The sequence below is a fragment of the Ruegeria sp. CH11 genome (assembly GCF_056537105.1).
In genome coordinates, this window is sequence record NZ_JBQFQX010000015.1 from 1 (window position 1) to 55,692 (window position 55,692).

Sequence of the window (55,692 nt, forward strand, 5' to 3'; positions counted from 1 at the left end):
CGCTTACAGTTGCGGGGGCAGTCACGGATTTGACACTCGAGGTCGCACCGTATTCCCTTTTCATCCCTCGGACAAAACCGAAAGAACCATCGACGAATTGAGTGCCCGAGAATCTCAAATGCGTCAATACGCAATCTGGGCGTGGCCGGAATCGGTCTGATCAGGGGCTACTTCTTTTCGAAGTACAAAATGACTTCGCCCAGCCGAAACCCAAAGCGCGAGACATAAGCCCGGTTCAGCAATCGGTCATCGGACAGCAACCACATCCAGTCATCGAAATTGACGCGCATGGTGCCATCTTTGACGGGCAGGTCGATCTTGTATTTCCAGTTGAACGTATCACCGCGTTCGGTCCCGGTTGCGGCTCCCAACACGCCCGGAGCGGTGCCGATCCAGCTGTCTTCGCCGGTTTTGGTCAGGGTCCAGACACGTTGTTCGGTTGCGCCGTCATCATAGACAAAATCTTCGACCAACGTCAGGGTCTGGCCGTCCCAGGTACCGTCAATATCGACTCTAAACCTGCGGGGAACGTTGCCCAGAACATCCTGAAACTGGCCATAGGCGACCGTCTTACCCTCAAAGAACTCTTCAAGATTCAATTGCCGGTCCGACAGGAACGTCTTGGGGACGCGCGGTTTTGCAGAACAGGCGGCCAAAGCCGCCAGACCCGCGACAACGACAAGGCTGATCAGGACACGCCGGATCGTCATTGCAGCGCCCTTGGCACGGCGTCGGCGTCGTGGCCGTTGGCACCGTTCAGATGCATCGGTTTGATCTCGGGCGCCGGACGCATGGTGGCAACAAGCTCTGCGACTTTGATGCCGAACTTGCGCATCTCGGACCGGTTCATGATCGCGCCGTTTTCGGTCAGGTACATCCAGTCGGTCACGTTCAGCGTATGGCCACCGGCATCGTCGGGAAGGATGATTCGATAGGTCAGCTTGACGGTTGCGCCGGACATCACACCCTTGCCCTCGCCGACGATGTCATCTGCCGTGGCCGTAAACGTGTTGCCGGTGCCCAGCGTCAGATACCACTTTCGGGTCATCTGCTTGCCATTCGAATAGGTGAAATATTCCGCCAGCGTGCCCTTGTTCCCGTCCCATTCGCCGACCATCCGGGCGACGAAGCTGTTCGACATCTTGCCATTGGGGCCATAGATCAGCCCTTCGGACAGAATCTCTCCGTTCAGATGTTTCTTGAGAGAGAACGCAGGCCCGGTGCCGGAATAGTCAGTCGGCGCCTGCGCGCGGAAGCTCAGGTAACGACCCCGGGCAATTGCAAGCGCCAAAAGGGCAAGAAGGAGGATAGCAAGAAGGCTCATTTCGCGGTTACCTCGGTCGGTAGGGTCAGGACCATGCCAAGCGCGCCCAGTTTCAGGATGCAGGGCAGGACGGCATAGGCGAGGTTGAGTGTCTCGAGCGCCTGTGCCGAATTGGACTGACCGGGTGTGAAACCGCTGCGTTCCAGCAGCGGCAGAGTGAAAAAGGCAGCGAGCGCAAGGCCCAGCTTGCCAGCAAAGGACCAAATCCCAAATGCGGCTGATGCGTTCAGTCCCGCGCGGGTCAGGACAACCGAGAACATGGCGGGTAGCACCACCATATCGGCCCCCAGAGCCGCACCCGAGGCGAGGCAGATCAGGGCGAAGCCCAAAAGCTCTCCGGCGGGCAACATGGCGGCACCGATGAACCCCGCAATGGACAGCGGCATGGCGATGATCAGAGTCTGTTTCGGCCCAATTCGATTGCTTAGCCGCGCCCAGAACGGCACGCTGGCCCCGGCGCTGAGGAAGAACAGGATCAGCAGCGGGCCGGCCTTGCCCGGCAATTGCAGCCGATCTTCAACAAAGAACAGAAACAGGGTTGAGGTGATCGCGACCGGCAGGCTGTTTACCAGTGCTAGGGCTAAAAGGCGCAGTGCCCCGGCTTGCCCAAGGCCAGCAAAGGACAGGCCCTCGCCGGTGATCGGTGTGCGTCGCCAGATCGGGAAAGTCAGCACGATAGTCAGAATGGCCAAAACGCCCAGACAGATGCCAAATGCAGGATAGCCCTGCGCACGCGCCCCGAGCGCAACCAGCAGCGCCGGGGCGCTGGCGGCAAGGACCACACCGGTCAGTTGTCCGCCCTCGCGATAGGCGGCCAGTGTCATCAACTCTTTTGGCTCGGGCCGTTTGGCCAAAGTTGCGCTGCGGCCATACAGCAGGATGGTTCCAAGGCTGTAGGCAGAAAACAGCAGGATCAGGATCGCCACCAGAGACAAGATGCTTGCACCCTGAGGCAATGCGAACAGCAGCGGAAACCCGACCGCCAGCCCCAGCGCAGCCAACGTGGCAAAAAACACTTGCCCCCGCGGCCAGCGATCGATTGCCCACCCGATCAGCGGGTCTTGCACCAGATCGACAAGCCGGATCACCAGCAGCACGGTACCGATGACGCCGAGGCTGATACCCAGATTCACGGCCGCAAAACGCGGCAGGTGAATATAAAGCGGTATCCCCGCCGCCGCGAGCATCAGTGCATAGAGACTGACCCGGGGATACAGCATCACTGACCTTTCAGCTTTTGCGTAAAAGATGCGGATCGGGTGTTGCTGCCCAGAAAAATGGACATGAACGCCTGTTTGATACCGGGGTTGGACAGGGTGCAGGTTTTGCGCCCGTTGCGCCAGAACCCGACCTTGTTTGGCCCTTCCGATATGGCCAGATAGCTGTCGCCCTTGCTGACCGGCTGAAAACACTGTTCAAGCTGGGCTTGCGTCGGCGCGGTATTTCCCTGCCGCGCTATTTCATCAAGCGTTGATTCAACCAGCGCCTTTTGCTTCAGGTTTTTGCGATAAGTCAGCTGAATCCCGAAATCCTCGGACCAGCTGAATGGCGCACCGCCGGGCGTATAGAGCTTCGCGTCATAGATCGGCAGGCCCAGATACCGAAAGGTTGCGCTGCCGCGTAGCTGCGCATCATCCAATTCGTCCGAGAGCGGGGTGGCCGCAACCCCACCAGGGACCAGCAAAACCAGTAGGAAAAGGACGACGTGCCAGCTGCGCCTACTCGGCCGGAACAGCGATGGCGCGGTCTTTGCCAAGAGTGCCATTGTCAACTCCGGTACTGTGCGAGGTGCCGTTCAGCAGACCGACGACATGCATCGCGCTGGCAATCCCGTCTTCGTGAAATCCGTGCCGGTTGTAGGCCCCGGCAAACCAGGTTCGGTTCTGGCCCTGCATCGCGCGAATCTGTCCCTGCGCCTTCAGCGCGGCCTGATCAAAGACCGGGTGGGCGAATTCGACCTGATCATAGATTTTGTCGGCGGCAATGTCGGATGACGCGTTCAAGGTCACGAACAGAGGGTCACTGTCGGGGATATTCTGAAGGCGATTCATCCAATATGTGACCCCAACATTGCCCTTTTGCGACCGATAGGTCCAGCTGGACCAGCAAGCCCGCCGACGCGGCATCTGGTTCGGGTCGCAATGCAGGATGGCGGTGTTGGGCTGGTAGCGGATCGCGCCCAGCGCGTCGCGCTCGGCCACCGTTGCGTTGTTGCCGAGAATCGCCAGCGACTGATCGGAATGCGTCGCCAGAATGATCTCGTCAAATAAATCGGCGCGGCCCTGACTGCAGACGGTGACCCCCAGATCGTGCCGCTGCACCGTATCAACGGGCGCAGCCAACCGGATGTCGCATCCACGGCTTTTCAAGGCGGCCTCGATCCGGCGGACATACTCGATGCTGCCGCCCTTGACTGTGTACCACTGATGCTGGTTCGCACGACCGCTGGCCAAAAGGGCATGGTTGCGGAAGAACTGCACCAGCGATCGGGCCGGGAACTGGTCCACGAACTCGACCGGCGTTGACCAGATCGCACCGCACATCGGCATCAGATAGTTGTGACGGAACCAGTGGCCCAGACGCAGCTGGTCGACCAGCTCTCCGATCGTGGTGTCGTCATCCTTGGCGGCATCCGGGGCCTCTTTGCCGAACCGCAGGATGTCGGCGATCATCTTGTAGTAAGCGGGGCGCGCAAGGTTGCGTTTCTGCGCCGTCAGCGTTCGCAGGTTGTTCAACCCATATTCTATGCGGCCATTGTCGATAGTCGCGCCAAAGCTCATTTCGCTTTTGGTGACCGGAACGTCCAACGCGTCGAACAGCTTGGTCAGATACGGGTAGGTTGCATAGTTGAAAACGATAAACCCGGTATCGACCGGTTGGTCCCCATTCCTGCCCGCCATCACGGTGCGCGCGTGACCGCCGAGACGGGGTTCGGCCTCATAGACAGTGATATCGTGATTTTCGGATAGATAATACGCCGCCGACAGACCAGAAATACCTGCACCAACTACTGCGATTTTCTTGCGTACGCCCCGGGTTTCGTCGAACATTCAAGCCTCGTTATGTGACATTTTACAACAGGATACGCTGAGAGGGCCGAGTTGGATCAATCGTGTTAGAAATTTTTTCCGAATGCACTATGTTGTGACGTCGGGTCAACGGACGCGAGCGGTGTTGGCGCCGGGTGATCCGATGCGGGTTCGACGTCGTAAAAAGCTATGAATAAGGACTGGACCCGCCATCTATGAGCAGCTTTGACGGCAAAACCTATTGGATCATCGGCGCCAGCGAAGGTCTGGGCCGTGCGTTGGCCGAGGCCCTTGGCCATCAGGGCGCGCATCTGATCCTGTCGGCGCGAAACAGCGCGCGACTGGCCGAGATCTGCGCGACTTTGCCGAATGCGCGCGCGGTACGCTGCGATGTGACCGATCTGGACTCGGTCCGCGCGGCGGTGGCTGACGTGGGTCCGGTCGACGGCCTTGTCTACAACGCAGGCGCCTATGAACCCATGCGCGCGAGCGAATGGGCGACCGAAGCCGCCCTTGCCATGAGCGACGTCAACTATACCGGTGCCCTACGGGTTCTGGGCGAAACAGTCCCGGGATTTGTAAAGGCCGGGAGTGGGGACATCACGCTGATCGGATCGCTGGCGGGCTATCACGGGTTGCCCGCGGCCATCGGGTACGGGGCCAGCAAGGCAGCACTGATTTCTCTGGCGGAAACCATGCGGCATGATCTGGCGGGTACGGGCGTGACGGTTCGCATCGTCAATCCGGGCTTTATCAAGACCCGTCTGACCGAGAAGAACAATTTCAGGATGCCCATGCTTATGTCACCGGAGGACGCGGCAAAGCATGTGGTCAGGGCGATGTCCCGTCGCCGTTTTCGAACCGATTTCCCGGCCCCGTTTTCCTGGCTGCTGCGTTTGATCGACTATCTGCCCGACATATTGGTCTATCGCGGAAAGTAGACTCTAGTCAGTTGAAATGTCCCCGAACGGCTGCCGGCGTGCCTATCCGCAGGTCAAGCGTTGAATGATCCCGGCACCGTTCACATAAACGTTCAGACGATCAATTCGGTAGTCTTGCGTGGCAATGTCATCGGGGCCCAGCACGCGGGACCGTTCAGGCAGATCAGCCTGAATGGTCGAGACCGGCTGGCCCACGGACCCGGCAAACGGCTCGCCTTTGCAAAAGGCCAGATCCACTGCCGCATTCTCGGGCGCAGAGGCTTCGTCCAAAGGAATGCTGGTGTCTGCACAGGCCGCCAAGAGGACCAGAATCGGGATAAATCGGTGCATTGGCGTTCCTCATTCTGACAATGTCGTTTCTGCAATATCAATTATTTAGCGAGCCTGCCATGAAAGCACAGTTGAAAACACCCTGTATTTGACGCAGGGTCGGGGAAAAGTGACAGGGAGATGTGAGCCATGCGTACCCGTGCCGCCGTCGCCGTTCAGGCGGGCAAACCTTTGGAAGTGATGGAAGTGAACCTCGAAGGCCCCAAGGCGGGCGAGGTTCTGGTCGAGATCAAGGCCACCGGCATCTGCCATACCGACGAATTCACCCTTTCGGGTGCCGACCCTGAGGGCCTGTTTCCTGCAATTCTGGGCCATGAAGGTGCGGGCGTTGTGGTCGAGGTCGGCCCTGGTGTGACCAGCGTGAAGCCGGGCGATCACGTGATCCCGCTTTACACCCCGGAATGTCGCGAGTGTGAATACTGCCTGCACCCCAAGACCAACCTGTGTCAGGCGATCCGGACCACGCAGGGGCAGGGGCTGATGCCCGACGGAACGTCTCGGTTCTCGACTCTGGATGGCGACCCGATCCTGCACTACATGGGCTGCTCGACGTTCTCGAACCACACGGTCCTGCCCGAGATTGCGCTGGCCAAGGTCCGCGAGGACGCGCCCTTCGACAAGATCTGTTATATCGGCTGCGGCGTCACCACCGGCATCGGCGCAGTGATCAACACCGCCAAAGTCGAGATCGGCAGCCGTGCCATCGTGTTTGGTTTGGGCGGCATCGGTCTGAACGTGATTCAAGGGCTGCGCTTGGCCGGAGCAGACCAGATCGTTGGTGTTGATTTGAACCCATCCAAGGTCAACATGGCGACGGCTTTTGGCATGACCGATTTCGTGAACCCGACTGAGGTTGAAGGCGATCTGGTTCCCTACCTGGTCGACCTGACCAAGGGCGGCGCGGATTATACCTTTGATGCCACCGGCAATGTCGGCGTTATGCGCGACGCGCTTGAATCGGCGCATAAGGGATGGGGTGAATCAATCATCATCGGCGTGGCACCTGCAGGGGCCGAAATCTCGACCCGCCCGTTCCAACTGGTCACCGGCCGATCCTGGCGCGGCACTGCATTCGGCGGCGCGCGCGGCCGCACGGATGTGCCCAAGATCGTTGACTGGTACATGGAGGGCAAGATCGAGATCGATCCGATGATCACCCATACCATGGGCCTGAACGATATCAACGAAGGCTTCGACCTGATGCACCGGGGCGAGAGCATTCGGTCTGTGGTTGTCTACTAAGACCCGATACAGACGAAAATCACTAGCGGCGCGCAAACTGCGCGCCGTTTTTCTTTGGTGCTACTCCCCCGGTCGCGACGCCCCGGTATCTGTTCGGGGCGATCGTACCCGCAGAACCGGCGTGTTGGCCGAGGTGGTGTTCGACCGGCTTTCGCGCCAGACCACAAAGACGCCCGAAGCAATGATCACACTGGCCCCGACCGCGACCCAGGCGTCGGGGTGTTCGCCAAAGAACACCATGCCGAACAAAGTGGCCCAGATGATCTGGCTATACTGGCTGGGCGCAATGACACCGGCGGGCGCGGCGCGGTAGGCCATAATGATCAGGTGTTGCGCGATCACCGAAAACACCCCGACCAGCGCCATCATGCCCAGATGCAGCAGCGAAGGCGGCTGATACACGGCGGGTTGCGCCACGCTCATGACCAAGATGGCCAGTAGCATGGGGTAGAGGATCAGCACGGCCGAGCGTTCCTCGTTCCCGATCTTACGCACCAGCACCGACGCAAACGCGCTGCAAAACGCGGCTGTCAGAGCCGCAATATGGCCCAGCGTGATGTCGGTCGCGCCTGGCCGTAGAACAATCAGCACGCCAATCAGGCCAACGCCGACCGCAGCCCAGCGTTGGGCGCGAACGACCTCTCCCAGTATCGGGATCGACAGTACGGTGACGATCAACGGGAACGAGAACAGCAGAGAATAAACCTCGGCCAGCGGCAAGACCGAGAAGGCATAGAAAGCGCAGGACATCGCTGCGATCATCAGGCCGGATCGCAGCAGGACCAGCCAGGGATGGTGAGGCAGGAAGTTACCGGTCTTGCGATCGGTCAGGATCGTGACCGCCATGGGCACAAAGGAAAACAGTGTCGCAAAAAAGATGATCTGCAATACCGAGTAGGTTCCGCCCAGCACTTTGATCAGGACATCATGGGTTGCGAACACGGCAAAGCCCAGAAACGCAAAGCCAAGTCCCCGAAGGGTGGTGTTTTGAGTGCTCATCGCTGTGGCCTCGGAACATGTATCGGTGTGCTGGCGCTTTGCCATGGCAGCGCGGGTTTCGTTCGGCTGACGTGCCTTTGAGTAAACCCATTTTGAGGGCGCGAATAGCCCCTATTTTACCGCTAACATGTCAAACCTGCCATGATCCAGGGTCATCGCAGGATCGGTGGCGCGTCCTTGGGCTGACGCGCGGATTGCACACCCGCCTTCATGCCAACGCCGATGCGCCGGGCCAGCGCGACCCAGGGAACAGCAGTCTCGGGCGGCAACGTTTGTGTGGCCACCTCTTCGAACAGATCAAGCCAGTGGGCAAAGAACTCGGGCCGGACGTCAGGCCGTTCGATATGGACCCGCTGCGGATTGCCGTCATAGCCGCGCTCGAACAGAATGGCATTGCGCCAAAAGGCGGCAATCTTCTCCTCATGCACTGGCCAGTCGTTGACGTGCTTCGCGAATACCGGGCCCAGCACCGCGTCCTGCCGCACACGGGCGTAAAAGGCGCGAACCTGTGCGTTGATCTGCGCTGGCGTGGCTGGAAAGCGAGGGGGCAGGGCGGGTCTTGTCATCGAGGCCTCGGTGGTTGGCTGTGTTCAAGGCCAATATCCGGTTGAGCCTTTCGGTGATAGGCGGGGATTTGTCGCGTTTCATCGTGCCGAGCCTTCTTGTTCCAGGTTCAGCTTTGCTCTGATCTTATTGCGCAGGATACGGGTCGCCTAAAGAAATTTGTACGGGCAGGGTCGAGGAAAAGGAGACCCGATATGATCAAGATTACAGCATTGCACACAGCCGAAGTTCGCGCCCTTCAGGCCGGTGGCCCGGATGCATACGGTGCCTGTCCGGAACGCGCCGTTTCAACCGGTGCCGGCAACCCCTGCCGCCATTGCTTGCAGAACATCCCCGACGGGGAAGAGATGCTTATTTTGGCGCATCGCCCTTTCTTAGAGACACATCCCTATGCTGAAACCGGCCCGATCTTTCTGTGCGCCAAACCATGTGAAAGGTATGACGGCGCGGAATTGCCTGAGGTTTTGACCACCTCGCCGGACTATCTGATCAAGGGCTATGGCACGGATGACAGGATTGTTTATGGCACCGGGGCAATCACGCCGGCGGACGCGATTGCCTCACGGGTCGCCGAGATATTTGCCCGCCCGGATATCGCCTATATCCACGTCCGGTCGGCGCGCAACAATTGCTATCAGACGCGGATCGACCGGGTCTAAAGCTTGACCCGATGTATGCCCCGGCGCGGTAGATCGTGATCGTCTACCAGTGGGTCATCTGCGCGTTGCGACGTCAGCGCCAGGAACACATCTTCAAGGTCGGCCTCTTCGGTCCGTACATCGCGAATGCGAATGCCGACCGCGCGCACCGATTCCAGGACCTGCTCGGCGCTGGTTAGGGTGCCATGATAGCGCAGAACAAGATTGCCGTCGTCGCGCAGATCTGCCTCGACGCCCTGGGCGGTAGGCATCTCTGTGACCGGACTGTCCGGAACAATCACCATGGTGCGGCTGTCCATGCGGCCCAACAGGTTGGCGGTACTGTCTTGCGCGATCTTTTCGCCATGGTTGATGATGGCGATTTCGTCGCACATCTCTTGTGCTTCTTCCAAATAGTGCGTGGTCAGGATGATGGTCATGCCCTGTTGGTTCAGCTTGCGCACATTGGCCCAGAGCATCTGCCGCAATTCGATATCCACACCTGCCGTGGGCTCGTCCAGCACCAGAATCTTGGGGTGATGCACCAGCGCCTTGGCCAACAGCAAGCGCCGCCGCATGCCGCCCGACAAGGTGCGCGCATATGCTTCGGCCTTGTCGGTTAGACCAACCAGTTCGAGGATATCGTCGCTGCGGCGCTGTGCCTTGGGCACCCCGTAAAGGCCCGCCTGCACCTCTAGCGCGCCGCGCGGGGTAAAGAACGGGTCCAGATTCAGCTCTTGTGGCATCACGCCAATGGCAGCGCGAGACCGGCGCGGGTGCTGATCCTGATCGAAGCCCCAGATCGACACGTGACCAGAAGACTTTACCACCAGACCGGCCAGAATGTTGATCAGAGTCGATTTACCGGCCCCGTTCGGCCCCAGTAACCCAAAGACCGAGCCGCGCGGAATCGTCAGGTCGATACCCTTCAACGCCTGCTTCTCGGGCTGGCCCTTGCTGCCGCGATAGGTCTTGCGCAGCCCTTCGATCCAGATTGCCGCATCGCTCATCCGAGACTTGCCCCTTGTTTGCGCATCGCTCATAAACGCACCTAATACATGCCCGCGAGGCCGACAACCGCAGAAGGATCGCCAGCCGTGACCATCGAAGCGCCGGAAACCAAAGTCGTCGAAACCGCCCGTGTTGCCTGTGATGGCGGTGAAGGCGCATTGGGTCATCCCCGCGTCTGGTTGCAGATCCCCGAAGATACCGGCTGGGTCGAGTGCCCCTATTGCGACTGCAAATACGTGCTGAAAGGGCGCGAGGCCGGTTAAATGCGCAAAGCGGGGCTGCGCGTTGCCCTGTGTGTGTTTGCCCCAATAGGTGCTTACGTTTTGGCCGCAGTGCTTGGTGCGGTCATCCCCGGCAACGGGTCCAGAGCAACCGGAACCGACCGGGTTGAGGTTTTGCTCGTTCGTGGCCCCATCCACTATGATTTTCTCATTCCGCTGACCCCTGCCTCGCGAAACCGTTTTGACGATCTGCGGCGCGCTGGGGTGCCGGTCGACCAGCCCCGGATGCAATGGGTGATGGTCGGGTGGGGTGCGCGCGAATTCTACACGACTGCCGGCACCTATGCCGACGTGACCATCACGGCGGTTCTGAAAGGATTGACCGGAGATCAATCGGTTCTGCGAGTTGACGCGTTCGGCCCCCTGCGGCCTGACCTCGACTTGCCGCGCATCGAAATGACCGAGGCGCAATTCGCCCGGTTTCTGGAGGCGGTCGATGCCAGTTTCGCCCGGTCGGATCAGGGGGATCTGCTGCCGTTGCCGGTCGCAGGGTTTTCCGCAACCGATCGGTTTTTTGCCGCCAATGGACGTTTCGATCTGTTTCGCACCTGCAATGTCTGGATCGGGCAGGTTCTGCGCGATGCCGATATCCGGTTCGGACTTTGGGTTCCTTTGCCGTTTTCGGTCACGCTGTCGCGGTGGCTCTACCAGCCCGCAACAGGGTAGACCTGCCTCAGTCTTGCCGCGATTTGGTGCTAGGCCCCGGCTGAAACCGAATGAGTGTGCACGATGACTGACGCAAGAACCAATAACGGTAACAGCCCCGTCTTCGGCTGGTTTGGGTTCGTGGTTGCAGCGGCTTCGCTGATGGCGGCGTTGTTCGTGTTCTGGGCCGGACCCTTTGCGCCACAGCAATCTGCGGGCGTGTCGCTGGGAGAGCTTGCTGCCGAGATCGGCAAGTCCACTTTGCGCGCCGCCGCTGGGCTTGAGCAACCTGACCCGGTTGCACCCGTACGTGATCTTGACGACTACCTGCGCATCGGCGTGGCCATGCTGGCCGGTGTGGCGATCATACTGTCCGCGATCGGTCTGCTGCGGCATGAAAGGATGCGCCCCGCCATCGCCGGCATCGTGATCGGGGCCGGGGCTATATTGTTCCAGTTCTTTGCCATGGCGTTTTTTGCGTTGCTGGGCGTATTGGTCATCATGGCCCTGCTGAACAGCTTTTCGGGTTTCTTCACCGAGACTTTCTCGGGCCTCTTTGGCGGCTAGTCCACGTTCTTGACTGGCCACCCGTCCGACCCTGTGGCAGAACCATCCCTGACCGACAGGGAGAACGCGCATGAGCAGTTTCGGAAAAGGGTGTCATCTGCATCTGATCGATGGATCGGCCTTTATCTTTCGGGCCTATCACGCGCTGCCACCTCTGACGCGAAAATCCGACGGGCTGCCGATCGGGGCGGTGTCGGGCTTTTGCAACATGCTGCAAAAATACGTCGAAGGGAACGAAGGGCCAGACGCGCCGACCCATGTAGCGGTGATCTTCGACAAGGGCTCGCACACGTTCCGCAACGACCTCTATGATCTCTACAAGGCCAATCGTGAGGCGATGCCAGAGGATTTGCGTCCGCAGATGCCGCTGACCCGCGAGGCAACGAAAGCGTTCAACATCGCCTGCAAAGAGCTTGAAGGGTATGAAGCCGACGACATCATCGCCACGCTGGCCGTGCAGGCGCGCGAAGCGGGCGGGCGTGTGACCATCGTCAGCTCTGACAAGGACCTAATGCAGTTGGTCGGCGACGGGGTCGAGATGCTGGATGCGATGAAGAACAAGCGCATCGACCGCGATGGTGTGTTCGATAAATTCGGAGTGGGCCCGGAACGTGTGGTCGATGTGCAGGCGCTGGCCGGGGACAGTGTCGATAACGTGCCAGGCGCGCCGGGGATTGGGGTCAAGACCGCGGCCCTTCTGATCAATGAATACGGCGATCTGGAAACGTTGCTGGACCGTGCCGAAGAGATCAAGCAGCCCAAGCGCCGCCAGACGCTGATCGAAAAGCGCGACCAGATCGAACTGTCGAAAAAGCTGGTGCAGCTGGACGAAAATACACCGCTGGATTTCACGCTGGACGATCTGGAGGTGAAAGACCCTGAGCCGGATACATTGATGGGCTTTCTGGCCGAGATGGAATTCCGAACACTCACCAAGCGCATTGCCGACAAGCTGGGCGTTGACTCGCCTGTCATCCCCGAAGCGCCCGCTGCTCAGGCAGAACCCGAAGCCGAGGCCATTCCATTTGATGCTTCGAAATATGAATGCGTTCGGGATGCGGAGGCGCTGCAAAAGTGGATCGATCAGGCGTATGAACGGGGTTGGGTCGCCGTGGATACCGAAACCACCGGGTTGAATGAGATGATCGCTGATCTGGTTGGCATATCACTGTGCGTTGAGCCGGGCGAGGCGTGTTACATCCCGCTGATTCATCGTGAAAGCGCAACGGATGATCTGTTCGGAACCGATGCGCTGGCCGAGGGGCAGATGCCACTGGAACAGGCTCTGGACCTGTTAAGACCGATGTTTGAGGATCCGTCGATCCTCAAGATCGGGCAGAACATGAAATACGATGCCAAGATATTTGCCCGCTACGGAGTAGAGATCGCGCCCATCGATGACACGATGCTGATGTCTTATGCGATGCATGGCGGCGAGCATGGGCATGGCATGGATACCCTCTCCGAGCGGTATCTGAGCCACACGCCGATCCCGATCAAACCGTTGCTGGGTTCGGGCAAGTCGGCGATCACCTTCGACAAGGTTCCGATTGACGAGGCGACCGCTTATGCGGCCGAGGACGCGGATATCACGCTGCGCCTGTGGCAACTGTTCAAGCCGCAACTGCATCAGGTTCAGGTGACAACGGTTTATGAAACGCTTGAACGTCCGTTGGTGCCCGTTCTCAAAGAAATGGAGATGCACGGCATCAAGGTCGACCGTGATGTCCTCAGCCGGATGTCGAACGCGTTCGCGCAGAAAATGGCCGGGTTAGAGACTGAAATCCACGAACTGGCGGGTGAGAATTTCAATGTAGGATCGCCCGCGCAGCTGGGCGAGATCCTGTTCGACAAGATGGGGCTTGAAGGCGGCAAGAAGGGCAAGACCGGGAAATACTCGACTGGCGCGGATATTCTGGAAGACCTTGCAACCGAACACGAACTGCCCCGCCGGGTGCTGGACTGGCGGCAGTTGTCGAAATTGAAATCGACCTACACGGACGCGCTGCAGACGCATATCAACCCCGACACGGGCCGGGTTCATACGTCTTATGCGATCACCGGTGCGAACACTGGGCGCTTGGCCTCGACCGATCCGAATCTGCAGAACATCCCGGTGCGAACCGAGGAAGGCCGCCGCATTCGCGAGGCGTTCATCGCCGAACCGGGCAATGTACTTGTCAGCCTCGATTACAGCCAGATCGAGCTGCGCATTCTCGCGCATATCGCGGATATTTCGGCTCTGAAGCAGGCATTTTCCGATGGTCTGGACATTCATGCCATGACCGCATCCGAAATGTTTGACGTGCCGCTGGACGAGATGACGCCTGATATCCGCCGTCAGGCCAAGGCGATCAACTTTGGTGTGATCTACGGCATCTCGGGCTTTGGTCTGGCGCGCAACCTGCGCATTCCACGGGCCGAAGCGCAGGGGTTCATCGACCGTTATTTCGAGCGTTTTCCGGGCATTCGCCGATACATGGATGATACCGTCGCCTTTGCCAAAGAGCATGGCTATGTGCAGACGCTGTTTGGACGCAAAATCCATACGCCCGAGATCAATGCCAAGGGGCCGCATGCAGGCTTTTCGCGCCGGGCCGCGATCAACGCTCCGATTCAAGGAGCCGCGGCGGATGTGATCCGGCGCGCGATGGTACGGATGCCGGATGCCATCGAGGGGTTGCCCGCAAAGATGCTGTTGCAGGTTCATGACGAATTGCTGTTCGAAGTCGCCGAGGACGCGGTGGATCAGATCATCGATGTGGCACGTGATGTCATGGAAGGTGCGTCCGACCCGGCCGTAAAGCTGGATGTGAAGCTGAGCGTGGATGCGGGGCAGGGTGCCAATTGGGCCGAGGCGCACTAGCGGCGCTGCTCATCAGGCCCGCCGGGCCCTCTTCGCAGCGGGTCAGTCCTGTGGCCTGACCAGACGCCCGACCAGCCGTTTCACCGCCGGGCCGCAGGTCAGCAGGACCACAAAGGCGATCGGCCAGCAAAACACCCAGGACGCCATCCAGTCCGCTAGCGTCGACGCGCCCAATCCAACCGCTTTCAGCGTTGCGATCCCGGTGACGATGCAGGACATCAAGCCGGACATGATCAGGCCGAACAGGGCTTGGGCGTAGCGGTTGGGTATCATCCTTGGAATCCTTGCGGTCTCGTTGCGTCCATGTGCGGGAATTTGGCGCGTTTTTCCAGTAAGGATACTGTTACCGCCGTGCGTACCAGTCCAGCGAGGCGGTGGTTTGCGGGGTCGAAGGTGTGTATTCGGCGCTGACCCAACCGGCATAGCCGCTTTCATCCATGGCCTGAAACAGTTGCGCAAAATTGGTTCGTCCACGACCGGGTTCGGACCTGTCGGGCGCTGATCCAATCTGCGCATGCACAACTCTCGAACGATATTGATCCCATATCCGCTGCGCGTCGCCATGGATCATTTCTGCGTGAAAACTGTCATATTGCAGCCCGACATTGGGCCGATCGACCCGGTCCAGAACTTCCGCCGCCAGTTCGTAATCGTTCAGAAAGTAATCGGGCTGTGACACCGGGTTGAGCGGTTCGATCGTAAAACGCCGGGCAGGAGCGTGATCAGCGGCCCATTGCAGGTTTCGCACAAAGCAGTCGAAGGCGTCAGGTCCCGACGCCTTGCCCGACATGACGTGGATCAGACCGGGCCGCAGGACCTGCGCGTATCGCAGGACGCGGCGGATATCGGTCTGAAACCGCGCCTCGCCCCCCGGCACCGCGGCAAACCCGGGCTCTCCGCCGGTATAATTGGGGGGCGGTGCGTTGATCAGAACCAGGTCCAACCCGTTGGCCAACAGGGCGCGGCGGGTTTCTTTCGCGGCAAGGTCATAGGGGAACAGAATCTCGACCGCGTCAAAGCCCGCCTGCGCAGCGGCGGCGAACCGGTCGAGGTAAGGTAGCTCGGCAAAAAGCAACGAGATATTTGCGGCAAATCTGGGCATGCGGGGCTTTCGTGATCCGTGGCCCGAGCTTAGCCGCAGGCCGTTTTGTGCAAAAGAGACAGAAAACGACAGATTGTCGAAAATCGACCAGATCGGTAGATCGCAATCGGCGAAGGTGCTGGAAATGCGGCGAATCATTTTTTGTGCGCCGTTTCAGCAGAAGGTCTGACTTCGATGGCGATGAGCCCTGACCCCGTTCGCGGGACCACAATCGGTATGTCTGGTGGACGCAGTTCCGCCTTGACCGGCAACGGGCTGGCGGTTGCCTCGATGTTGACTTGGGCAGCGGGTTTTCCGGCGGCAGAGATCCTGTTGCAAACCTGGCCTCCGGTGGCATTGCTGCTGGCGCGGTTGGCGCTGTTTGTGGTTGTCATGGTCCCAATCTGGTTTTTGATCGATGGCCCGCGCCGCATTCTGTCCGCGCGTTGGGGGCACGCGCTGAAAGTGGGCGGCTTTGGCATGGGTCTGGGCATGCTTTTGCTGATTGTGGCCCAAAAGCTGACCGATCCCGTGACCGTCGCGATTATCGCATCCTGCGCACCGCTGGTGGCGACATTGCTGGAACTTGCCGCAGGCACGCGGCGCTTGCGTTGGAACTTTGCGCTGGGCGTTCTTGTGTCGATTGTCGGAGGCGTGATCGCCACCAGCGCGCTGGCGCCGGCCCAGTTGGGGCTGGGTGCGCTGTGCGTGGTCGCCTCGACAGCGCTGTTTTGCTGGGCCAGCATGGCGACGGCCCGCGATTTTCCTGAACTCAGCGTGATCGGACGGACCACGATTACCTTCACCGGAGGACTGGTGATGGCTGCGGTGCTGGTCTTTTTGTCGGCGCAGCTGGGCATTGATGTCATGCCCGCGACGGCCTTTGATGCCCAGCAGGCCGGTATGCTGGCAATCTATGCACTGGTTGCCATGGGTTTCAGCCAGATTCTGTTCATTTCATCCGTGGGTCGGTTGGGTGTGGCGCTGACCTCATTTCACATCAACATCGCGCCATTCTACGTGATGGTCATCATGGTTGTGTTGGGTGAAGACTGGAACTGGACCCGCGCCGTGGGGGCAGGCATCGTTGCATTTGCCGTTGTTCTGGCGCAAGAGCGCCCGGCGCGGAAGGTGGCCTAGTCGCCCTGCATCTGGTCCGAAGCAATCAGGCGAAAAAATACGCCACCCGACCAGATACCGAACCAGCCGTCATGATGCGTCCCCGCCTCCACAAGTCGGTAAGATGTCTTGCGATCCAGGCGTGCCTCAAGGTTTGCGCGAACCAGAATGTAGGTCGACGGCTCTTCTGTTTCCGGATCGATGACAATCCGTAAAGGGTGGTCCGGCCCCGCGAGTGCTGTATCGCCCACTTGCGTGGTGAATGTCAGCATCTGCCTGTCTCCGGTTCCTGCCTGATCAAAGTCGACGGCCACAAAAGGCGCGTCTTCGACGGTGATTCCCACCTTCTCAACCGGGGTGACCAGAAAGTATTTCCCGCCTTCTTTCTTAAGAATTGAGGAAAATAGCTTTACCAACTCGAACCGGGTGATCGGCGACCCTAAATAAGACCAGCGACCATCTTTTGCGATCTTGATGTCCAGATCGCCGCAAAACGGGGGATTCCATTGGTCAACAGGCGGTAAACCGGTCGTTTTGGCCGCGTTGAGCGATGCCGCCAGCCCGTCAGGCGAGGGTTTCACAGGGATTTGTCCGCTCATTGCTTTTGCCATTTCCTGTCAGCGCGATACACTTCAACCATAACAGTCCACGGAAGGGAACCTCATGTCCGAACCAGCCGAGCTTGTCGCCGAGATCGAGGCGCTGGAAAACAAGCTTCAAGAGGCAAAATCCTCGATCACGCGCCGCTTTATCGGACAAGAGAGGGTCGTGGACCTGACGCTGACCGCATTGTTGTGCGGTGGACATGCGCTGTTGATCGGTCTGCCGGGTTTGGGCAAGACGCGACTGGTCGAGACATTGTCGACCGTGATGGGGCTGCATGGCAATCGCATCCAGTTCACGCCGGATCTGATGCCCGCTGATATTTTGGGGTCCGAAGTGCTGGATACCGCTGATGACGGCAGCCGCCATTTCCGCTTTATCTCCGGTCCGATTTTCTGCGAGTTGCTGATGGCGGATGAGATCAACCGCGCAAGCCCGCGTACGCAATCGGCGCTGCTGCAGGCGATGCAGGAACGCACGATCACCGTTGCGGGCGAAGACCGTTCGCTGGGGATTCCGTTCCACGTTCTGGCAACGCAGAACCCCATCGAACAGGAAGGAACCTATCCGCTGCCCGAAGCGCAGTTGGACCGTTTCCTTGTGCAGATCGATGTCGAATACCCCGATCGCCAGACCGAGCGCGATATTCTGCTGGCCACCACAGGTGTTGAAGAGGACGAGGCGCATCAGATTTTCACCAAAGACGAATTGCTGGCGGCACAGGTCCTGCTGCGCCGCATGCCGGTGGGTGAATCGGTTGTCGAACTGATCCTCGATCTGGTCCGCGCCTTCCGCCCGGATGAGCCCGGCGCGTCCGAGCGGGTTGCCGAAACCGTGGCCTGGGGCCCGGGTCCGCGCGCGGCGCAGGCGTTGATGATGACGGTCAGGGCGCGGGCGATGCTGCAGGGGCGTCTGGCCCCCAATGCCGAGGATGTCCTGGATATGGCCCGTCCCGTTCTCAGCCACAGGATGGCGTTGAACTTTGCCGCACGGGCGCGGGGCGACAGCCTGTCTGAACTCATCGACTCCACAGCTGCCGGGCTGGTCCGGACCGAGGCCGCGGCGTGAATGCCGCGCTGACCCTTCGCGAAAGGTCCGAGGCCGAGGCATCCCGGCTACCGCCGCTCTTGGCGCGGGCCGAGCATCTGGCAGGGACTGTCTTGCTGGGCGATCACGGTCGCCGTCGCGCCGGGTTGGGCGATGATTTCTGGCAATACCGCCCGGCTCAGATCGGCGACAGTCGCCGTTTGATCGATCACCGTCGGTCGGCGCGCGGAGATCAGCAATTTGTGCGCGAACGCGAATGGCAGATCGCGCAATCCATCATGCTGTGGGTCGACCAAGGGGCCTCGATGCGGTTTGCGTCGGAAAAGTCCTTGCCGACCAAGGCGGACCGGGCGCGCCTGCTTGGCCTGTCGACCGCGATCCTGCTGGTGCGCGGCGGCGAGCGCGTCGGCCTGACCGGAACAACCTTGCCGCCGCGCCGCGGAAACGCGCAGATCGTGCGTCTGGCTGACGCGTGGTCCGAGGATTCCGAGGCCGATTACGCGCCGCCCGAGCACAAGGCAATGATCCCGCATTCCCGCGCTGTTTTCATATCGGACTTTCTGGGACCGCTGGACGAGGTTGAACTGGCGCTGACCAAGGCAGCCGACCGCGGCGTGCGTGGCGTGCTGCTTCAAGTGCTGGACCCCAGCGAAGAAGCCTTTCCCTATCGCGGACGCACCATATTCGAAAGCGTCGGCGGCACCGCCCGTCATGAAACGCTGAAGGCCGGGGATCTGCGTGACCGCTATCTGGACCGCCTTGCCCGGCGCAAGGACGCGCTGACCTCGCTTTGCCGTGCGACCGGTTGGCAAATGGGCCTGCACCACACAGTTGAAAGCCCACAGAACGCGCTGTTGTGGCTCTACCGGGCGTTGGACGGGGGAACGCGATGACGGTTCTTGCGGGCATCGGCTTTACCGCGCCCTGGGTGCTGCTGGGTCTTCTGACCCTGCCCGTCCTGTGGTTGATCCTGCGCGCGGTCCCGCCTGCGCCGATCCGACGGTTGTTCCCGGCAGTGACGCTGCTGTTGGGACTGAAAGACGACGAAAGCGTCTCGGACCGGACGCCGTGGTGGCTGCTGTTGCTGCGGATGCTGGCGGCGGCGGCGATCATCATCGGGTTGGCCGGGCCGGTCCTGAACCCGTCACGCGATCAGACCGGATCCGGACCGTTGTTGCTGGTGCTGGATGCCAGCTGGGCGGGCGCGACCCGCTGGCCAACCGTTCTGGACCAGATCGACGCGCAACTGACCGAGGCTGGCCGCGCGGGCCGCCCGGTTTCGATCCTGCGCCTGACCGAACCCGAGGCCCCGATCTTTCAGGCCGCCGAAGCCTGGCGCGGGCGATTGCCAGGTCTGACACCGCAAGCGTGGCAACCGACCCAAGCGCAGGTTGCACAGTCAATTCAGGCTCTAAATCAGGTCGAAGGCGGCTTTGACACCCATTGGTTCAGCGACCGATTGAACTATCCCGGCCATGATCAGGTGCTTGCGGCGTTGCAAGCGCGCGGCGATGTGACGGTTTATCGGGCGGCGGCTTCGGTGACGGCGCTCTTGCCCGCAGCTTATCAGGACGGTGTCATTCAATTGAGCGCAACGCGGGCCGAACCCGGCCCTGCTGCGGGCGTCACCGTCCTGGCACAGGGCCGCGACCCTGCGGGCACGATGAGAGTGCTGCAATCGGTCGAAATGGCATTCGAAGACGGCGCGACACAGGCGCAAATTGATCTGGCGCTGCCCTCGGAACTGCGTGCCCGGATCACCCGGTTCGAGATACAGGGACAGCGATCCGCCGGGGCAATCACGTTGACCGATGACAGTCTGCGCCGACGCGAGGTGGCGCTGATTGCCGGAACGCTCAATCGCGAAGGGTTGGAACTGCTATCGCCGCTGCACTACCTGACCCAGGTTCTGAGCCCGACCGCAGATTTTGTGGATGGTGGGCTGCTGGAAGTTCTGCCCGCGAACCCGGATGTGATCGTACTGGCCGATGTGGCAACGCTGGCCGACAGCGAAGAGGCCGCATTGGTCGAATGGGTCGAACAGGGCGGGTTGTTACTGCGTTTTGCCGGCCCCCGTATGGCCGCCAGCGATCTTGGTCGTGACGAAGAGGACATACTGCTGCCCGTGCGCCTGCGCAGCGGTGGTCGGTCGGTTGGCGGCGCCATGAGCTGGGGCGAGGCCAAGGGGCTGGCCCCCTTCACCGAGACCTCGCCGTTCTTTGGGCTGCAAATCCCGGCGGATGTAAGCGTGACAACGCAAGTCATGGCGCAACCGGATCCGGATCTGGCGGATCGGGTGATCGCCTCGCTTTCGGACGGCACGCCGCTCGTTACGCGCAAGGCCCTTGGGCTGGGGCAGGTTGTGTTGTTCCATGTGACAGCCGATGCAGAATGGTCCAGCCTTCCGCTGTCAGGGCTGTTCGTTGAGATGCTGGATCGTCTTGCAGTCGCCTCGGCGGCGAAATCACGACAGCAAGAGCAATTGCAAGGCACCACGTGGGAGCCGATACAGATTCTGGACGGGTTCGGAACCCTGTCTGATGCGGGCAGCCTGCCCGGCGTTGACGGTGCGCAATTGATCGGCGGAGAAATTGGGCCCGAACTGCGCCCCGGGTTGTACGAAAGCGGCAAGGAAAAGCTGGCCCTGAACGTCTTGTCCGAAGGGGCGGTGCTGAACCCTGCGGTCTGGCCGCCTGGCGTGCCGATCAAAGGGCAGGAGGTCAGCACAGAAACTCCGATTGGCGGACTGTTGTTGAGCCTTGCGCTGATCTTGTTGACGGTGGATGTACTCGCTTCGCTTGCCTTGTCAGGTCGGCTTGGCATGGTGCGGGCGGCAGCGGTTGCGCTGGGCGCGTTGCTGATTGTGCCAGAGGCACGGGCGCAGAACGCTGACGACATCGACTTTGCCTTGAACGCCACGCATGAGTTGGTTCTGACCCATGTTCTGACCGGCAATCGCGAGGTCGACGATATCGCGCTGGCCGGGATGCGCGGACTGGCGCAGACGTTGCACTTCCGGACCTCGGTGGAACCCGCCGACCCAATTGGCGTGGACCTGGAACGGGATGAGCTTGCCTTTTTCCCGCTGCTCTATTGGCCGATCACACCGGATCAGCCGCAGCCGTCGGTCGAAGCCTATGCCAAGCTCAATACCTATCTGCGCTCGGGCGGCATGATCCTGTTCGATACGCGCGACGCCGATATCGCCGAATTTGGTGCATCGAGCCCCAATGGCCGCAAATTGCAGCAACTCGCAGCGCCCCTGAATATCCCCTCGTTAGAGCCTGTTCCGAATGACCACGTGCTGACCCGGGCATTCTATCTGCTACAGGATTTCCCGGGCCGCTATGCTGGCGCAGGCGTCTGGGTGGAATCCGCGCCGCTGGATGCGGAACAGATCGAAGGGATGCCGTTCCGCAATCTCAACGACAACGTCACGCCTGTCGTCATTGGTGGCAATGACTGGGCTGGAGCCTGGGCGGTTGACCGCAACGGACAGGCGTTGTTGCCGGTTGGGCGCGGCTATGCGGGCGAACGGCAGCGCGAGCTTGCCAACCGATTTGGCGTAAATCTGGTGATGCACGTCCTGACCGGGAACTATAAGTCCGATCAGGTCCACGTGCCCGCCCTTCTGGACAGGCTGGGACAATGACAGGAACCGTCATCTTCGATCCACTGGTCCCCTGGCCGCTGTTGCTGGCTGTTGCCGCGCTTGCGGTCAGCGGCGTGGTCTTGGCGTTGTGGCGCGGCTTGTCGGGTTGGGCCTTGCGCGGGCTTGCGGCCCTGGTGGTGCTCGCCGCGCTGTCCGGTCCGGTCTATCAGGTCGAGGATCGCGCCCCGCTGACCGATATCGTCCTGATGATCGAGGATCAAAGCGCCAGCCAAACCCTGTCGGACCGTGCCGAGCAGACTCGGCAGACTGCCGATGATCTGGCCGCCCGGATCGAGGCGCGCGACAACACCGAACTGCGCCGTATCCAGGTGGGTGATGGTGACGGAGACGAAGGTACACAGGTGATGGTGGCGGTGAACGAGGCGCTGGCCGAAGAGCCACGCGCCCGGATCGCCGGTATTCTGGTGATCTCGGACGGGTTGGTGCACGACGTTGATCAGGCCCCGGATCTGCCTGCGCCGATGCATCTGTTGCAGACCGGCCGGGCCGAGGACTGGGATCGCAGGCTGATCGTCCGCAACGCCCCGGCCTTTGCCATTATTGGCGAACCGATCACGCTGACCTTGCGGGTGGAAGACAGCGGTGCGGCCCCGGTTGGGGCAGCCAACGCACCGCTGGAGATATCGGTGGACGGGGCCGCGCCCGAACGGTTCACGATCCCCATCGGAGTGGATGTCGAACTGCCGGTCGTGTTGCCCCATGGCGGGCGCAATGTCATCCAGTTCTCGGTCCCGCAGGCCGAGGGAGAGCTGACCGACCGCAACAATACGGCTCTGATCCAGATGAACGGCGTGCGCGACCGTCTGCGCGTGCTGCTGGTCTCGGGTGAGCCGCATCCGGGTGGCCGCACATGGCGCAACCTGCTGAAATCCGACAGTTCCGTTGATCTGGTGCATTTCACCATCCTGCGCCCCCCCGAGAAACAGGATGGGGTGCCGGTGGACGAATTGTCGCTTATTGCCTTCCCGACGCGCGAGCTGTTTCTGGAAAAGATCAACGATTTCGACCTGATCATCTTTGACCGCTACAAGCGACGAGGCATTCTGCCCGCGATCTACCTGGACAACGTCACCAACTACATCAACGACGGCGGTGCTGTGCTGGTCGCGGCCGGACCGGACTTTGCCACCGCCGACAGCATTTTTCGGTCGCCGCTGGCTTCGATGCTGCCTGCGCAGCCCACCGCGCGCGTGATCGAAGAGCGGTTTGTGCCTATGGTGACCGATCTGGGTCACAGGCACCCGGTTTCCACTGATCTGGGCACGTCCGAAGACTGGGGCGCATGGTTGCGGCAGATCGATGTCAAACACCGCTCGGGCGAGGTATTGATGACCGGTGTCGATGAGCGTCCGCTATTGGTTCTGGACCGCGTGGGCGAAGGGCGTGTGGCACTGTTGGCCTCGGATCATGCCTGGCTGTGGAGCCGTGGATTTGAAGGCGGTGGCCCCCAGTTGGAGTTGCTGCGCCGATTGGCTCATTGGATGATGAAGGAACCCGAGCTGGAAGAAGAGGCACTGTGGGCCGAGGCCAACGGTCAATCCATGCGCATCATCCGTCAGACACTGGGTGATGAGGTCGGGCCGGTGACCGTGACGCGCCCCAACGGTGAAACGCTTGATGTCGAGCTGCGCGAGGTTTCTCCGGGTCGGTTCGAGGCTTTGTATGTGGGACCCGAAATCGGTCTCTATCGCTTGCAAGAAGGTGATCATTCCGCAGTGATCGGCTTGGGTCCCGCCGCCCCGAAAGAGTTCGAGCGGACCATTGCAACGGACGAGATTCTGAACCCGGTGCTGTCCGGTCTGCGCGGCGGCGCGATCCGCGTCGAAGAGGGCCTGCCCGCCTTGCGCAATGTGCGTGCCGGGCGTCCTGCAGCAGGGCGCGGGTGGATCGGGTTGACCCCGCGCGATGCCTATGAAACCCGCGATGTCACACAAGCGGGACTGTTGCCGCCATGGCTGGCGCTGCTGCTGGCCGGTGGCTTCTTGGTCGCGGGTTGGCTGCGCGAGGGACGCCGATAAGCGCTTAAGCACTTTTTCACGCTCTGTCGGGATGCTGGGTCCAGTTTGTTCTGGGACCCGTGATTGATGAGCATTGCAGAAAAACTAGCCCAGGAGCGGCGCGCGCGCCTTGCCGCCGAACGGCTGTTGCAGTTGAAACAGGCCGAGTTGTCGGCAGCGAACCAGAAACTCGGTCGCCACGCCATTGCGCTGACCCGCCAGATCGGAGAGACGCAGGCCGAAGTGGAAACCGTGCGTGGCGAGAACGAAAAGGTCAAATCCGACCTGACCGTCGCCAACGCCAAGATCGAGGTTGCCGAACGCCGCCTGTGGCATTCGATCCAGACCATTCAGGACGGGTTCGCCTTTTTTGATGGCGACAGCAACCTGATCAGCGCCAACGCTGCGTATCTCAGCGTGTTTGAGGGGTTGGACGAGGTCGCGCCCGGCATTTCCTACCACCGCATTCTGGAAATCCTGACCGCAGAAGGGATCGTCGATATCGGAGACGACTCCTGTGCCGATTGGCAGAACAGGATGCGGCTGCGATGGGATCGCCCGAATCCGGACCCGGTCGTCATACAGCTGTGGAATGGTCAGTACATCCGTCTGATCGATCAGCGCGGGCCCGACGGTGATGTGGTCAGCCTGGCGCTGAACATCACATCTTCGGTTCGGCACGAGGCCGAGCTGCGCGCCGCGCGTGAACGGGCCGAGGCAGCCAATCGCGCCAAATCCGCTTTTCTGGCGAATATGAGCCATGAAATACGCACTCCGATGAACGGGATCGTCGGCATGACCGAACTGCTGACGGAAACGCCGCTGGACGATGAACAACGACTTTATGTCAACACGATCCGCAACTCGGGCGAGGCGCTGTTGGTCATTATCAACGACGTTCTGGACTATTCCAAGATCGAGGCCGACAAGCTGGCGCTGCACCCTGAACAGTTCGATCTGGAGCGCTGCATTCTTGAAGTTGCCATGCTGTTGCAACCCAGCGTCCGCGACAAGGGGCTGACTCTGCTGGTGGACTACGACCTGTTCCTGCCGACCCTGTTTGTCGGCGACCCCGGCAGGGTGCGTCAGATTCTGACCAACCTGGTGGGCAATGCGGTCAAATTCACCTCGGATGGTCACGTGCTGATCCGCGTTACGGGTGTTCCCAACTCCGACAGGCAAAGCTGCGACATCCATGTCGCCATCGAAGATAGCGGTATCGGGATCGACGCAGATAAGATTTCGCATATTTTTGGCGAGTTCAATCAGGTCGAGGATGAACGCAACCGCCAATTCGAGGGCACCGGGCTTGGGCTGGCGATCACCAAACGACTGATCACAATGATGGACGGTACTGTTTGGGTGGAAAGCGAGCCTGGGACCGGGTCCTGTTTTGGCTTCCGCATCACGCTTCCAACTGCCGAGGGTCCACAGCCTGTGCCGCCAAACCTGACCGACCGGCTGCGCAACGTGGTGGTGGTCGAGGATCTGGAAGTGAACCGCGCGATCCTGACCAAGCAATTACGACGGCTGGGTTCACAGGTGACGGTTTGCGAGTCCGGCCGGGCAGCGCTTGATGAGATCAACCAAAGCATTGATCTTGTGCTATGCGATCAGGATCTGCCGGACATGGACGGGCTGGAACTGGCCAAAACCTTGCGAGAGAGGGGCTGGGGCGATCTGTCAATTGTTGTCATGTCGGCCAACCCCGGCCTGCTGCACGCAGACCCGGCCCATGATCTGATTGACTGGGTGTTGCAGAAACCAATTCCCAGATCCGAGCTTTACGCGCGGTTGCTGGACCTTGGTGTGACGCAACGCCCGGAACCCTCGGCGGATTTGGGCGCGGAAAAGCCTGTTGACGTGGCCCATAGGCAAATGCGCGTTTTGGCAGCCGAGGACAACCGAACCAACCAGCTGATCCTCAGGAAGATGACCAAGGACCTGAATATTGACCTCCGGTTTGCGAGCAACGGGATCGAGGCGGTCTCGGCCTATTCCGAATTCGAACCAGATTTGATTTTCATGGATATCTCGATGCCGAAAATGGACGGCAAACAGGCGACCGGAGAAATTCGACGGCTCGAGCTCGGCACGGGCCGGAGTGTTCCCATCGTCGCCCTGACTGCGCACGCCATGGCAGGGGATGATCAGGGTATTCTGGCCGCCGGTCTGGATCACTATTTGACCAAGCCGCTGCACAAGACGCTGATCCACCAGATGATCCGGGACCATCAGCCCCGGGATGCCGCCGCTGTGGTTGCCGACGCACCTTCGGACGACTAGGCGAAGTCGCGTTCAAAACAGGTTGCACTAACGTCTCGGGCGCGGGCACGATTGGACCGCCCGCGCTTTTCGCTTGGTGCTGAGATACCGGGTCAGGCTTGGTAGGGGCGCACGAAGACCGGTTTGCCCTTTTCAGAAAGGTCGGGGCGGTATTCATAGCCGCCGCTGTCGAAATCCAGCAGGGCATTGGGGTCGGTCAGACGGTGTTGGATGATATACCGCGCCATCGCCCCGCGCGCCTTTTTGGCAAAGAAACTGACAACTTTGGGTGCGCCTGCCTTGTCTTCCATGAACACCGGGGTGACCACCTTCAACCGCAGCGCCTTCGGGGCAACGGCGCCGAAATATTCCTGGCTGGCGCAATTGACCAGTATTTCGCTGCCAATCTCCTGCGCTTGCGCATTCAGCGCCTTGCTGAGCTGATCGCGCCAATAGTCGTACAGGTTCCTCCCGCGACGGGTTTTCAGTTTGCTGCCCATCTCAAGCCGATAGGCCTGAATGGCATCCAGCGGGCGCAGAATGCCGTAGAGTCCGGACAATATGCGCAGGTGATCCTGCGCCCAAGCCATTTCCTCGGCGTCCAGCGATGCGGCCTCGAGCCCCTGATAGGTGTCACCTGCAAACGCCAGCGCAGCAGGCCGCGTGGCACCAGCCTCGGGCGCGTCCGAGAACACGCGGTATCTGTCGCGGTTCAGACGGGCCAGGTCATCGCTGAGATCCATGAGTTTTTTCAGGTCGCCCAGCGTCAGGTTGCGCGCGGTTTTCGACAGGCGGATGGCGTCGTCCTGAAAATCGGGTTGGGTCACTTCGACATTTCGTTCAGCCCAATCCAGCCGCTTGGCCGGGGAAATCACTACCAGCATATCCGCCCTCGTTCCTTGCCTGATGGGCCGTATCTAGCCCGCCTGACGCAGCACGTCCAGAAAGGCCGCGCCGAACCTTTCGTGACGGCGATCGTCCAGCAGCTTTTCGATCCCACGCGGGTCGTCAGGTCGCAACTGCGCGATTTTCGCCAGTTGCGAGGCAGAGCAGCTCAGCGGTTTGTCGATCCCGTTCGGGCCGCGCGACAGCTGAGACTGAACCTCAAGCAGACGGTCGTAAATCTCACCCTGATCGCGGCCCGCAAGCTTGCGGCGCGCCGGGTGAACAGCTTGAACCTCGCCCGCGATCACTTCCAGAAACGTAGCGCCATAGCGTTCCAGTTTCTTTGCACCAACACCGCCGATCCGGGCCATGTCGTCCAGCGTTGCAGGGCGGGTTTCAGCCATTTCGATCAGCGTGCGGTCGGGGAAGATCACATAGGCCGGAACCCGCGCGGATTCCGCCAACGCACGACGCTTGGCCTTGAGCGCCGAAAGCAGCGGCGCGTCCTCCTCGGACACCATGGCCTTGACCGGAGGTCTGCGGGTGGCCTTGCGGATCGTGTCCTTGCGCAGGTCGATCTGTGCCTCACCCTTCAGGATCGGCTTTGCAGCTTCGGTCATGCGCAATGCCCCGTGGCGGTCCGGGTCGGGACGCACCAGATCGTGACCCATCATCTGCCGGAAAATCGCCTGCCATTGCGGGCGCGACCAGTCCTTGCCGATGCCCCAGGTGGACAGAGCGTCATGACGGCGGGTGCGAACCTTGTCGGTCTCATTGCCCAACAGGATGTCGATCAGATGACCTGCGCCAAACCACTCTTCGGTCCGCAGGATCGCAGACAGGGCCATGCGGACAGGCGTGGTGCCGTCAAAGATTTCGGGTGGGTTGTCGCACAGATCGCATTTGCGGCAGGCCTCGATCTGTTCGCCAAAATATCCCAGCAGGTTCTGACGGCGGCATTTCAGCGCTTCGGCCAACCCAAGCAGCGCGTTCAACCGTGCGTGATCAGCGATGCGGCGTTCCGGCGGGGCCAACCCTTCGTCGATTTGCGACCGGCGTAGGCGAATGTCGTCGGGGCCGAACAATGTCAGGGTTTCGGCGGGGCCACCATCGCGGCCGGCGCGGCCGATCTCCTGGTAATAGGCCTCGATCGATTTGGGCAGGTCCGCATGCGCGACCCAACGGATATCGGGCTTATCGATCCCCATGCCAAAGGCAACGGTGGCGACCACGATCAGCCCGTCTTCGCGGGCAAAGCGCGTTTCGACGATGCGGCGATCCTCAGCCTCCATCCCGCCGTGATAGTGGCAGGCGGTGTGACCCTCGGTGCGCAGGGCCTGCGCCAGCACTTCGGTCTTGTTGCGCGTTCCACAATAGACGATGCCGGACTGACCTTTGCGGGCGGCGGCAAAGTCGAGGATCTGCTTGCGCGGCCCGTCCTTGGCAGCAAAAGCCAGATGAATATTGGGCCGGTCGAAGCCGCGCAGAAACTTGCGCGGGGCGTTGCCATCGAACAGTTTCTCAACGATTTCATCCTGCGTTTCCGCATCCGCGGTGGCGGTAAACGCGGCCAGAGGCACGTTCAGCGCGCGCCGCAGCTCGCCAATCCGCAAATAGTCGGGGCGGAAATCGTGACCCCATTGGCTGACGCAATGGGCCTCATCCACAGCGATCAGGCTGACATTGATCCGGCGCAGCATCCCAAGAGCAGACCCAGCCGCCAGCCGTTCGGGCGCCATATAGAGCAGTTTCAGCCGACCCTGTTCCAAGGCGTCCCAGACCGCATCTGTTTCCTCGGGCGTGTTGCCTGACGTCAGAGCCCCGGCTTCGACGCCCGCCTCTTGCAGTCCGCGCACCTGATCGCGCATCAGGGCAATCAGCGGAGAGATGACCACCGTGACCCCATCGCGCAACAGCGCAGGCAGTTGGAAACACAAGGATTTACCGCCACCCGTTGGCATGATCGCCAGCACGTTCTCGCCTGCGGTCACGGCATCAACGATCTCTTCCTGCCCGGGGCGGAAGGCGTCGAATCCAAAGACATCTCGCAGCAACGGCGCGGAGTCGAACATATGCGGGCTGGCCCTGTTTTAAGATTTATCTGCTCTTAAAACAGGACAATCACATACTAAGATTCGGTGAACAAGGTCTTAGACGAAATAGACCGCGTTGTTGATCAGGATGATCCGCAATGCGTAGACCGCGACCAGCACCACCAGCGGCGTCAGGTCCAGCCCGCCCATATTGGGCAGAACTCGGCGGATCGGTCCGTAGATTGGCTCTAATATGCGATTTAGCCCGTACCAGATCTGCGCCACCAGTTGCTGGTGCAGGTTGAGGACCTGAAAGTTGATCAGCCAGCTCATGATCACATGGGCCAGAATGATGAACCAGACAATGTCCAGGATCAGCAGAAGAATTTGGATCAGCGACAGCATGGGCACTCCGTTCGTCAATTGCCTGAGACCTAAGCGCCCTTACGGCAAAGAGCAAGTCCGCGCCAACTGAACGCTTGCGAATTGCGGCAAAGGCCCGTCTTATGAAGGCAACGATAAACAGGGGCAGTCATGGCAGAAATATCCAAGCGCAAGCGCATTTGGGGCTGGTGGTTTTTCGACTGGGCCAGCCAGCCGTTCCACACACTGCTGGTGACGTTTGTGTTCGGGCCATACTTCGCCGGGGTCGCCGCGCAATTCTATGCAAATGCAGGATTGGACGCTGAAACAGCCGCCGCTCAGGCGCAGACGGTCTGGGCCAACTGCCTGACCATCACCGGGTTGATCATCGCGTTTGGGGCACCGTTGCTGGGGGCGATGGCAGATGTATCGGGCCGCCGCATCCCGTGGATTTTTGCCTTTTCGGTGATGTATGCGGTGGGTTCGGCCGCGCTGTGGTACACGATGCAGGACGGATCGAATATGTGGCTGATGCTGTCGGCCTTTGGGCTCGGCTTTGTGGGCGCGGAATATGCGTTGATCTTCATCAACTCTCAGCTGCCTGATCTGGGTGACGACAATGAGGTCGGAGAGATTTCGGGATCAGGCTTTGCCTTTGGCTATTTCGGCGGTCTGATTTCATTGGCGATCATGCTGACGCTGTTTGTCGAGCAGCCAAACGGCAGAACGCTGATCGGAATGGACCCTGTGTTCGGGCTGGATGCGACGACCCGCGAAGGCACCCGCTTTGTCGGACCTTTCACGGCGGGATGGTTCCTTCTGTTCATGGTCCCGTATTTCCTGTGGGTCCGGGACGACTCATCGACCAGCAAAAAGGGCAGCTTTGGAGAGGCTTTGAGCCTGTTGGGCCATTCCATCTCTGCCTTGCGCCACCGATTGAGTCTGGCCAGTTACCTAGGGTCTTCGATGTTCTATCGTGACGCATTGAACGGGCTCTACAGTTTTGGTGGGGTCTATGCGGCGCTGGTGCTCGAGTGGGATCTGGTCAAGATCGGAGTATTCGGGATTGTCAGCGTTCTGGCCTCGGCCGTTTTTGCATGGATCGGCGGCAAGGCGGATCGTAAATTCGGCCCTAAACCGGTGATTTTGATCGCAATCTGGGTTTTGATTTTCGTCTGCCTCACTGTGGTTTCGATGGATCGGACGCAGGTTTTCGGCATCTCGCTGCCCGAAGGGTCCGGCCTGCCGGATCTGGTTTTCTTTGGATGTGGCGTCCTGATCGGTGGCATGGGCGGCATTCTGCAATCGGCCAGCCGTTCGATGATGGTGCGCCATACGGATCCCAAAACACCGGTCGAGAGCTTTGGGCTTTACGGTCTGTCCGGTCGCGCAACAGCGTTTGCCGCGCCGCTGCTGATCGGCATTGCAACATCCGTCACCGGGAGTGCGCGTTTAGGGGTGTCACCGATCATTCTGTTGTTTATTCTGGGATTATTCCTGATGCGCTGGGTGAAACCGGAAGGGGATCAGAGCAGATGATTTTATTACGTTTTTTGGCGATATGCGCCGCGTTGTCATGGGCAGGCACAGCTGGGGCGCAGCCGTTGGCCAAGCAATTATTCGGGTCGCAGAAGGTCAGTTCGCAGCAAAAAGCAGCAGCCTTCGGCAGTTATTCGCGCGGATGTGCGGCCGGGTCGGTGCAGCTGCCCGAGACCGGCCCCACCTGGCAGGCCATGCGCCTGTCGCGCAATCGCAACTGGGGACACCCGCAAGCGATAGACTATGTGCAGGACCTCAGCCGGTTTGCTGCCAAGCAGCCGGGGTGGAACGGTCTCTATGTCGGGGATATCAGCCAGCCGCGCGGCGGGCCGATGACATCCGGGCACCGTTCTCACCAACTGGGTCTCGACATCGATATCTGGATGCTGCCGGGCGATAACATGCGTCTCAGCCGCAAGGCGCGCGAAAATATCTCGTCGATCTCGCTGCGCCGCGCAAACGGGGCTTATGTGAATGGCAACTGGACGAAACAACACCATGCCGTCCTGCGCGAAGCCGCCAAGGACAAACGCGTCGCGCGGATTTTCGTGTTCCCCGGAGCCAAGGTGCAGATGTGCAATGATGAAAAGGGCAACCGGGCCTATCTGCGCAAGATCAGACCCTGGTGGGGGCACCATTATCATTTCCATGTGCGGCTGAGTTGCCCGCGTGGATCGCGGGGATGCGTCAATCAAGACCCGCCGCCCAAAGGCGACGGATGTGCGGAGGCGCAGCAATGGGTGCGCAACATCCTGAACCCGCCGCCGCCGGACCCGAACGCTCCGGCCCCAAAGAAACGGCGTGAATACCGCCTTGCCGATCTGCCCCAACAATGCGCCGCCGTGTTGCAATCCAACTGATTGCAGCGACGGTGCTGGCTGGTCCGGTTGGTGCTGTCGAGGTCAAAACCGCCACGTTGCTGGACAGCTATGTCTGGCGCGAAAGCGCTGATTGGTTCGGCGGGTTTTCGGCGGTCCATATCTCGGGGCAGGGCCAGCAGATGATCGCGCTAAGTGACCGTTCACATCTGGTGACCGCGCGGATTGAGCGGAACGGAGACCGGATCACCGGCATTCAACTTCTGAGCCGGTCACCGCTGCTGTCCAGCCGGGGCCGCAAATTGTCGGGCCGTGCGGGGGACGCCGAAGGAATTGCGGTCGCATCGGACGGCAGCTTTTTCCTGTCGTTCGAAGGGGTTCATCGGGTCGCACATTACCCCTCGCCGGGCGTGCCTGCGTGGGTGCTGCCGCGACCCAAGGCCTTTCGTGCGCTGGATCGGAACGGGTCGTTCGAAGCATTGGCGATAGACGATCGCGGGCGACTTTATACCATGACCGAGAAAAGCCGGACCACCAAAGGTGACATTCCCGTCTATCGCTGGGACGGCAAAGTCTGGTCCACGCCCTTTGTCCTGCCGCCACGCGGCAAGTTCCTGCCCGTGGCCGCCGATTTCGGACCGGATGGACGGCTCTATGTGCTGGAGCGTCACGTCACCATGTTCGGATTTCAGACACGGCTGCGCCGCTGGCGAGTGGGCAGCCATGGTGCCAGCGCCGAAGAAACCCTGTTAGAAACCGGGACCGGCACCCATGATAACCTCGAAGGGGTGTCTGTCTGGCGCGACAGGCAGGGACGGCTGCGGGCCACCATGATCTCGGACGACAATTTTCTGGCGCTGCAACGCACCGAACTGGTCGAATATCTGTTGCCCGAATGACTTGCCAAACGCGTTTCGACCCGCTAGAAGCGCGGCCTGCCTTGGGATGAGCCCTTGGCCAAGTCGCCGCTACCTTGTCAAAACGGGCATCTGAAAATGCAACGCAGCTTTATTCCCGGCATCATTGCCATGGCCACCATTGTCGTGGCCTCGAACATTCTGGTCCAGTTCCTGATCCTCGACGGTCTGTTGACCTGGGGTGCCTTTACCTATCCGCTGGCCTATCTGGTCACCGATATCACCAACCGCGTTTATGGCGTCGGTCCGGCCCGCAAGGTCGTATTTGCAGGCTTCCTGGTGGGCGTCATCTGTTCGCTGATCGGCAGCCAGATCATGCTTCAAGGTGATGGTTTCACCTATGCTGCCGTGCCGCTGCGGGTTGCTGTGGCATCCGGTGTGGCCTTCCTTTTGGCGCAGCTTTCCGACGTCACCGTATTCAATGCCATGCGCGGCGGACGCTGGTGGCGTGCGCCTTTGGCCTCGACGCTGGTTGGCTCGGCGCTTGATACCGTGGTGTTCTTTACCATCGCCTTTTCCGCGTCGATCACGATCTTCGGAGCCACCGCAGACGCCGCGATCAACTGGGCGTGGGAGCCTGTGCCGTTCATGCTGACCGGTCCGATGGCGCCCTTGTGGGTGACGCTGGCCTTTGCTGATTGGTTGGTCAAACTGTCGTTGGCGATGATCGCTCTGATCCCCTTCAAGGTGATCGTCGCACGTATGACCGCGCAGCCCGCGTAAAAAAACGCTTTGAGAATGGCGCATCTTGTGTCAGGCTCATTGTTAACCGCAACAGATAGAAAAGGAGGTGATCCAGTGTCGAGAAAGAGATTGGAGAGAGGTGTCGGAACAACCGGGGGGATCGCCTGCTAGGGCAGCCCTTGGCGGAGCGTGCGCTCCGGCTGGTCGATTGATCTAACCGACCCGACCTCCTGTGCTTTCGAAGGGCCGTCCCGCCGGGGCGGCCCTTTTTGTTTTCGCGCCCGCCTTGTAAGGTCCGACCCATGTTGCGCATCACTGACGATATCGCCCTGCAAGATTGGGAATTGACCGAGAGCTTTGTACGCTCTTCGGGACCCGGCGGGCAGAACGTCAACAAGGTCTCGACCGCGGTCGAGTTGCGGTTCGAGGCTGCGCGCTCGCCCTCGCTGCCCGATCCGGTGAAGGCACGGCTGAAACGGCTGGCGGGGCGGCGCTGGACCAAGGACGGCGCAATCATCATTCAATGCGAGGAAACCCGCAGCCAGGCCCGTAATCGTGACATCGCCCGCGCCAGATTGGCTGAGTTGATCACCCGCGCGCTGGTCAAGCCGAAACGGCGCATCGCCACCAAACCCACCTATGGTTCGGTCAAGCGCCGTCTGGCCGCGAAAAAGGCGCGCTCGGACGTAAAGGCGCTGCGCGGCAAGGTCGCGGAAGATTGATCTGGCAGTTTCGCCGTGCCTTGGTAGTCTGACCCGACAAGGGAGAGCAAGACCATGAGGTTAGAGGGAAAAACCGCGATCGTGACCGGCGGCGCGTCAGGCTTTGGCGCCGGGATCGTGCAGAAGTTCCTGTCCGAGGGTGCGCGGGTGATGATCGCCGATATCAACGGTGACGCGGCCGAAGTTCTGGCCAACCAGCTTGGCCCGAACGCAATTGCGCAATTGGTGGACGTGGCGGATGCAACCTCGGTGCAAGCGATGGCCGACATCATGCAGGACCGCTTTGGCCATCTGGACATTTTGGTCAACAATGCCGGCATCACCCATCTGCCTGCGCCACTGGAAGAGGTCAGCGAGGACGATTTCGACCGAGTTTTCAATGTAAACGTGAAATCGGTCTACCTGACCGCTCGGACATTGGTGCCCATGATGAAGGCACGCGGAACCGGTGCCATTCTGAACGTGGCCTCGACCGCCGGGCTGTCACCGCGCCCGAACCTGAACTGGTACAACGCCTCCAAGGGTTGGATGATCACAGCAACCAAGACGATGGCCGTCGAACTCGCCCCGTCCGGGGTGCGGGTAAACGCAATCTGCCCGGTGGCGGGCGAAACCCCGTTGCTGAAATCCTTCATGGGCGAAGACACGCCCGAAATGCGCGCCAAGTTTCTCGCGACCATCCCGCTTGGCCGCTTTTCGACCCCCGACGACATGGGCAATGCCGCCTGTTTCCTGTGCTCGGACGAGGCCAGCATGATCACCGGCGCAGCATTGGAGGTCGACGGTGGCCGCTGTATCTGATCAGCTCTTCATACGGCCAGAAATTTCCCTGTCGGAGGCGGCGCGTCTACACGCTTTCTGGCAGCACCATCCGAGACGAACATGACCCCCGGACCCCGAAATCTGATCACCGATGTCCCCGGCCTTCTGGTCGGAAATGCCCAAGACGAGCTGCTGAAATCCGGCACGACTGTGTTGACCTCCAAAGACCCGTTTACCGCCTCTGTTCATGTCATGGGCGGCGCGCCGGGGACGCGGGAAACCGACCTATTGGCCCCGGACAAATCGGTCGCGCGTGTCGACGCGATTGCATTGTCGGGGGGATCGGCCTTTGGGCTCGATGCCTGCTCGGGGGTTGCCGATGCTCTGCTCGCACAAGGGCGCGGCTTTGCGGTGGGCCCCGTCACCGTGCCGATCGTGCCGGGTGCCATACTGTTCGATTTGTTGAACGGCGGTGACAAAAGCTGGTCCGAAAATCCATATCGCGCCCTGGGCCGGGCCGCGTTCTTGGCCGCAGACGAAACCTTCGAACTGGGAACGTCCGGGGCGGGAACCGGAGCGCTGGCGGCGATGCATAAGGGCGGGCTGGGATCCGCGTCGCTGCGTCTGAAGAACGGCGTCACTGTTGGAGCGCTGGTCGCCGCGAACCCGCTGGGCAGTGTGACAACACCCGGTGACAGGCATTTCTGGGCGGCTTCTTTCGAGTTAGACTCTGAATTTGGCGGGTTGGGGCCAGATCCGGCCTCGGGGCTGGGCGCGATCTCCGAAAGCCTCAAGGCCCGGGCAATGCGCCCGACGACGCCTGACAAGACCAACACGACAATCGCCATTGTGGCGACGGATGCAGACCTGACCAAGGCGCAATGTCAGCGCCTTGCCGTTGCTGCGCATGACGGCATTGCCCGTGCCATTGTGCCGGCCCATACGCCGGGAGATGGCGATCTGGTGTTTGGCGTCAGCACAGGTGCCCGGCCTCTGGCGGCAGATCCGGGCGCATTGGCGCAGATTGGCCACGCTGCTTCGCTTTGCCTGAGCCGCGCGATTGCGCGCGCGGTGTATCTGGCGACCCCGGCCAAGGGTGATTTGCTGCCATGCTGGGCCGACGGGCATGACAAATGATCCACATGACTTAAGTTAAGGACAGCCTTTATGTCGCAGTGGCACAGTGACCTCGCGCGGCAATCTGCGCGTTGACTCTTTTTTGCGCCGAAGGTCCATTCGGGGCAGCCAATTCGTATCGGAGCTACAGTTATGAACCGCATCCTCGCCACCGCTATTGTTAGTCTGCTGGCCGTTCCTGCCGTTGCCGAAGGTGACGCCGACGCCGGTAAGAAAGCGTTCAACAAGTGCAAGTCCTGCCATATGATCGCCGATCCAGCAGGTGAAGTGATCGTCAAGGGCGGCAAGACCGGACCGAACCTTTATGGAATCGCCGGGCGCACCGCTGGTACGATTGAAGATTTCAAATACGGTGACAGCATCGTCGAAGCGGGTGAAAACGGTCTGGTCTGGGATGAAGAGACCTTTGTGGCCTACGCACAGGACCCCAAAGCATTCCTGAAAGACTATCTGGGTCAAACCTCGGCCAAATCCAAGATGACCTTCAAGCTGAAGAAGGGGGCCGAGGACGTTTACGCCTATATCGTCAGCGTTTCTGGTGAATAACCTCTGACAATCCCTCCCGGGTCATTCCTGCAAAAAGGCCGCAGACCCTGCGGCCTTTCGTGCGCTTGATTGGCGGACCGATCAGCGCCAATTTGGGGACAGCGGTTGGGAGGCCGCAAACTTTTAGCCACACCGCCAAGCCGATCGGGCCAGAGCCAGGTCATGGATATCGCCGCATTTGGGTTCGGCAGCAGGAGAAGACAGATGGGAATCATGATTCCGGCATGGGTGAACGGGGAACTGGCCCCTGTTGACAAGCTGGAGGCGCACGAAAAGGGGCTCAAGCACAAGGCTGTGTCGGTCTTTGTGGTGCGCGGCACCGAGATTCTGTTGCAGCGCCGCGCGCTGGGCAAATATCACACGCCGGGCCTCTGGGCGAATACCTGCTGTACCCATCCTGACTGGGCCGAAAGCGCATCAGCCTGTGCCGTACGGCGGCTGAAAGAAGAATTGGGCATCACGGGCCTGTATCCCGAATACCGGCACCGGCTGGAATACCACGCCGATGTGGGCAACGGTCTGGTCGAGAACGAGGTCGTCGACGTCTTTCTGGCCCATGTGCGCAAACCGCTGAAAATCGAGCCTAATCCGGACGAAGTTATGGATATCCGCTGGATCGACTACCATGATCTTCTGGCCGAAGTGAAACGGCACCCGGATCGTTTTACCCCGTGGCTGAAGATATACCTGCACAACCATGCGGATACGATATTCGGCCCTGATCTGATCATCTCGGCCAAGTCCTGACAGGTTGAACGCTGGGGGCTTGCAAGGCCCGCACAAGCCGCCTAAATCAACGCGTCATGGCCAAGCAAAAGACAGACCCGAACTACAAAGTGATCGCCGAAAACCGGCGCGCGCGGTTTGACTACGCGATCGAGGACGATCTGGAATGTGGCATCATGCTGCAAGGGTCCGAAGTCAAATCCCTGCGCGCGGGCGGATCGAACATTGCCGAAAGCTATGCGTCGGTCGATGATGGAGAGTTGTGGCTGATCAACAGCTACATTGCGCCCTACGAGCAGGCCAAGGTCTTCAAGCACGAGGAACGCCGCCGCCGCAAGCTGCTGGTGTCGCGCAAAGAGCTGTCGAACCTGTGGAACGCGACCCAGCGCAAAGGCATGACGCTGGTGCCGCTGGTTCTGTATTTCAACCACAAGGGCATGGCCAAGATCAAAATCGGAATCGCCAAGGGCAAAAGGACCCATGACAAGCGCGAGGCACAGGCCAAGCGCGACTGGTCACGCCAAAAGCAGCGTCTGATGAAGGATCACAGCTGAGCCCAGGTGGGTCAGAATGCCATCGCCGCCGAGACCGCGCGCTGCCAGCGCGCATAGGCCGCATCGCGCTTTTCGCCGGACATCACGGGCTCAAACCGACGATCCAGGGCCCAGGTTTCCGAAAAACCCTGCTGGTCCGGGTAGACCCCTGACCGCATACCGGCCAGCCAGGCCGCGCCCAGCGCGGTGGTTTCCTGCATGACCGGGCGGTCGACCGGCGCGCCCAGAAGGTCCGACAACCCCTGCATCGCCCAGTCCGAGGCGCTCATACCGCCATCGACCCGCAGTGTGACATCGGCCGCGTCGCCCCAATCGCCCTGCATGGCATGCCAAAGGTCGCGGGTTTGAAAGGCGATGCTTTCCAGCGTGGCGCGGGCGATTTCTGCGCGGCCCGAGTTTCGGCTCAGGCCAAAGATCGCACCACGGCAATCGGGCTTCCAATAAGGCGCGCCCAGCCCCGTGAAAGCGGGCACAAGCACGACATGTTGGTTCGGATCCGCCTTTGCCGCAAGCTCGCCGCTTTCGGGTGCCGCATCGATGATCTGTAAGGCATCCCGTAGCCACTGGACCGCTGCACCGGCTATGAAAATCGAGCCCTCGAGCGCATAGTTGCGTTTCCCGTCCAATTGGTAGGCAATGGTGGTCAGCAGCCGGTTCTGCGACCCGACCGGCTCGTGCCCCGTGTTCAGCAGCGCAAAGCACCCGGTGCCATATGTCGATTTCAACATACCGGGGCTGAAACAGGCCTGGCCGATTGTGGCAGCTTGCTGGTCTCCAGCCACGCCCAGAATCGGTATCTGACCGCCCAACAGGGGGGTATGCCCAAAATCAGCGGCACAGTCTTGGACATCAGGTAGCATTGCCATTGGCACGTCCAGCAGGTCGCAGATATCAGTGCTCCACGCGCCTTTGTGAATGTCGAACAGAAGGGTACGTGCGGCGTTTGTGGCATCGGTGGCGTGCACGCGCCCTTCGGTCAGACGCCAGATTAGGAAAGTGTCGATGGTGCCAAAGAGCAACTCACCCGCCTTGGCCCGGTCGCGTGCGCCGGGGACGGTGTCGAGCAGCCATTTGACCTTGGTGCCCGAGAAATACGGGTCCAGCAACAGACCGGTCTGGGCGGTCACGTCATCCTCGCACCCGGCATCACGCAGCTTTTCGCAGATGTCGGCGGTCCGGCGGTCCTGCCAGACAATCGCGTTGTGAATCGGTTTGCCGCTGGTCCGGTCCCAGATAACGGTGGTTTCGCGCTGATTGGTGATGCCGATGCCCGCGATCTGGTCGGCGGTTGTTCCTGTCGACTGCATGACTTCGCGGCAAACGGTCAGGACGCTGTCCCAGATATCCTCTGGGTCGTGTTCGACCCAACCCTCACTCGGGAAATGCTGCGGGAATTCGCGTTGCGCGGTCCCGACGCGCTGCATTCCTGCGTCAAACAAAATAGCGCGTGACGACGTTGTGCCCTGATCAATCGCCAGAATATAGGTCATGCCTGCCCTCTCCCCATGACATTTTGGGGGAGTTTAGCGCAAACAGTCGCGGGCGTTCCAGTGCAGAAATCAGGCCGACGGCACCGGGATGTTGTCGATCAGGCGAATCCCGTCCACAAATGCTGCCGCAAACAGGCGCGCCGGTCGCGTGGCATGGGTCAGAGGGTCGAGTGTCGCGGCACAGCGCAATTCGATATAGCCGACCTCGCTGAAGCCCGCATCCAAAAGCGCAGCCTGCGCTTCGGTCGCCAAGGGTGCGATCTCACCGCCCGCGGCCAGCTTTTCCGCAACATCCCGCATGGTCCGGTTCAAGTTTGCGGCAACCTCAAGCGCCTCGGGCGAAAGCCGCAGGTTGCGCGACGACATGGCCAGACCCGAGGCTTCGCGCACCGTTTCGCAGCCGATCACCTCAATCGGGATATCAAGGTCGCGCGCCATGCGGCGAACGACCATAAGCTGCTGATAGTCTTTCTGTCCGAAATAGGCCCGATCTGCCTGCGTTTGCAGGAACAGTTTTGTCACCACCGTTGCGACCCCGTCGAAATGGCCCGGGCGACCGAGGCCCTCCATCATATCGGTCAAACCGGTGACCGAAACGCCGGTGGCAAACCCATCTGGATAAATCTCCTGCGGCTCGGGGACGTAAATCACATCGACATCGAAGGGGACGAGCTTCTCGGCATCCTCAACCTCGGTTCGCGGGTATTTGGCAAGATCCTCGGGGTTGTTGAATTGTTTGGGGTTCACGAAGATCGTCACGATCACGCGGTCGCAATCAGCCTTCGCTGCCTCGACCAAAGACAGGTGACCCTGATGCAAGGCCCCCATTGTTGGCACGACGCCGATGATTTCACCTTTGCTGCGCCAATCCGAGGTCAACGCGCGCAGGTCGGCCAAATGCCGCAATATCCTTGGTGTCATGATTTGGCCCCTTTGGCCGGTGCCTGATCGGCAAACACGTGTTCGTCTGCGGGAAAGGCGCGCGCGCGAACCTCGGCTGCGTATTCGGCGATCGCAGCCTCGGCCTGCGGCCCAAGCTCGGCATAGCGTTTGACGAATTTCGGTTTGAAGGCCGTGAAAAAGCCCACCATGTCGTCGACAACCAGAATCTGCCCGTCACATCCGGCGGAAGCGCCAATACCGATGGTCGGTATCGGAATATCGGCGGTGATCCGGTCGGCCAGCTTTTGCGGAACCTTCTCTAACACGACGGAAAACGCGCCAGCATCGGCCACGGCACGGGCATCGGCCAGCACCGCCTCGGCCTGTTCGTCGCGGCCCTGCACCTTATAGCCGCCCAGCGTATTGATCGACTGTGGCGTCAGCCCGATATGCGCCATCACCGGAATGCCGCGCGTGACTAAAAAGCGGATGGTTTCGGCCATTTCGACGCCACCCTCCAGCTTGACGGCACCGGCCCCGGTTTCCGCCATCAGACGGGCGGCGTTGCGAAACGCCTCGGGTGGTTCGTGCTCGTAACTGGCAAAGGGCATATCGATGACCATCATCGCGCTGGACAGCCCGCGTGCAACGGCCTGCCCGTGCAGGATCATCATCTCCATCGTCACGCCCAGCGTCGATTCCAGCCCGTGCAACACCATGCCCACGCTGTCGCCGACGAGAACAAAGTCGCAATGCGCATCCATCAGTCGCGCCATCGGTGTCGTATAGGCGGTCAGGCTGACCAGAGGTTCGCCCCCTTTGCGTGCGCGGATATCCTCGGCGTTCGGGGCTGTCTTGCGGGCGGTGGCGCTCATGGCACGCTCCTCCGGGAATTATGCTACGGTGCGGCATAACAGATTGCGGCAGGACATAGAAACCCCGGTTGCGCGAACATTTCCTTGATTGACCTGAGGTTTAAAGGGACATTGTCAGCTGTACGACCGTTGAACCACGCGTGGAACGTTTTCCAATGGGGAGAGATTTCAATGACACAGCAACTGTTTCGGCCCTTCGTAACTGCGGCGGCCCTTGGGGTCAGCCTGGTTGCGTCTCAGGCACTGGCGAAATCTGACATTACCATCGGCGTTCAGCTTGAACCGCCGCATCTCGACCCGACCAGCGCCGCTGCGCAGATCATCGATTCGGTGACCTACAACAATATCTTCGAAGGTCTGACCCGCTTTGAGGGCGATGGATCAATTGTACCAGCCCTCGCGGAAAGTTGGGAGATTTCCGGCGACGGTACAGTTTATACCTTCAAGCTGCACGACGGCGTTACCTTTCACGACGGCACGACGATGGATGCCGAAGACGTCAAGTTCAGCCTGGACCGCGCTACGGCCGATGACAGCGCAAACGCGCAGAAGGCCCTGTTTGCAGGGATCGAAAGCGTCGAGGTTGTCGATCCGCTGACGGTGAAGATTACCCTGAAAGAGCCCAACGGGAACTTTCTGTTCAATCTGGCCTGGGGCGATGCGGTCATCGTTGCGCCCGAAAGCATCGAGACCATCAAGACCAACCCGGTGGGAACAGGCGCATTCACCTTTGGCAACTGGGTGCAGGGCGACAGCATCACCCTGAATCGCAACCCCAATTATTGGGGCGATCAGCCCGCGTTAGAGACCGCAACGTTCAAATTCATCTCGGATCCCACAGCGGCGTTTGCCGCGATGATGGCCGAGGACCTGGACGCATTCGACAACTACCCGGCACCCGAGAATCTGCCTCAGTTCGATGCAGATCCCCGATTTCAGATTCTGGTTGGCTCGACCGAAGGCGAAACGATCCTGTCGACCAATAACAAGCAGGCTCCGTTCGACGACATTCTGGTCCGGCAGGCGCTGGCTCATGCAATCGACCGGCAGGCCATCATTGATGGGGCAATGTTCGGTTATGGAACCCCGATCGGCAGCCATTTTGCACCTCACAATCCGGCCTATGTCGATCTAACCGGCGTCGCCGCCTATGATCCCGAAAAAGCCAAGGCCTTGCTCGCCGAAGCGGGCTATCCCGACGGGTTCGAAACGACGCTGCATCTGCCGCCGCCATCCTATGCAAGGCGCGGTGGCGAGATCGTCGCCGCTCAGTTGGCCGAGATCGGGATCAAGGCCGAGATTATCAACGTCGAATGGGCACAGTGGCTGGAATCGGTCTTCAAGGGCAAGGATTTTGGCTTGACGATCGTCAGCCATACCGAGCCGATGGATATCGGCATCTACGCGCGCCCCGACTATTACTTTCAGTATGACAGCACGGACTTTCAGGCTTTGATGGATACTCTGAACGAGACCACGGATCCCGAAGAACGCACCAGATTGCTGGGTGAGGCGCAGCGGCTGATCGCGAACGACTATGTCAATGGCTATCTGTTTCAGTGGGCCAAGCTGGGCGTGGCGAAGGCCGGTGTTGAGGGCCTGTGGGAAAACGCGCCGACGGCTGCAATCGATTTGACTGCGATCCGCTGGAGCGAATAGGCACGGCGCATCGACGCAACAAAGTGGGGACGGATGCTAAAAAGGCTAATCGGGGCTTTGGCCATGGCAATCGGATGTGTCTGTGCCCCGGCGGTTCAGGCCAATTCGCGCTTGCAGTCTGCCGTCGACCTTTGGTTGCAGGGCGATGACGCAGAAAGCCTGCAGTTGCTGGCTGATCTTGCGAACGAAGGTGATTCCGATGCGCGTCTGTTGCTGGCCCGCATCGAAACATCCGATCTCGGGCCCTCGCCGTTCCGGCAATCGCTGGACCGGGCAGACGCGCATGATCTGTTCCGATACAAGGATCTCAGCACATTCGGGCGGTCATGGCTATTTGTCGAAGCACAGGCCGGGAACCCGTTGGCTCAGGCTCTGATGCAGGCCAAGGGGGCAGAGCCAGACCTTGGACTGATTGACCGGTTGAACCAGTTGGGTGAGCATCAGGCGACGGATCGCCCCACTCGGATTGTCGCACTTTATGGCAGTCAGGAACTGCGCGACGAACTTTCGGCAGACGAGTCGGTGATGCAGGAACTGCTGCCTTACCTGACCTATTTATCTGGACCTTCTGAGCATCGTGGCGACGGCATGGCGGTGCTGCGCCACATCCAAACTGCGCCGGTCGATGCGACGCAGTCCGACGCGCTGGGCATGGCTGGCACGCTGGCGTTGGGGTTGGGTTTTGGGGACATATCGCCCGAGAACGCTTGGCGTGGCGCGGTCGAAGACTGGCTGATGTCAGCGCCTTCCGCGAAACCTATTGCTGATCTGTGTACCACGCAGTGCTCATCACAGGCCCGGGCCTGTGCTTTTGCTTTTCTGGCCGCGTCAGGAGGGTACTTTGAGGCCATCCGCTATGACAGCCCGCTTGAGTCGGTGATACCGCAGGATCAATTTCTGAACAGCCCTCGTGCCCGATTGATGGTCCTGCGTCGCGCGACCCTGGCGCGGGATGAGGCGAACCAGAACTGGCTGGCGGACACAGCAGGGTTCGCAGAGATCTCAAGCTGTGCGGACAATTTGATTCAGGCCGAGCGGCGCAAATACCGTTAGGTGCTGGACCGGGCGTAACTGCGCCCCTAACGTGTTGACGATGCTGCGCTACATTCTCAAACGCCTGATGTCGCTGATCCTCAGTCTTGCTGTGGCATCGGTTGTCATTTTTGCGGTGATCGAGATCACGCCGGGCGACACGGCTTCGTTCATGCTGGGCGTGAACGCGCAGCCTGACACGCTGGCAGCGCTGCGGGCGGAACTTGGTCTCGATGTTCCAAAGGTTCAGCGATACGCCAACTGGGTCGGAGGGATGCTGCGCGGGGATTTCGGGACTTCTTATACCTATCGTACGCCAGTGTCGCAGATGATCGCAGACCGGTTGTGGGTCTCGCTGCCGCTGGCGCTCTATGCGTTGATCCTGTCGACGCTGATCGCCTTTCCCGCCGGGATCTATGCCGCCGCGCGTCGCGGAAAACCGGGTGATCTGGCGGTGATGGGGGCAACGCAACTGGGCATCGCGGTGCCAAATTTCTGGTTTGCCATGATGCTGGTGCTGATCTTCGCCATCAACCTGCGTTGGTTCAATGCGGGCGGGTTTGCGGGCTGGGACAGCGGGCTTTGGGCCGGGCTCAAGTCGTTGACCCTGCCAGCGATTGCGCTGGCGCTGCCGCAAGCCGCGATTCTGGCGCGAGTCATGCGGTCTTCGTTGCTGGACATTCTGGGCGAGGATTTCATGCGCACCGCCCGCGCCAAAGGGCTCAGCCCGCGTCAGGCGCTGTGGCGGCACGGGGTTCGCAATGCGCTGATCCCGGTACTAACGATCATTGGGCTGCAATTTTCCTTCCTACTGGCAGGGTCGATCATTATCGAACAGGTGTTTTACCTTCCGGGTCTTGGGCGGCTGGTGTTTCAGGCCATTTCCGCGCGCGATCTGATCGTGGTCGAGTCGGTGGTGATGCTGTTGGTCTTTGCTGTCATCACGGTCAACTTTCTGGTCGATCTGGCCTATGCGGCAGTTGACCCAAGGCTGAGGGATCGGACATGACGCGCAATCTGTTCCTCGGTGCTGTGTTGTCGTCCCTTGTGCTGCTGGCGGCGCTGATCTCGTTCGTCTGGACACCCTATGACCACGCCGCTCTCAGCATTCCCGACAAGTTGCAAACGCCCAACGCGCTGAATTGGTTCGGCACCGACCATTTCGGGCGCGATATGTTTTCGATGACTATGGTTGGCGCGCGGACATCCATCGCCGTCGCGCTTGTTGCCGTCGGGATCGGCATGGCGCTGGGCGTGCCACTGGGTCTGACCGCCGCAGCGCGCAAAGGGTCGTGGCTGGACGAAGTGATCATGCGCGGCAACGATCTGGTCTTTGCCTTCCCCTCGCTGGTGATCGCCATACTGATCACCGCCGTATTCGGAGCTGGTGCGGTCAACGCCATCATCGCCATCGGCATCTTCAACATCCCGGTCTTCGCTCGTATCACGCGGGGCGCCGCCCTGTCCCTGTGGGAGCGTGAGTTCATCCTCGCTGCCCGTGTCGCGGGCAAGGGGGCTGCGCGCATCTCAGCGGAACACATCCTGCCCAATGTCGCCAATCTGCTGATTGTGCAGGGCACCATCCAGTTCTCGCTGGGTATTCTGGCCGAAGCGGGGCTGAGCTATGTGGGTCTGGGGGCGCAACCGCCGACACCCAGTTGGGGGCGAATGCTGGCGGATGCACAGACTATGGTCAGTTTTGCCCCGCATTTGGCTCTGATCCCGGGCCTGGCGATCATCGTGACGGTGCTGGGCCTGAACTTGCTGGGCGACGGATTGCGTGATTGGCTGGACCCTCGGATCAGGGTGGCTCGCGCATGAGCTTGCTGGACATCGATACCCTCTCGGTGGCGATCCATGGCCAGCCAATACTGGATCGGGTCAGCCTGTCCATTGCGCGCGGCCAGATCGTAGCAGTCACAGGCGAGAGCGGGTCGGGTAAATCGATGACTGCGCTGGCCGCCATGCAGTTATTGCCCAATGGGTCAGAGTGCAGCGGATCGATCCGGTTGGACGGGCAAGAGCTTTTGGAGCGGACGGAACCGCAGATGTGTGCCCTTCGGGGTGCGGCGCTGGGCATGGTATTTCAGGAACCGATGACCGCCCTGAACCCGGTGCAAACGATTGGCGATCAGGTGGCCGAAACCATCCTGATCCACAAGGCGATGGCGCCCGCCCAAGCCCGCCATCAGGCGCAAGAGGTTCTGACCCGTGTTGGCCTGGCGCCGGACCGGTTTCCTCTGACGCGCTATCCGCACGAGTTGTCCGGTGGTCAGCGTCAGCGCGTGGTGATTGCGATGGCAATCGCATTGCGGCCCAAATTGTTGATCGCCGACGAGCCGACGACAGCATTGGACGTCACGACGCAGGCGCAAATACTCATGCTACTGCGGGGCCTAGTCACTGAATACGGAATGGGTCTTTTGATGATCACCCATGACTTGGCGGTCGTCGCAGAGATGGCGGATGAAATCGTCGTGATGCGGCGCGGCCGGGTGGTCGAAGCCGGGCAAACCCAACACCTGCTGCGCCACATGCAGCACCCCTATACCCGGATGCTGTTTGAGGCATCCGGGCATCAAGTCTTGCTTCCGAAACCACCGCCGCCTCGGGCGTTGCTCGAGGTCCGGGATGTCGTTCGAGACTATCGGTTGCCGCGCACCGGTTTGTTTGAGCGCCCGGACCATCACCGGGCGGTCGATCAGGTCAGTTTCGAGGTAAACCGGGGCGAACGAATGGGTCTTGTTGGCGAGTCCGGCTGTGGGAAATCGACCCTAACAAGGGCCATATTGGGGTTGGAGAGCATCCAAGGCGGTCAGATTCTGCTCGACGGTCAACCGATCCTGTCAGGCCATCGGCCCGACTTGGCTGTGCGACGCAAGATGCAGGTCGTGTTCCAAGACCCGTTCGGCAGTTTCAATCCGCGCCACCGGGTCGACCGACTGATCACTGAGCCCTTTCATCTACTGGACACACCTCCGACGCGGACTGAGCGGCACGATCGCATAGCCGAAATGCTGACCGCCGTGGGTTTGAGCCCGGATGACGCGGGCAAATACATCCATGAATTCTCGGGCGGACAGCGCCAGCGCATCGCCATTGCCCGCGCCCTGATCATCCGGCCCGAGCTCGTCATCTTTGACGAGGCGGTCTCGGCTCTCGATGTTTCGGTCCGAGCGCAGATCCTTGATCTTCTGGCAGAGCTGTGTGCCGCGTTTGGTTTGACCTATCTTTTCATCAGCCACGATCTGAGCGTGGTACGTACGATTACGGATCGGGTCATGGTGATGAAGGCTGGAAAAATCGTTGAACGCGGTGAGACCGAACAGGTGTTCAACAATCCGCAACATCCTTATACGCGCGATCTGATCGCAGCAGCGCCGCAATGGCCGGTACTCAGGCCAGATACCGCGAAATCCCTCATATTAGAGCCTTAGTTCGGAGGAAATCATGTCTCAATCTCTTTGGTTCGATCCAAGCCTGATGCTGACGGCAGGCAGATGGCATTCGGCTGCGTCCGGGCAGACGTTGACGCTCATCAACCCGTCAGATGGGTCTGAGCTGTGTCAGATCGCGCGAGGCGATGCGCCGGATATTGATGCGGCCGTGCGTGCGGCTGCAAACGCGCGAGACGGAGATTGGGGCCAAGTTCCGGCATTTGAACGTGGTCGTATCCTGACCCGCCTTGGCCAACTGGTTCTGGATCGTGTCGACGATCTTGCGCAGCTTGAGGCGCTGGACGTGGGCAAACCACTGACGCAGGCGCGCGCCGATGCGGTGGCGCTGGCGCGCTATTGCGAATTCTACGGCGGGGCCGCGGACAAGGTGATGGGCCAGACCATCCCCTATCTGGACGGGTACACGGTTTACACTCTGCGCGAGCCGCATGGGGTGACCGGCCATATCGTTCCGTGGAACTACCCGATGCAGATCATTGGGCGCTCGGTCGGGGCAGCATTGGCCATGGGCAACGCTTGCGTTCTGAAACCGGCGGAAGAGGCCTGCCTGACGGCGCTGGCCTTTGCGAATTTGGCAATCGAGGCGGGTTTGCCCGCAGGCGCGTTGAACGTGGTGCCGGGTCTTGGCGCCGAGGCCGGGGCGGCGTTGTCCGCGCATCCCGGTGTCGATCACATATCCTTCACTGGATCCGTGGCCACCGGTGCGCTGGTACAGCAAGCGGCGGGCCGCAACGTGGTTCCCGTCACGTTGGAGTTGGGCGGAAAATCCCCGCAACTTGTGTTTGACGATGCCGATCTGGATGCGGCGCTGCCCTTTCTGGTCAACGCGGGTATTCAGAATGCGGGCCAGACCTGCTCTGCCTCGTCGCGCATTCTTGTGCAGCACGGGGTCTATGAGCAGGTCAAAGCGCGCATGGCGGATGCCTACACACAATTGACCGTTGGTCCGGCCTTGCAGGACCTGCGGGTTGGCCCGCTTATATCCGAAAGGCAGAAACAGATTGTCAGCGGGTTTCTTGCACAGGGTCAGGACCTGACCATTGCGGCGCAGGGGCAGATCAAATCAGACGCGCCGCCTAACGGGGCCTATGTGCGACCGACTTTGTTCTGTGATGTGCCATCGGATCATGCATTGGCGCGGGATGAGATCTTTGGTCCGGTGCAGGTTCTGATCCCGTTTGAAACCGAAGAACAGGCTCTAACCATAGCCAATAGCACCGAATATGGGCTGGTCGCGAGTATCTGGACCAGCGACGGCGCGCGCCAGATGCGCCTGGCCAAGCAGCTGCGTTCCGGGCAGGTTTTCATCAACAACTATGGTGCTGGTGGCGGTGTCGAGCTGCCATTTGGAGGGGTCGGAAAATCCGGGCATGGCCGGGAAAAAGGGTTCGAGGCCCTTTACGGCTTTTCACAACTCAAAACAGTTGCGGCTTATCACGGCTGACCGTCAGACAATCACTTCAATCGGCTTCTGTGCACCGACGCCGAAGACACGTTTGTAGCGATCGATCTGATCGGCTGGGCCCATGGCCTTTTCCGGGTTGTCGGACAGTTTGACCGTTGGGCGACCATTGGCCGAGACAGCCTTGCAGACCAACGAGAACGGGGCCAGCGCATCATGGGGCACCAGGTTGCGGAAATCATTGGTCAGCAACGTGCCCCAGCCGAATGACACATTGGTCCGCGCGGCGAATTGCGTATGAAGCTCGCCGATCTTGTCCACGTCCAACCCGTCCGAGAAGATGACGCGTTTCTGTTTCGGGTCCTCGCCGCGCGCTTTCCACCAATCGATTGCTATTTCGGCCGCGGCGGCGGGATCGCCACTGTCGATGCGAATGCCGGTCCACCCTGCCAGCCAGTTTGGCGCGTGATCCAGAAAACCTTTGGTGCCGTAGGTGTCGGGCAGAATGATCCTGAGATTTCCGTCATGTTCTTCGTGCCAGTCACTGAGCACGTCGTAGGGGGCCTGAGCCAATTCTTCATCCGTGGTGGCCAGTGCGGAATAGACCATGGGCAATTCGTGGGCGTTGGTGCCGATTGCCTCAACCTCGCGCCGCATCGCGATCAGGCAGTTTGACGTGCCGGTGAAGGACTCGCCCAACCCTTCGATCATTGCCTGTACGCACCAGTCCTGCCACAGAAACGAATGTCGCCGCCGCGTACCGAAATCCGCGATGCCCAGCCCGTCGATGTGGCGCAGTCTTTCAATCTTTTCCCAAACCCGGGTCATCGCGCGCGCGTACAGCACCTGCAATTCGAACCGGCGCATGTCATTCAGCACCGCGCGCGACCGAAGCTCCATCAGCACCGCCAGGGCGGGAATTTCCCACAACATGACTTCGTGCCATTTGCCTTCGAATGTCAGCTCGTACTGGTCGCCCTTGCGTTCCAGATGGTAGGGCGGCAGACGCAGATTCTCGAACCACTCCATGAAATCCGACCGGAACATCTGGCGTTTTCCGTAGAATGTATTGCCGCGCAACCATGTGCTTTCGCCCCGGCTGAGGCTGAGGGACCGGATGTGATCCAACTGCTCGCGCAGCTCGCCTTCGTCGATCAAACGGGCCAATGGCACGTGATTCGACCGGTTGATCAGGGAAAAGGTGACGTCTGTTTGGGGCTTATTTCGAAACACTGACTGGCACATCAGCAGTTTGTAGAAATCCGTGTCGATCAAAGACCTTACAATTGGGTCGATCTTCCATTTGTGATTGTAGACGCGCGTTGCAATGTCGACCATGGGACGCTCCTGCCATTTCCGCTGTTAGATCAATCGGCGCGCTGAATGGCAAGAGTCGCCGATCTGATGACAATGACAAGGTCACGTCACAATGCCGGCAAAATGTGTGTACTCCTCGCGCGTTAGTGAGGGGGTGGGGATGGTTAGAAGGTTGAAATTGGTGAATGGGTCTGGAGTACGACTTTGATATAGTGGCGGTCGCGCAGGACGCGGTTGATCCTGAGCATGCCATGACAGCGGTGACCGGAGCGCCTGCGGTGCGGGCGCAGTTCCGGGACATCAAGACAGCAGATGCGCTGCGGGGAGCGTCGCCAAAGATACGGCGGATTTTCACCGAGTCCGGCTTTAGTCTGGAAACGGGGGAAAGCGGATTGGCGCATGGGTTTTACGCCTCGGATGACGAGGCGGATCGCCATCGCATTCTGGGGCGGCTGTTCTCGAACATCCGGAACATGGGTGTTCAGGGCGAGTATTGCGGCGAATTTGATTTCTGGCAGTTCTTGGATCAAGTCAGGACGGCGCAACCGGGTGGGGCGGTGAACAAGGTGCGCGCGCGCCAGAGGCTGGTGCGACGTCCGACGGCGGATCCCAACCGCCCGAACCGTCAAACGGTGCCCGGGCGGATCGGATTCGCGCTGGGGCTCGCGGTCATTCTGTTTGTCACGCTGAAATTTCTGGCCGAGCAGGGTGCGACGCCCTGAACGTCAATCCAGCTTGACGCCCGCCGCTGTCATCGCTTGTTCGGCTGCTGCCAGTGACCCGTCCATGTCGATTGCGCGGCAGGCAGCGGTCCTGACAGTGACGTCGAACCCAAGCCCGGTGGCATCGACGGCCGAGTAATGGACGCAAAAATCCGTGGCGAGGCCGACCAGCGTAAGTGCCGTGATCCCGCGCGTGTCCAGATAGCCCTTCAGACCGGTCGGGGTGGTCTTGTCGTTTTCGAAAAACGCCGAATAGCTATCGATGGCGCGCCGAAACCCTTTGCGCAGGATCAGGTCGCCATCGGTGCGCAAATCGCGGTGGAATGCTGCGCCGTTGCTGCCTTGCACGCAATGATCCGGCCACAGAACCTGCGGGCCATAAGGCATCTGGGTTGTCTCGAATGGGGACAGCCCCGGATGCGCGCTGGCAAAGGAAGAATGGCCCGCCGGGTGCCAATCCTGCGTCAGGATCACCGCATCGAATTCGTCCATCATCGCGTTGATGGGGGCGACGATCTCATCTCCACCGGGGACGGCCAGGGCACCACCGGGGCAGAAATCGTTCTGGACATCGATGACAAGCAGCGCATGGGTCATTGGGGCCTCCTTTGGATGTCCTATCGGTATGGGGCGCGGCGAAGGGCGTCAATGCGGTCTCTTGCGTCTTTGTCGCGTGCGCAGTAGATCGCGCGCATGTACACAATCGCTGCCCTGTATCACTTTACCCGGTTCCCGGACCCCGACGCCCTGCGCCCGGCACTGCAAGAGATCTGCCGTGCCAATTCGGTCAAGGGTACGCTGTTGCTGGCGCAGGAAGGCATCAACGGCACGATCGCCGGTCCGCGCGCCGGGATTGATGCGGTGCTTGCCCATATCAGGGCATTGCCCGGTTGCGCCGATATGGAGTGGAAAGAGGCGACCTCGGACCATCCGCCTTTCGGCAAGATGAAGGTGCGCCTGAAAAAAGAAATCGTCACCATGGGGCAGCCCGATGTCGATCCGCGTGCCAGTGTCGGGCACTATGTGGAACCGCAGGACTGGAACGATCTGATCCGGGCGGACGACGTGGTTGTGATCGACACCCGCAACGACTACGAGGTTGAGATTGGCACGTTTGAAGGCGCAGTAGACCCTGAAACTGCCAGTTTCCGCGAATTTCCCGATTGGTGGGAACAGAACAAGGACCGCTTTCACAACAAGCGTGTCGCGATGTTCTGTACCGGCGGTATCCGCTGCGAGAAATCCACTAACTATCTGCTGGGGCAGGGGGTCGAGGATGTCTATCACCTCAAAGGTGGTATCCTGCGCTATCTCGAAGAGATGCCCGCCGAAGACAGCACGTGGCAAGGCGAGTGCTTTGTCTTCGACAATCGCGTGTCGGTCGGGCACGGTCTGGTCGAGGGACCGCATCGACTGTGCCACGGGTGCCGACGCCCGATCTTGCCCGAGGACGTGAAACGCCCGGAATACGAGCATGGTGTTTCGTGCCATCGCTGCATCGACGAAACCTCGGAACAGGACAAAGCCCGCTTTCGTGAACGCCAGAAACAGATTCTTTTGGCCCGCGGCAGGGGTGTTGAACATCTGGGGTCCAACTGATCCTGCGCCCATCAGGGCTTGCAGGCGGGCGCCCGAGCCGGAATGATCCCTCTCAGGCAGGAAATCGGAGTGCCCATGTCGCGCGAACCCAGAACTCTGGATGAATGGAAATCGACCCTCTATGCCGCGTTGGGTCTGGCAATCGCCAGCTTTCTGGCCTGGTACGGGCTGTCACGCCTGAGCGAAGCCACCGCCGGGGACACGATAGGAACCTTCGCTGCCGTCGGCCTGGTGATCTGGATTGTCTCACAGTCGTGGTTTTACATGACGCAGGTAAAGTCCCCCAAGCGTCTTTTGTTCCTGATGGGCGTGTCGTTCATTCAGGTCGTGCCGTTCTTGTTCGCAGCCGTCTATGGAGCGTTCGGATACAACGATATTTGCGTCATCGGAGCAAATGGGCCTGCGGATATCCTGTATTTTTCCTATGTCACCTTCACCACCGTTGGATATGGCGACATGGCCCCTACGGGCCTGTGCCGCGGGCTCGCGGTGGCCGAAGCGGTGACAGGTTACATTCTGCTGGGGATGTTCGTTGCCGCCGCAGTTGCGCTGTATTCACGCAACCACGGTCACTGACCGGCGCTATTTGTTCCGGTCGATCCATTGCGACATCATCTGTTTGTCGCGAAAGCACTCGGACGGAATGGGGCGACGTTTGCTGCGCGAAATTCGCTCGGCAAAGGCGACCTGCTTGCCGGTCGGGTAGTTGGCAAAGGGCGACGGATCCTGCGGTTTATGCGCGGAAATCCAGTCGGACAAGGATTTGCGATCCCGCTGCGCCTCGACCGGGATCTCCATTGCGGATCTCTCGGCGATTGCGCGGGCATATCTCATCTGCCGGTCGGTCACCGGCAGCATGTGGTAATCGTTGCTGGGCGCATCGAACCAGCTTTGACGGGCAGCGTTGGTCATAGCTCGAAAAACCTCCGTTCCACTTGAGAACATATATAGAACATTTTAGGAACTTTTTCAACATTTCTGCTGGCCGAGGTGCTTTGTGCACCTGTCTTTGCCCAGCCTGTCCCGACGCTTGACGACTATTTGCAACGCATTTTCTGCGCTTTCCTGAATAATCAAAGAATCACAGCCTCACATTTCAATACACGTCGATTCACATCCGCGCGGGCAGGCGGCAAAGGCGCGGAATCCCGCGCATGTTTTGGCCAGGGCAATGCTGAAACGGCACTTCACGACCCGTTACCGACATTTCGCGTCGGGAACGGAGTATCAGCGACCCCCGACCTATGGCTGACTTTGATGAGGCACCGAATTTGCGCATTGGAGAGAGACGATGAAAACCCACGCCCAGGCCGTCGTGATCGGAGGCGGGCTTGTCGGCTGCTCGATCCTGTACCATCTGGCCAAACTGGGCTGGACCGATGTGGTGCTGCTGGAGCGCGACGAACTGACCAGCGGATCCACCTGGCATGCGGCGGCAAACATCCACGGGCTGCACGACAACAACAACATCACCCGCATCCAGCACTATACGATGAACCTGTATAAAGAGCTGGAGAAGGAAACCGGGCAAGGCTGCGGCGTGTTTCAATCCGGCTCGCTGTACCTTGCGCAGACCGAAGATCGTGAGCACCAGCTGCGCCTGCAAGAGGCCAAAGCCAGGTTCTACGGGCTGAATTTCTACGAAGTCAGCCGCGACCGGGCCAAAGAACTGCATCCGCTGGCACAGTTTGATGACGTCCGTTGCATCATGTTTGAACCCGATGGTGGCAATGTCGACCCATCAGGCGTAACCCACGCTTACGCCGCTGGCGCCCGCGCCATGGGCGCGACGATTGAACGGTTTTGCCCTGTAATAGGGACCGAACAACAGCCTGATGGCTCGTGGATCGTCCGGACCGAGAAGGGCGAGATTCACACACAATGGGTGGTGAACGCCGGTGGGCTGTGGGGGCGCGAGGTCGCGGCGATGGCCGGAATAGAGCTGCCGCTGCAACCGACCGAGCATCAGTACTTCGTCACCGAGGCAATCGACGAGGTTGCAGCGCTGGGTCGACGCCTGCCCTCGATTGCGGACCGCGACGGCGAGTATTACTTTCGGCAGGAAGGCAACGGCCTGCTGATCGGGGCCTACGAGAAAGACATGCGGTTCTGGGCCGAAAACGGCACGCCGCTGGATTTCGCCCACGACCTGTTCCCCGACGATCTGGACCGGATCATGGAAAACGTCATCCGCGCCACTGAACGCGTGCCGGTCGCTGCCACAGCAGGCGTCAAACGGGTGATCAACGGGCCGATGATCTGGTCTCCGGACAGTAACGCGATCTGGGGGCCGGTGCCGGAACTCAGGAACTATTTCTGTTGCACCGGGATCATACCCGGGTTCTCTCAATCCGGCGGGCTGGGGCTGTTGTCGGCGCAATGGATGATCGAGGGTGAGCCGCAGTATGACATGTTCGCCTGGGATCTCGCACGATTTGGCGACTGGGCAGACAAGGCCTTTACCAAGGCGCGGGTCGAAGACGTCTATACGCATCGCTTTGCCATTCATTTCCCGAACGAAGAACGCAGCGCCGGGCGTCCGGCCCGTGTGCGCCCGGCCTATGAGTTGCAAAAGGACATGGGCGCGGTCTTTGGTCTGAACTGCGGGTGGGAACACCCTTTGTGGTTCGCTGATCAGCCCGGAAAGGTCGAAACCAACGGCTTTACTCGTCAGAACTGGTGGGAGCCGGTTGGGCGCGAAGTTCGGATGCTGCGCGATACCGTTGGCGTCATCGATATCTCGAATTTTGCCAACTACGTCATCAAGGGCCCGGGGGCGCAGGTCTGGTTGGATCGTTTGGTCGCCAATCGGGTTCCGTCTGAAATTGGCCGCTCGTGCCTGACGCCGTTAATCTCGGCGCGCGGTGGTGTTGCCGGTGATTTCACGATCACTAAAACCGCCGCAGATGACTACATGATGATCGGATCGGGCATGGCAGAGCGCTATCATCAGCGGTTCTTCAACATGGTGGACATGCCCGAAGGAACGACGTTCGAAGTCGCAACCAACCGGATCGCCGGGTTCAATGTGGCTGGCCCAAAATCTCGGGACGTGTTGCAACGGTTGACCAATGCGGACCTGTCGAACGATGCGTTCCGTTTTATGCGATCGGCCACGATCGAGGTCGCCGGAGTAGCTTGCCTGGCGATCCGCGTCAGCTTTACCGGCGATCTGGGGTGGGAGTTGCATTGCGCCGAGTCCGACCAGATCAGGCTCTATCAAGCGCTTTTGGACGCTGCGCGCGCATTGGGCGGTGGGCCCGTCGGTGGCCGCGCGCTGGGGTCTTTGCGGATCGAAAAGGGCTATGGATCCTGGGGGCGCGAATACTCGCAGGAATACTGGCCGCA

Annotated in this window: 54 protein-coding genes and 1 riboswitch (1 of these 55 only partly in view); of the genes, 33 read left to right on the plus strand and 21 right to left on the minus strand. The window is 60.3% G+C overall.

The window, feature by feature from the left end; translation table 11 throughout:
- A riboswitch (cobalamin riboswitch) is annotated at nt 1-106 on the minus strand. This riboswitch is flagged as partial in the annotation.
- 61 nt (nt 107-167) lie between these two features.
- From ACR0LX_RS18225 to ACR0LX_RS18245, 5 genes are read right to left on the minus strand one after another with little or no spacing between them, the layout of a single operon-like run.
- Nucleotides 168-710: a DUF3833 domain-containing protein gene (locus ACR0LX_RS18225; protein ID WP_480784942.1), complete on the minus strand. Its 543-nt coding sequence runs from the start codon at nt 708-710 to the stop codon at nt 168-170.
- Nucleotides 707-1,324 (minus strand): DUF3833 domain-containing protein, encoded by a 618-nt coding sequence (locus tag ACR0LX_RS18230; RefSeq protein ID WP_480784943.1) that lies wholly within the window; start codon nt 1,322-1,324, stop codon nt 707-709. Before ACR0LX_RS18230 ends, ACR0LX_RS18225 begins: the two co-directional genes overlap by 4 nt.
- Nucleotides 1,321-2,544 (minus strand): MFS transporter, encoded by a 1,224-nt coding sequence (locus ACR0LX_RS18235; RefSeq protein ID WP_480785016.1) that lies wholly within the window; start codon nt 2,542-2,544, stop codon nt 1,321-1,323. The genes ACR0LX_RS18230 and ACR0LX_RS18235 overlap by 4 nt, the downstream gene beginning before the upstream one ends.
- Entirely contained in the window at nt 2,544-3,089 is a 546-nt protein-coding gene (locus tag ACR0LX_RS18240; RefSeq protein ID WP_480784944.1) for a hypothetical protein, read from the minus strand. The genes ACR0LX_RS18235 and ACR0LX_RS18240 overlap by 1 nt, the downstream gene beginning before the upstream one ends.
- A complete protein-coding gene (locus ACR0LX_RS18245; RefSeq protein ID WP_480784945.1) occupies nt 3,043-4,374 on the minus strand; it encodes an NAD(P)/FAD-dependent oxidoreductase in 1,332 nt (443 codons plus the stop codon). Before ACR0LX_RS18245 ends, ACR0LX_RS18240 begins: the two co-directional genes overlap by 47 nt.
- A 194-nt stretch (nt 4,375-4,568) precedes the next feature.
- On the opposite strand from ACR0LX_RS18245, the gene ACR0LX_RS18250 reads away from it, so the two are divergent.
- Entirely contained in the window at nt 4,569-5,294 is a 726-nt protein-coding gene (locus ACR0LX_RS18250; RefSeq protein WP_480784946.1) for an SDR family NAD(P)-dependent oxidoreductase, read from the plus strand.
- A 42-nt stretch (nt 5,295-5,336) separates the two neighbouring features.
- On the opposite strand, the gene ACR0LX_RS18255 is transcribed toward ACR0LX_RS18250, so the two are convergent.
- Nucleotides 5,337-5,624, minus strand: coding sequence for an I78 family peptidase inhibitor (locus ACR0LX_RS18255; RefSeq protein WP_480578248.1), 288 nt, complete (start codon nt 5,622-5,624; stop codon nt 5,337-5,339).
- A gap of 129 nt (nt 5,625-5,753) precedes the next feature.
- On the opposite strand from ACR0LX_RS18255, the gene ACR0LX_RS18260 reads away from it, so the two are divergent.
- A complete protein-coding gene (locus ACR0LX_RS18260; RefSeq protein WP_480784947.1) occupies nt 5,754-6,866 on the plus strand; it encodes an S-(hydroxymethyl)glutathione dehydrogenase/class III alcohol dehydrogenase in 1,113 nt (370 codons plus the stop codon).
- 60 nt (nt 6,867-6,926) lie between these two features.
- Here the strand turns inward: ACR0LX_RS18260 and ACR0LX_RS18265 are convergent, their stop codons facing one another.
- Together ACR0LX_RS18265 and ACR0LX_RS18270 are read right to left on the minus strand one after the other, a co-directional pair.
- Nucleotides 6,927-7,865 (minus strand): DMT family transporter, encoded by a 939-nt coding sequence (locus ACR0LX_RS18265; protein ID WP_480578243.1) that lies wholly within the window; start codon nt 7,863-7,865, stop codon nt 6,927-6,929.
- Between the two features lie 152 nt (nt 7,866-8,017).
- The gene (locus ACR0LX_RS18270) at nt 8,018-8,431 is read right to left on the minus strand and encodes a group III truncated hemoglobin (RefSeq protein WP_480784948.1); all 414 of its coding nucleotides are present in this window, start codon (nt 8,429-8,431) and stop codon (nt 8,018-8,020) included.
- Between the two features lie 192 nt (nt 8,432-8,623).
- Here ACR0LX_RS18270 and ACR0LX_RS18275 point away from each other — a divergent pair, with 192 nt between their 5' ends.
- The gene (locus tag ACR0LX_RS18275; RefSeq protein ID WP_480784949.1) at nt 8,624-9,088 is read left to right on the plus strand and encodes a DUF1203 domain-containing protein; all 465 of its coding nucleotides are present in this window, start codon (nt 8,624-8,626) and stop codon (nt 9,086-9,088) included.
- Here ACR0LX_RS18275 and ACR0LX_RS18280 read toward each other — a convergent pair.
- Nucleotides 9,085-10,077: an ABC transporter ATP-binding protein gene (locus tag ACR0LX_RS18280; RefSeq protein WP_480785017.1), complete on the minus strand. Its 993-nt coding sequence runs from the start codon at nt 10,075-10,077 to the stop codon at nt 9,085-9,087. The genes ACR0LX_RS18275 and ACR0LX_RS18280 overlap by 4 nt on opposite strands.
- 87 nt (nt 10,078-10,164) lie before the next feature.
- Here ACR0LX_RS18280 and ACR0LX_RS18285 point away from each other — a divergent pair, with 87 nt between their 5' ends.
- The 4 genes from ACR0LX_RS18285 to polA all read left to right on the plus strand — a co-directional run bounded on the left by ACR0LX_RS18285 (nt 10,165) and on the right by polA (nt 14,437).
- On the plus strand, nt 10,165-10,341 hold the full coding sequence (locus tag ACR0LX_RS18285) for a zinc-finger domain-containing protein (protein ID WP_480578234.1): 177 nt from the start codon (nt 10,165-10,167) through the stop codon (nt 10,339-10,341).
- Nucleotides 10,342-11,025 (plus strand): TIGR02117 family protein, encoded by a 684-nt coding sequence (locus ACR0LX_RS18290; RefSeq protein ID WP_480784950.1) that lies wholly within the window; start codon nt 10,342-10,344, stop codon nt 11,023-11,025.
- A gap of 63 nt (nt 11,026-11,088) precedes the next feature.
- Nucleotides 11,089-11,571: a hypothetical protein gene (locus ACR0LX_RS18295; RefSeq protein WP_480784951.1), complete on the plus strand. Its 483-nt coding sequence runs from the start codon at nt 11,089-11,091 to the stop codon at nt 11,569-11,571.
- Between the two features lie 70 nt (nt 11,572-11,641).
- A complete protein-coding gene (polA, locus tag ACR0LX_RS18300; protein WP_480784952.1) occupies nt 11,642-14,437 on the plus strand; it encodes a DNA polymerase I in 2,796 nt (931 codons plus the stop codon).
- Nucleotides 14,438-14,479: 42 nt separating this feature from the next.
- Here the strand turns inward: polA and ACR0LX_RS18305 are convergent, their stop codons facing one another.
- Nucleotides 14,480-14,710, minus strand: a complete 231-nt coding sequence (locus ACR0LX_RS18305; RefSeq protein WP_480784953.1) for a DUF2798 domain-containing protein — start codon at nt 14,708-14,710, stop codon at nt 14,480-14,482.
- A 70-nt stretch (nt 14,711-14,780) separates the two neighbouring features.
- Nucleotides 14,781-15,539 carry a hydroxypyruvate isomerase family protein gene (locus tag ACR0LX_RS18310; RefSeq protein WP_480785018.1) on the minus strand — a complete coding sequence of 253 codons (759 nt, stop codon included), beginning with the start codon at nt 15,537-15,539 and terminating at the stop codon, nt 14,781-14,783.
- A gap of 174 nt (nt 15,540-15,713) precedes the next feature.
- Between ACR0LX_RS18310 and ACR0LX_RS18315 the strand changes: the two genes are divergently transcribed.
- The gene (locus ACR0LX_RS18315) at nt 15,714-16,658 is read left to right on the plus strand and encodes a DMT family transporter (protein ID WP_480784954.1); all 945 of its coding nucleotides are present in this window, start codon (nt 15,714-15,716) and stop codon (nt 16,656-16,658) included.
- Here the strand turns inward: ACR0LX_RS18315 and ACR0LX_RS18320 are convergent.
- Nucleotides 16,655-17,236 carry a DUF1285 domain-containing protein gene (locus tag ACR0LX_RS18320; protein WP_480784955.1) on the minus strand — a complete coding sequence of 194 codons (582 nt, stop codon included), beginning with the start codon at nt 17,234-17,236 and terminating at the stop codon, nt 16,655-16,657. The two genes, ACR0LX_RS18315 and ACR0LX_RS18320, sit on opposite strands and share 4 nt — an antisense overlap.
- Nucleotides 17,237-17,300: 64 nt before the next feature.
- Between ACR0LX_RS18320 and ACR0LX_RS18325 the strand changes: the two genes are divergently transcribed.
- The 5 genes from ACR0LX_RS18325 (at nt 17,301) to ACR0LX_RS18345 (ending at nt 26,243) form a co-directional block, all read left to right on the plus strand.
- Nucleotides 17,301-18,308: an AAA family ATPase gene (locus tag ACR0LX_RS18325; RefSeq protein WP_480784956.1), complete on the plus strand. Its 1,008-nt coding sequence runs from the start codon at nt 17,301-17,303 to the stop codon at nt 18,306-18,308.
- Nucleotides 18,305-19,180, plus strand: a complete 876-nt coding sequence (locus ACR0LX_RS18330) for a DUF58 domain-containing protein (protein WP_480784957.1) — start codon at nt 18,305-18,307, stop codon at nt 19,178-19,180. The genes ACR0LX_RS18325 and ACR0LX_RS18330 overlap by 4 nt, the downstream gene beginning before the upstream one ends.
- On the plus strand, nt 19,177-21,939 hold the full coding sequence (locus tag ACR0LX_RS18335) for a DUF4159 domain-containing protein (protein WP_480784958.1): 2,763 nt from the start codon (nt 19,177-19,179) through the stop codon (nt 21,937-21,939). The genes ACR0LX_RS18330 and ACR0LX_RS18335 overlap by 4 nt, the downstream gene beginning before the upstream one ends.
- The gene (locus ACR0LX_RS18340; RefSeq protein WP_480784959.1) at nt 21,936-23,978 is read left to right on the plus strand and encodes a hypothetical protein; all 2,043 of its coding nucleotides are present in this window, start codon (nt 21,936-21,938) and stop codon (nt 23,976-23,978) included. Before ACR0LX_RS18335 ends, ACR0LX_RS18340 begins: the two co-directional genes overlap by 4 nt.
- Nucleotides 23,979-24,044: 66 nt before the next feature.
- Entirely contained in the window at nt 24,045-26,243 is a 2,199-nt protein-coding gene (locus ACR0LX_RS18345; RefSeq protein ID WP_480784960.1) for a response regulator, read from the plus strand.
- Between the two features lie 92 nt (nt 26,244-26,335).
- On the opposite strand, the gene yaaA is transcribed toward ACR0LX_RS18345, so the two are convergent.
- From yaaA to ACR0LX_RS18360, 3 genes are all read right to left on the minus strand, one after another.
- A complete protein-coding gene (gene yaaA / locus ACR0LX_RS18350) occupies nt 26,336-27,106 on the minus strand; it encodes a peroxide stress protein YaaA (RefSeq protein WP_480784961.1) in 771 nt (256 codons plus the stop codon).
- Nucleotides 27,107-27,139: 33 nt separating this feature from the next.
- On the minus strand, nt 27,140-29,179 hold the full coding sequence (recQ, locus tag ACR0LX_RS18355) for a DNA helicase RecQ (protein ID WP_480784962.1): 2,040 nt from the start codon (nt 29,177-29,179) through the stop codon (nt 27,140-27,142).
- A gap of 78 nt (nt 29,180-29,257) precedes the next feature.
- Entirely contained in the window at nt 29,258-29,545 is a 288-nt protein-coding gene (locus ACR0LX_RS18360) for a YggT family protein (RefSeq protein WP_239343434.1), read from the minus strand.
- A gap of 129 nt (nt 29,546-29,674) precedes the next feature.
- Here ACR0LX_RS18360 and ACR0LX_RS18365 point away from each other — a divergent pair, with 129 nt between their 5' ends.
- From ACR0LX_RS18365 to smpB, 10 genes are all read left to right on the plus strand, one after another.
- A complete protein-coding gene (locus ACR0LX_RS18365; RefSeq protein ID WP_480784963.1) occupies nt 29,675-31,042 on the plus strand; it encodes an MFS transporter in 1,368 nt (455 codons plus the stop codon).
- A complete protein-coding gene (gene mepA / locus ACR0LX_RS18370) occupies nt 31,039-31,902 on the plus strand; it encodes a penicillin-insensitive murein endopeptidase (RefSeq protein WP_480578185.1) in 864 nt (287 codons plus the stop codon). Before ACR0LX_RS18365 ends, mepA begins: the two co-directional genes overlap by 4 nt.
- A complete protein-coding gene (locus tag ACR0LX_RS18375; protein WP_480784964.1) occupies nt 31,875-32,759 on the plus strand; it encodes an esterase-like activity of phytase family protein in 885 nt (294 codons plus the stop codon). Before mepA ends, ACR0LX_RS18375 begins: the two co-directional genes overlap by 28 nt.
- 96 nt (nt 32,760-32,855) lie before the next feature.
- Nucleotides 32,856-33,500 carry a queuosine precursor transporter gene (locus tag ACR0LX_RS18380; RefSeq protein ID WP_480784965.1) on the plus strand — a complete coding sequence of 215 codons (645 nt, stop codon included), beginning with the start codon at nt 32,856-32,858 and terminating at the stop codon, nt 33,498-33,500.
- 263 nt (nt 33,501-33,763) lie between these two features.
- Nucleotides 33,764-34,183, plus strand: a complete 420-nt coding sequence (arfB, locus tag ACR0LX_RS18385) for an alternative ribosome rescue aminoacyl-tRNA hydrolase ArfB (RefSeq protein WP_480784966.1) — start codon at nt 33,764-33,766, stop codon at nt 34,181-34,183.
- A 54-nt stretch (nt 34,184-34,237) separates the two neighbouring features.
- On the plus strand, nt 34,238-34,984 hold the full coding sequence (locus ACR0LX_RS18390; RefSeq protein ID WP_480784967.1) for an SDR family oxidoreductase: 747 nt from the start codon (nt 34,238-34,240) through the stop codon (nt 34,982-34,984).
- Between the two features lie 81 nt (nt 34,985-35,065).
- Nucleotides 35,066-36,082 carry a P1 family peptidase gene (locus ACR0LX_RS18395; protein WP_480784968.1) on the plus strand — a complete coding sequence of 339 codons (1,017 nt, stop codon included), beginning with the start codon at nt 35,066-35,068 and terminating at the stop codon, nt 36,080-36,082.
- 132 nt (nt 36,083-36,214) lie between these two features.
- A complete protein-coding gene (locus tag ACR0LX_RS18400) occupies nt 36,215-36,628 on the plus strand; it encodes a c-type cytochrome (RefSeq protein ID WP_480784969.1) in 414 nt (137 codons plus the stop codon).
- A gap of 204 nt (nt 36,629-36,832) precedes the next feature.
- Nucleotides 36,833-37,375, plus strand: a complete 543-nt coding sequence (gene idi / locus ACR0LX_RS18405; protein ID WP_480578165.1) for an isopentenyl-diphosphate Delta-isomerase — start codon at nt 36,833-36,835, stop codon at nt 37,373-37,375.
- Nucleotides 37,376-37,431: 56 nt separating this feature from the next.
- On the plus strand, nt 37,432-37,908 hold the full coding sequence (gene smpB / locus ACR0LX_RS18410; RefSeq protein ID WP_480784970.1) for an SsrA-binding protein SmpB: 477 nt from the start codon (nt 37,432-37,434) through the stop codon (nt 37,906-37,908).
- Nucleotides 37,909-37,919: 11 nt separating this feature from the next.
- On the opposite strand, the gene glpK is transcribed toward smpB, so the two are convergent.
- The 3 genes from glpK to panB all read right to left on the minus strand — a co-directional run bounded on the left by glpK (nt 37,920) and on the right by panB (nt 41,155).
- On the minus strand, nt 37,920-39,398 hold the full coding sequence (gene glpK / locus ACR0LX_RS18415) for a glycerol kinase GlpK (RefSeq protein ID WP_480784971.1): 1,479 nt from the start codon (nt 39,396-39,398) through the stop codon (nt 37,920-37,922).
- A gap of 69 nt (nt 39,399-39,467) precedes the next feature.
- On the minus strand, nt 39,468-40,319 hold the full coding sequence (gene panC, locus ACR0LX_RS18420) for a pantoate--beta-alanine ligase (RefSeq protein ID WP_480784972.1): 852 nt from the start codon (nt 40,317-40,319) through the stop codon (nt 39,468-39,470).
- Nucleotides 40,316-41,155 carry a 3-methyl-2-oxobutanoate hydroxymethyltransferase gene (gene panB, locus ACR0LX_RS18425; RefSeq protein WP_480784973.1) on the minus strand — a complete coding sequence of 280 codons (840 nt, stop codon included), beginning with the start codon at nt 41,153-41,155 and terminating at the stop codon, nt 40,316-40,318. The genes panC and panB overlap by 4 nt, the downstream gene beginning before the upstream one ends.
- 171 nt (nt 41,156-41,326) lie before the next feature.
- Here panB and ACR0LX_RS18430 point away from each other — a divergent pair, with 171 nt between their 5' ends.
- The 6 genes from ACR0LX_RS18430 to ACR0LX_RS18455 are packed head-to-tail and all read left to right on the plus strand — an operon-like array spanning nt 41,327 to nt 48,748.
- Nucleotides 41,327-42,814 (plus strand): ABC transporter substrate-binding protein, encoded by a 1,488-nt coding sequence (locus ACR0LX_RS18430; protein ID WP_480784974.1) that lies wholly within the window; start codon nt 41,327-41,329, stop codon nt 42,812-42,814.
- A 33-nt stretch (nt 42,815-42,847) separates the two neighbouring features.
- Nucleotides 42,848-43,867, plus strand: coding sequence for a hypothetical protein (locus tag ACR0LX_RS18435; RefSeq protein WP_480784975.1), 1,020 nt, complete (start codon nt 42,848-42,850; stop codon nt 43,865-43,867).
- Nucleotides 43,868-43,907: 40 nt separating this feature from the next.
- Nucleotides 43,908-44,855: an ABC transporter permease gene (locus ACR0LX_RS18440; RefSeq protein WP_480784976.1), complete on the plus strand. Its 948-nt coding sequence runs from the start codon at nt 43,908-43,910 to the stop codon at nt 44,853-44,855.
- A complete protein-coding gene (locus tag ACR0LX_RS18445) occupies nt 44,852-45,667 on the plus strand; it encodes an ABC transporter permease (RefSeq protein WP_480784977.1) in 816 nt (271 codons plus the stop codon). The genes ACR0LX_RS18440 and ACR0LX_RS18445 overlap by 4 nt, the downstream gene beginning before the upstream one ends.
- Nucleotides 45,664-47,283 (plus strand): ABC transporter ATP-binding protein, encoded by a 1,620-nt coding sequence (locus ACR0LX_RS18450; RefSeq protein WP_480785019.1) that lies wholly within the window; start codon nt 45,664-45,666, stop codon nt 47,281-47,283. The genes ACR0LX_RS18445 and ACR0LX_RS18450 overlap by 4 nt, the downstream gene beginning before the upstream one ends.
- A 13-nt stretch (nt 47,284-47,296) precedes the next feature.
- On the plus strand, nt 47,297-48,748 hold the full coding sequence (locus ACR0LX_RS18455) for an aldehyde dehydrogenase family protein (RefSeq protein ID WP_480784978.1): 1,452 nt from the start codon (nt 47,297-47,299) through the stop codon (nt 48,746-48,748).
- A gap of 3 nt (nt 48,749-48,751) precedes the next feature.
- On the opposite strand, the gene pncB is transcribed toward ACR0LX_RS18455, so the two are convergent.
- The gene (gene pncB, locus ACR0LX_RS18460; RefSeq protein ID WP_480784979.1) at nt 48,752-50,044 is read right to left on the minus strand and encodes a nicotinate phosphoribosyltransferase; all 1,293 of its coding nucleotides are present in this window, start codon (nt 50,042-50,044) and stop codon (nt 48,752-48,754) included.
- 164 nt (nt 50,045-50,208) lie between these two features.
- Here pncB and ACR0LX_RS18465 point away from each other — a divergent pair, with 164 nt between their 5' ends.
- On the plus strand, nt 50,209-50,745 hold the full coding sequence (locus ACR0LX_RS18465) for a hypothetical protein (RefSeq protein WP_480784980.1): 537 nt from the start codon (nt 50,209-50,211) through the stop codon (nt 50,743-50,745).
- Between the two features lie 3 nt (nt 50,746-50,748).
- Here ACR0LX_RS18465 and pncA read toward each other — a convergent pair whose 3' ends face one another.
- On the minus strand, nt 50,749-51,342 hold the full coding sequence (gene pncA / locus ACR0LX_RS18470) for a bifunctional nicotinamidase/pyrazinamidase (RefSeq protein WP_480784981.1): 594 nt from the start codon (nt 51,340-51,342) through the stop codon (nt 50,749-50,751).
- A 96-nt stretch (nt 51,343-51,438) separates the two neighbouring features.
- On the opposite strand from pncA, the gene trhO reads away from it, so the two are divergent.
- Both trhO and ACR0LX_RS18480 read left to right on the plus strand, forming a co-directional pair.
- Nucleotides 51,439-52,344: an oxygen-dependent tRNA uridine(34) hydroxylase TrhO gene (gene trhO / locus ACR0LX_RS18475; RefSeq protein WP_480784982.1), complete on the plus strand. Its 906-nt coding sequence runs from the start codon at nt 51,439-51,441 to the stop codon at nt 52,342-52,344.
- A gap of 75 nt (nt 52,345-52,419) precedes the next feature.
- On the plus strand, nt 52,420-52,920 hold the full coding sequence (locus tag ACR0LX_RS18480; protein WP_480578122.1) for an ion channel: 501 nt from the start codon (nt 52,420-52,422) through the stop codon (nt 52,918-52,920).
- Nucleotides 52,921-52,926: 6 nt separating this feature from the next.
- Here ACR0LX_RS18480 and ACR0LX_RS18485 read toward each other — a convergent pair whose 3' ends face one another.
- A complete protein-coding gene (locus ACR0LX_RS18485; RefSeq protein WP_480578119.1) occupies nt 52,927-53,256 on the minus strand; it encodes a hypothetical protein in 330 nt (109 codons plus the stop codon).
- A 379-nt stretch (nt 53,257-53,635) separates the two neighbouring features.
- Between ACR0LX_RS18485 and ACR0LX_RS18490 the strand changes: the two genes are divergently transcribed.
- On the plus strand, nt 53,636-55,692 hold the 5' portion of the coding sequence (locus ACR0LX_RS18490) for a GcvT family protein (RefSeq protein ID WP_480784983.1). 388 nt of this gene lie beyond the right edge of the window; only the first 2,057 of its 2,445 coding nucleotides appear in the window; it begins with the start codon at nt 53,636-53,638; the stop codon falls past the right edge of the window.

What these genes read in the sequence shown, in the direction of transcription:
- ACR0LX_RS18230 (WP_480784943.1), bottom strand. Translation starts at nt 1,324, where the DNA reads ATGAGCCTTCTTGCTATCCTCCTTCTTGCCCTTTTGGCGCTTGCAATT.
- ACR0LX_RS18435 (WP_480784975.1), top strand. Translation starts at nt 42,848, where the DNA reads ATGCTAAAAAGGCTAATCGGGGCTTTGGCCATGGCAATCGGATGTGTC.
- ACR0LX_RS18325 (WP_480784956.1), top strand. Translation starts at nt 17,301, where the DNA reads ATGTCCGAACCAGCCGAGCTTGTCGCCGAGATCGAGGCGCTGGAAAAC.
- arfB (WP_480784966.1), top strand. Translation starts at nt 33,764, where the DNA reads ATGTTGCGCATCACTGACGATATCGCCCTGCAAGATTGGGAATTGACC.
- ACR0LX_RS18450 (WP_480785019.1), top strand. Translation starts at nt 45,664, where the DNA reads ATGAGCTTGCTGGACATCGATACCCTCTCGGTGGCGATCCATGGCCAG.
- ACR0LX_RS18255 (WP_480578248.1), bottom strand. Translation starts at nt 5,624, where the DNA reads ATGCACCGATTTATCCCGATTCTGGTCCTCTTGGCGGCCTGTGCAGAC.
- ACR0LX_RS18280 (WP_480785017.1), bottom strand. Translation starts at nt 10,077, where the DNA reads ATGAGCGATGCGGCAATCTGGATCGAAGGGCTGCGCAAGACCTATCGC.
- ACR0LX_RS18390 (WP_480784967.1), top strand. Translation starts at nt 34,238, where the DNA reads ATGAGGTTAGAGGGAAAAACCGCGATCGTGACCGGCGGCGCGTCAGGC.
- ACR0LX_RS18315 (WP_480784954.1), top strand. Translation starts at nt 15,714, where the DNA reads ATGGCGATGAGCCCTGACCCCGTTCGCGGGACCACAATCGGTATGTCT.
- glpK (WP_480784971.1), bottom strand. Translation starts at nt 39,398, where the DNA reads ATGACCTATATTCTGGCGATTGATCAGGGCACAACGTCGTCACGCGCT.
- ACR0LX_RS18445 (WP_480784977.1), top strand. Translation starts at nt 44,852, where the DNA reads ATGACGCGCAATCTGTTCCTCGGTGCTGTGTTGTCGTCCCTTGTGCTG.
- ACR0LX_RS18440 (WP_480784976.1), top strand. Translation starts at nt 43,908, where the DNA reads ATGCTGCGCTACATTCTCAAACGCCTGATGTCGCTGATCCTCAGTCTT.
- ACR0LX_RS18345 (WP_480784960.1), top strand. Translation starts at nt 24,045, where the DNA reads ATGAGCATTGCAGAAAAACTAGCCCAGGAGCGGCGCGCGCGCCTTGCC.
- ACR0LX_RS18305 (WP_480784953.1), bottom strand. Translation starts at nt 14,710, where the DNA reads ATGATACCCAACCGCTACGCCCAAGCCCTGTTCGGCCTGATCATGTCC.
- ACR0LX_RS18320 (WP_480784955.1), bottom strand. Translation starts at nt 17,236, where the DNA reads ATGAGCGGACAAATCCCTGTGAAACCCTCGCCTGACGGGCTGGCGGCA.
- panC (WP_480784972.1), bottom strand. Translation starts at nt 40,319, where the DNA reads ATGACACCAAGGATATTGCGGCATTTGGCCGACCTGCGCGCGTTGACC.
- ACR0LX_RS18290 (WP_480784950.1), top strand. Translation starts at nt 10,342, where the DNA reads ATGCGCAAAGCGGGGCTGCGCGTTGCCCTGTGTGTGTTTGCCCCAATA.
- ACR0LX_RS18365 (WP_480784963.1), top strand. Translation starts at nt 29,675, where the DNA reads ATGGCAGAAATATCCAAGCGCAAGCGCATTTGGGGCTGGTGGTTTTTC.
- recQ (WP_480784962.1), bottom strand. Translation starts at nt 29,179, where the DNA reads ATGTTCGACTCCGCGCCGTTGCTGCGAGATGTCTTTGGATTCGACGCC.
- ACR0LX_RS18260 (WP_480784947.1), top strand. Translation starts at nt 5,754, where the DNA reads ATGCGTACCCGTGCCGCCGTCGCCGTTCAGGCGGGCAAACCTTTGGAA.
- ACR0LX_RS18340 (WP_480784959.1), top strand. Translation starts at nt 21,936, where the DNA reads ATGACAGGAACCGTCATCTTCGATCCACTGGTCCCCTGGCCGCTGTTG.
- ACR0LX_RS18265 (WP_480578243.1), bottom strand. Translation starts at nt 7,865, where the DNA reads ATGAGCACTCAAAACACCACCCTTCGGGGACTTGGCTTTGCGTTTCTG.
- ACR0LX_RS18360 (WP_239343434.1), bottom strand. Translation starts at nt 29,545, where the DNA reads ATGCTGTCGCTGATCCAAATTCTTCTGCTGATCCTGGACATTGTCTGG.
- ACR0LX_RS18275 (WP_480784949.1), top strand. Translation starts at nt 8,624, where the DNA reads ATGATCAAGATTACAGCATTGCACACAGCCGAAGTTCGCGCCCTTCAG.
- ACR0LX_RS18225 (WP_480784942.1), bottom strand. Translation starts at nt 710, where the DNA reads ATGACGATCCGGCGTGTCCTGATCAGCCTTGTCGTTGTCGCGGGTCTG.
- ACR0LX_RS18295 (WP_480784951.1), top strand. Translation starts at nt 11,089, where the DNA reads ATGACTGACGCAAGAACCAATAACGGTAACAGCCCCGTCTTCGGCTGG.
- ACR0LX_RS18480 (WP_480578122.1), top strand. Translation starts at nt 52,420, where the DNA reads ATGTCGCGCGAACCCAGAACTCTGGATGAATGGAAATCGACCCTCTAT.
- idi (WP_480578165.1), top strand. Translation starts at nt 36,833, where the DNA reads ATGGGAATCATGATTCCGGCATGGGTGAACGGGGAACTGGCCCCTGTT.
- smpB (WP_480784970.1), top strand. Translation starts at nt 37,432, where the DNA reads ATGGCCAAGCAAAAGACAGACCCGAACTACAAAGTGATCGCCGAAAAC.
- ACR0LX_RS18485 (WP_480578119.1), bottom strand. Translation starts at nt 53,256, where the DNA reads ATGACCAACGCTGCCCGTCAAAGCTGGTTCGATGCGCCCAGCAACGAT.
- ACR0LX_RS18400 (WP_480784969.1), top strand. Translation starts at nt 36,215, where the DNA reads ATGAACCGCATCCTCGCCACCGCTATTGTTAGTCTGCTGGCCGTTCCT.
- polA (WP_480784952.1), top strand. Translation starts at nt 11,642, where the DNA reads ATGAGCAGTTTCGGAAAAGGGTGTCATCTGCATCTGATCGATGGATCG.
- panB (WP_480784973.1), bottom strand. Translation starts at nt 41,155, where the DNA reads ATGAGCGCCACCGCCCGCAAGACAGCCCCGAACGCCGAGGATATCCGC.
- mepA (WP_480578185.1), top strand. Translation starts at nt 31,039, where the DNA reads ATGATTTTATTACGTTTTTTGGCGATATGCGCCGCGTTGTCATGGGCA.
- ACR0LX_RS18310 (WP_480785018.1), bottom strand. Translation starts at nt 15,539, where the DNA reads ATGCCCAGATTTGCCGCAAATATCTCGTTGCTTTTTGCCGAGCTACCT.
- ACR0LX_RS18235 (WP_480785016.1), bottom strand. Translation starts at nt 2,544, where the DNA reads ATGCTGTATCCCCGGGTCAGTCTCTATGCACTGATGCTCGCGGCGGCG.
- ACR0LX_RS18335 (WP_480784958.1), top strand. Translation starts at nt 19,177, where the DNA reads ATGACGGTTCTTGCGGGCATCGGCTTTACCGCGCCCTGGGTGCTGCTG.
- ACR0LX_RS18270 (WP_480784948.1), bottom strand. Translation starts at nt 8,431, where the DNA reads ATGACAAGACCCGCCCTGCCCCCTCGCTTTCCAGCCACGCCAGCGCAG.
- ACR0LX_RS18380 (WP_480784965.1), top strand. Translation starts at nt 32,856, where the DNA reads ATGCAACGCAGCTTTATTCCCGGCATCATTGCCATGGCCACCATTGTC.
- ACR0LX_RS18455 (WP_480784978.1), top strand. Translation starts at nt 47,297, where the DNA reads ATGTCTCAATCTCTTTGGTTCGATCCAAGCCTGATGCTGACGGCAGGC.
- ACR0LX_RS18395 (WP_480784968.1), top strand. Translation starts at nt 35,066, where the DNA reads ATGACCCCCGGACCCCGAAATCTGATCACCGATGTCCCCGGCCTTCTG.
- ACR0LX_RS18240 (WP_480784944.1), bottom strand. Translation starts at nt 3,089, where the DNA reads ATGGCACTCTTGGCAAAGACCGCGCCATCGCTGTTCCGGCCGAGTAGG.
- ACR0LX_RS18430 (WP_480784974.1), top strand. Translation starts at nt 41,327, where the DNA reads ATGACACAGCAACTGTTTCGGCCCTTCGTAACTGCGGCGGCCCTTGGG.
- pncA (WP_480784981.1), bottom strand. Translation starts at nt 51,342, where the DNA reads ATGACCCATGCGCTGCTTGTCATCGATGTCCAGAACGATTTCTGCCCC.
- pncB (WP_480784979.1), bottom strand. Translation starts at nt 50,044, where the DNA reads ATGGTCGACATTGCAACGCGCGTCTACAATCACAAATGGAAGATCGAC.
- ACR0LX_RS18465 (WP_480784980.1), top strand. Translation starts at nt 50,209, where the DNA reads ATGGGTCTGGAGTACGACTTTGATATAGTGGCGGTCGCGCAGGACGCG.
- ACR0LX_RS18250 (WP_480784946.1), top strand. Translation starts at nt 4,569, where the DNA reads ATGAGCAGCTTTGACGGCAAAACCTATTGGATCATCGGCGCCAGCGAA.
- trhO (WP_480784982.1), top strand. Translation starts at nt 51,439, where the DNA reads ATGTACACAATCGCTGCCCTGTATCACTTTACCCGGTTCCCGGACCCC.
- ACR0LX_RS18245 (WP_480784945.1), bottom strand. Translation starts at nt 4,374, where the DNA reads ATGTTCGACGAAACCCGGGGCGTACGCAAGAAAATCGCAGTAGTTGGT.
- ACR0LX_RS18375 (WP_480784964.1), top strand. Translation starts at nt 31,875, where the DNA reads ATGCGCCGCCGTGTTGCAATCCAACTGATTGCAGCGACGGTGCTGGCT.
- yaaA (WP_480784961.1), bottom strand. Translation starts at nt 27,106, where the DNA reads ATGCTGGTAGTGATTTCCCCGGCCAAGCGGCTGGATTGGGCTGAACGA.